Annotated in this window: 54 protein-coding genes and 4 pseudogenes; 38 read left to right on the top strand and 20 right to left on the bottom strand. The window is 61.5% G+C overall.

Annotated elements, in window-relative coordinates; genetic code table 11:
• The 5 genes from AC3FNH_RS10945 to AC3FNH_RS10925 all read left to right on the top strand — a co-directional run.
• A partial coding sequence (locus AC3FNH_RS10945) for an amidohydrolase family protein (RefSeq protein WP_488720064.1) occupies nucleotides 1-1,197 on the top strand: 1,197 nt, incomplete at its 5' end.
• 49 nt (nucleotides 1,198-1,246) lie between these two features.
• Nucleotides 1,247-1,540, top strand: a complete 294-nt coding sequence (locus tag AC3FNH_RS10940) for a XapX domain-containing protein (RefSeq protein ID WP_276103306.1) — start codon at nucleotides 1,247-1,249, stop codon at nucleotides 1,538-1,540.
• Nucleotides 1,541-1,574: 34 nt separating this feature from the next.
• On the top strand, nucleotides 1,575-2,693 hold the full coding sequence (locus AC3FNH_RS10935; RefSeq protein ID WP_488720063.1) for a porin: 1,119 nt from the start codon (nucleotides 1,575-1,577) through the stop codon (nucleotides 2,691-2,693).
• Between the two features lie 3 nt (nucleotides 2,694-2,696).
• Nucleotides 2,697-3,443: a YoaK family protein gene (locus AC3FNH_RS10930; RefSeq protein WP_488720062.1), complete on the top strand. Its 747-nt coding sequence runs from the start codon at nucleotides 2,697-2,699 to the stop codon at nucleotides 3,441-3,443.
• A 31-nt stretch (nucleotides 3,444-3,474) separates the two neighbouring features.
• Nucleotides 3,475-4,668: a polysaccharide pyruvyl transferase family protein gene (locus AC3FNH_RS10925; RefSeq protein WP_276102198.1), complete on the top strand. Its 1,194-nt coding sequence runs from the start codon at nucleotides 3,475-3,477 to the stop codon at nucleotides 4,666-4,668.
• Between the two features lie 11 nt (nucleotides 4,669-4,679).
• Here AC3FNH_RS10925 and AC3FNH_RS10920 read toward each other — a convergent pair whose 3' ends face one another.
• Both AC3FNH_RS10920 and AC3FNH_RS10915 read right to left on the bottom strand, forming a co-directional pair.
• Nucleotides 4,680-5,549: an adenylate/guanylate cyclase domain-containing protein gene (locus AC3FNH_RS10920; RefSeq protein ID WP_488720061.1), complete on the bottom strand. Its 870-nt coding sequence runs from the start codon at nucleotides 5,547-5,549 to the stop codon at nucleotides 4,680-4,682.
• A gap of 224 nt (nucleotides 5,550-5,773) precedes the next feature.
• Nucleotides 5,774-6,484, bottom strand: coding sequence for an SDR family NAD(P)-dependent oxidoreductase (locus AC3FNH_RS10915; RefSeq protein WP_488720060.1), 711 nt, complete (start codon nucleotides 6,482-6,484; stop codon nucleotides 5,774-5,776).
• Between the two features lie 230 nt (nucleotides 6,485-6,714).
• Between AC3FNH_RS10915 and AC3FNH_RS10910 the strand changes: the two genes are divergently transcribed.
• Complete coding sequence (locus AC3FNH_RS10910) at nucleotides 6,715-7,524, top strand: EamA family transporter (RefSeq protein ID WP_488720070.1); 810 nt, start codon at nucleotides 6,715-6,717, stop codon at nucleotides 7,522-7,524.
• Nucleotides 7,525-7,565: 41 nt separating this feature from the next.
• On the opposite strand, the gene AC3FNH_RS10905 is transcribed toward AC3FNH_RS10910, so the two are convergent.
• On the bottom strand, nucleotides 7,566-8,174 hold the full coding sequence (locus AC3FNH_RS10905) for a GNAT family N-acetyltransferase (protein ID WP_488720059.1): 609 nt from the start codon (nucleotides 8,172-8,174) through the stop codon (nucleotides 7,566-7,568).
• Nucleotides 8,175-8,265: 91 nt separating this feature from the next.
• On the opposite strand from AC3FNH_RS10905, the gene AC3FNH_RS10900 reads away from it, so the two are divergent.
• The 6 genes from AC3FNH_RS10900 (at nucleotide 8,266) to AC3FNH_RS10875 (ending at nucleotide 17,467) form a co-directional block, all read left to right on the top strand.
• Nucleotides 8,266-8,733, top strand: a complete 468-nt coding sequence (locus AC3FNH_RS10900) for a winged helix-turn-helix transcriptional regulator (RefSeq protein ID WP_276102203.1) — start codon at nucleotides 8,266-8,268, stop codon at nucleotides 8,731-8,733.
• 329 nt (nucleotides 8,734-9,062) lie between these two features.
• Entirely contained in the window at nucleotides 9,063-10,376 is a 1,314-nt protein-coding gene (locus tag AC3FNH_RS10895; RefSeq protein WP_488720058.1) for an MFS transporter, read from the top strand.
• A 67-nt stretch (nucleotides 10,377-10,443) separates the two neighbouring features.
• A complete protein-coding gene (nirB, locus tag AC3FNH_RS10890) occupies nucleotides 10,444-13,005 on the top strand; it encodes a nitrite reductase large subunit NirB (protein WP_488720057.1) in 2,562 nt (853 codons plus the stop codon).
• Between the two features lie 48 nt (nucleotides 13,006-13,053).
• Nucleotides 13,054-13,437: a nitrite reductase small subunit NirD gene (gene nirD / locus AC3FNH_RS10885; RefSeq protein WP_488720056.1), complete on the top strand. Its 384-nt coding sequence runs from the start codon at nucleotides 13,054-13,056 to the stop codon at nucleotides 13,435-13,437.
• Nucleotides 13,438-13,465: 28 nt separating this feature from the next.
• Nucleotides 13,466-14,707: an NAD(P)/FAD-dependent oxidoreductase gene (locus AC3FNH_RS10880; protein ID WP_488720055.1), complete on the top strand. Its 1,242-nt coding sequence runs from the start codon at nucleotides 13,466-13,468 to the stop codon at nucleotides 14,705-14,707.
• Between the two features lie 39 nt (nucleotides 14,708-14,746).
• Entirely contained in the window at nucleotides 14,747-17,467 is a 2,721-nt protein-coding gene (locus AC3FNH_RS10875; protein WP_488720054.1) for a molybdopterin-dependent oxidoreductase, read from the top strand.
• Nucleotides 17,468-17,545: 78 nt separating this feature from the next.
• Here the strand turns inward: AC3FNH_RS10875 and AC3FNH_RS10870 are convergent, their stop codons facing one another.
• Entirely contained in the window at nucleotides 17,546-18,772 is a 1,227-nt protein-coding gene (locus AC3FNH_RS10870) for an MFS transporter (RefSeq protein ID WP_488720053.1), read from the bottom strand.
• Between the two features lie 326 nt (nucleotides 18,773-19,098).
• Between AC3FNH_RS10870 and AC3FNH_RS10865 the strand changes: the two genes are divergently transcribed.
• The 4 genes from AC3FNH_RS10865 (at nucleotide 19,099) to AC3FNH_RS10850 (ending at nucleotide 21,892) form a co-directional block, all read left to right on the top strand.
• Nucleotides 19,099-19,776 carry a CsgG/HfaB family protein gene (locus AC3FNH_RS10865; protein WP_488720052.1) on the top strand — a complete coding sequence of 226 codons (678 nt, stop codon included), beginning with the start codon at nucleotides 19,099-19,101 and terminating at the stop codon, nucleotides 19,774-19,776.
• 34 nt (nucleotides 19,777-19,810) lie between these two features.
• Nucleotides 19,811-20,239 (top strand): DUF4810 domain-containing protein, encoded by a 429-nt coding sequence (locus AC3FNH_RS10860; protein WP_276102210.1) that lies wholly within the window; start codon nucleotides 19,811-19,813, stop codon nucleotides 20,237-20,239.
• Nucleotides 20,236-20,892 (top strand): DUF799 domain-containing protein, encoded by a 657-nt coding sequence (locus AC3FNH_RS10855; protein WP_488720051.1) that lies wholly within the window; start codon nucleotides 20,236-20,238, stop codon nucleotides 20,890-20,892. The genes AC3FNH_RS10860 and AC3FNH_RS10855 overlap by 4 nt, the downstream gene beginning before the upstream one ends.
• A gap of 532 nt (nucleotides 20,893-21,424) precedes the next feature.
• Nucleotides 21,425-21,892, top strand: coding sequence for a hypothetical protein (locus AC3FNH_RS10850; RefSeq protein WP_488720050.1), 468 nt, complete (start codon nucleotides 21,425-21,427; stop codon nucleotides 21,890-21,892).
• 204 nt (nucleotides 21,893-22,096) lie between these two features.
• On the opposite strand, the pseudogene AC3FNH_RS10845 reads toward AC3FNH_RS10850, so the two are convergent.
• Nucleotides 22,097-22,288, bottom strand: a pseudogene (locus AC3FNH_RS10845) (helix-turn-helix domain-containing protein); the annotation flags it as partial.
• 385 nt (nucleotides 22,289-22,673) lie between these two features.
• On the opposite strand from AC3FNH_RS10845, the gene AC3FNH_RS10840 reads away from it, so the two are divergent.
• Nucleotides 22,674-23,192 carry a hypothetical protein gene (locus AC3FNH_RS10840; protein WP_488720049.1) on the top strand — a complete coding sequence of 173 codons (519 nt, stop codon included), beginning with the start codon at nucleotides 22,674-22,676 and terminating at the stop codon, nucleotides 23,190-23,192.
• 409 nt (nucleotides 23,193-23,601) lie between these two features.
• On the opposite strand, the gene AC3FNH_RS10835 is transcribed toward AC3FNH_RS10840, so the two are convergent.
• Nucleotides 23,602-24,231 (bottom strand): HAD hydrolase-like protein, encoded by a 630-nt coding sequence (locus AC3FNH_RS10835; protein WP_488720048.1) that lies wholly within the window; start codon nucleotides 24,229-24,231, stop codon nucleotides 23,602-23,604.
• 174 nt (nucleotides 24,232-24,405) lie between these two features.
• A complete protein-coding gene (locus AC3FNH_RS10830; protein ID WP_488720047.1) occupies nucleotides 24,406-25,020 on the bottom strand; it encodes a porin family protein in 615 nt (204 codons plus the stop codon).
• 102 nt (nucleotides 25,021-25,122) lie between these two features.
• On the opposite strand from AC3FNH_RS10830, the gene AC3FNH_RS10825 reads away from it, so the two are divergent.
• Together AC3FNH_RS10825 and AC3FNH_RS10820 are read left to right on the top strand one after the other, a co-directional pair.
• On the top strand, nucleotides 25,123-25,695 hold the full coding sequence (locus AC3FNH_RS10825) for a DUF2975 domain-containing protein (protein ID WP_488720046.1): 573 nt from the start codon (nucleotides 25,123-25,125) through the stop codon (nucleotides 25,693-25,695).
• 6 nt (nucleotides 25,696-25,701) lie between these two features.
• The gene (locus AC3FNH_RS10820) at nucleotides 25,702-25,935 is read left to right on the top strand and encodes a helix-turn-helix domain-containing protein (RefSeq protein ID WP_488720045.1); all 234 of its coding nucleotides are present in this window, start codon (nucleotides 25,702-25,704) and stop codon (nucleotides 25,933-25,935) included.
• A 265-nt stretch (nucleotides 25,936-26,200) separates the two neighbouring features.
• Here AC3FNH_RS10820 and AC3FNH_RS10815 read toward each other — a convergent pair whose 3' ends face one another.
• Entirely contained in the window at nucleotides 26,201-26,551 is a 351-nt protein-coding gene (locus tag AC3FNH_RS10815; protein WP_488720044.1) for a DUF2950 family protein, read from the bottom strand.
• Between the two features lie 410 nt (nucleotides 26,552-26,961).
• Nucleotides 26,962-27,363: a GNAT family N-acetyltransferase gene (locus tag AC3FNH_RS10810; RefSeq protein ID WP_488720043.1), complete on the bottom strand. Its 402-nt coding sequence runs from the start codon at nucleotides 27,361-27,363 to the stop codon at nucleotides 26,962-26,964.
• A gap of 576 nt (nucleotides 27,364-27,939) precedes the next feature.
• Here AC3FNH_RS10810 and AC3FNH_RS10805 point away from each other — a divergent pair.
• From AC3FNH_RS10805 to AC3FNH_RS10785, 5 genes are all read left to right on the top strand, one after another.
• A complete protein-coding gene (locus AC3FNH_RS10805) occupies nucleotides 27,940-28,383 on the top strand; it encodes a GNAT family N-acetyltransferase (protein ID WP_488720042.1) in 444 nt (147 codons plus the stop codon).
• A 60-nt stretch (nucleotides 28,384-28,443) separates the two neighbouring features.
• Nucleotides 28,444-29,088, top strand: coding sequence for a HugZ family pyridoxamine 5'-phosphate oxidase (locus AC3FNH_RS10800; protein ID WP_488720041.1), 645 nt, complete (start codon nucleotides 28,444-28,446; stop codon nucleotides 29,086-29,088).
• A gap of 404 nt (nucleotides 29,089-29,492) precedes the next feature.
• Nucleotides 29,493-29,738, top strand: a complete 246-nt coding sequence (locus tag AC3FNH_RS10795) for a hypothetical protein (RefSeq protein ID WP_488720040.1) — start codon at nucleotides 29,493-29,495, stop codon at nucleotides 29,736-29,738.
• A gap of 64 nt (nucleotides 29,739-29,802) precedes the next feature.
• Nucleotides 29,803-30,372 (top strand): carboxymuconolactone decarboxylase family protein, encoded by a 570-nt coding sequence (locus AC3FNH_RS10790; protein WP_488720039.1) that lies wholly within the window; start codon nucleotides 29,803-29,805, stop codon nucleotides 30,370-30,372.
• Nucleotides 30,373-30,796: 424 nt separating this feature from the next.
• Nucleotides 30,797-31,093, top strand: a complete 297-nt coding sequence (locus tag AC3FNH_RS10785) for a hypothetical protein (RefSeq protein ID WP_488720038.1) — start codon at nucleotides 30,797-30,799, stop codon at nucleotides 31,091-31,093.
• A 29-nt stretch (nucleotides 31,094-31,122) separates the two neighbouring features.
• Here AC3FNH_RS10785 and AC3FNH_RS10780 read toward each other — a convergent pair whose 3' ends face one another.
• Nucleotides 31,123-31,797: an SOS response-associated peptidase gene (locus AC3FNH_RS10780; RefSeq protein WP_488720037.1), complete on the bottom strand. Its 675-nt coding sequence runs from the start codon at nucleotides 31,795-31,797 to the stop codon at nucleotides 31,123-31,125.
• Between the two features lie 604 nt (nucleotides 31,798-32,401).
• On the opposite strand from AC3FNH_RS10780, the gene AC3FNH_RS10775 reads away from it, so the two are divergent.
• The 4 genes from AC3FNH_RS10775 to AC3FNH_RS10760 are packed head-to-tail and all read left to right on the top strand — an operon-like array spanning nucleotide 32,402 to nucleotide 34,384.
• Nucleotides 32,402-32,737 carry an ArsR/SmtB family transcription factor gene (locus tag AC3FNH_RS10775; protein WP_488720036.1) on the top strand — a complete coding sequence of 112 codons (336 nt, stop codon included), beginning with the start codon at nucleotides 32,402-32,404 and terminating at the stop codon, nucleotides 32,735-32,737.
• The gene (locus tag AC3FNH_RS10770) at nucleotides 32,737-33,189 is read left to right on the top strand and encodes an ArsI/CadI family heavy metal resistance metalloenzyme (protein ID WP_488720035.1); all 453 of its coding nucleotides are present in this window, start codon (nucleotides 32,737-32,739) and stop codon (nucleotides 33,187-33,189) included. Before AC3FNH_RS10775 ends, AC3FNH_RS10770 begins: the two co-directional genes overlap by 1 nt.
• Complete coding sequence (locus tag AC3FNH_RS10765) at nucleotides 33,186-33,710, top strand: arsenate reductase ArsC (protein WP_488720034.1); 525 nt, start codon at nucleotides 33,186-33,188, stop codon at nucleotides 33,708-33,710. The genes AC3FNH_RS10770 and AC3FNH_RS10765 overlap by 4 nt, the downstream gene beginning before the upstream one ends.
• The gene (locus AC3FNH_RS10760) at nucleotides 33,707-34,384 is read left to right on the top strand and encodes an aquaporin (protein WP_488720033.1); all 678 of its coding nucleotides are present in this window, start codon (nucleotides 33,707-33,709) and stop codon (nucleotides 34,382-34,384) included. The genes AC3FNH_RS10765 and AC3FNH_RS10760 overlap by 4 nt, the downstream gene beginning before the upstream one ends.
• Nucleotides 34,385-34,417: 33 nt before the next feature.
• On the opposite strand, the pseudogene AC3FNH_RS10755 reads toward AC3FNH_RS10760, so the two are convergent.
• The 4 genes and pseudogenes from AC3FNH_RS10755 to AC3FNH_RS10740 form a co-directional block, all read right to left on the bottom strand.
• A pseudogene (locus AC3FNH_RS10755) lies at nucleotides 34,418-34,727 on the bottom strand (acylphosphatase).
• Between the two features lie 38 nt (nucleotides 34,728-34,765).
• Entirely contained in the window at nucleotides 34,766-36,103 is a 1,338-nt protein-coding gene (locus tag AC3FNH_RS10750; protein WP_488720032.1) for a sigma-54-dependent transcriptional regulator, read from the bottom strand.
• Between the two features lie 14 nt (nucleotides 36,104-36,117).
• Nucleotides 36,118-37,575 (bottom strand): sensor histidine kinase, encoded by a 1,458-nt coding sequence (locus AC3FNH_RS10745; protein ID WP_488720031.1) that lies wholly within the window; start codon nucleotides 37,573-37,575, stop codon nucleotides 36,118-36,120.
• Nucleotides 37,576-37,585: 10 nt separating this feature from the next.
• Nucleotides 37,586-38,464: a substrate-binding domain-containing protein gene (locus tag AC3FNH_RS10740; RefSeq protein ID WP_488720030.1), complete on the bottom strand. Its 879-nt coding sequence runs from the start codon at nucleotides 38,462-38,464 to the stop codon at nucleotides 37,586-37,588.
• 173 nt (nucleotides 38,465-38,637) lie between these two features.
• Here AC3FNH_RS10740 and AC3FNH_RS10735 point away from each other — a divergent pair, with 173 nt between their 5' ends.
• The 3 genes from AC3FNH_RS10735 (at nucleotide 38,638) to moaA (ending at nucleotide 42,858) form a co-directional block, all read left to right on the top strand.
• Complete coding sequence (locus AC3FNH_RS10735) at nucleotides 38,638-39,162, top strand: arsenate reductase (azurin) small subunit (protein ID WP_276103015.1); 525 nt, start codon at nucleotides 38,638-38,640, stop codon at nucleotides 39,160-39,162.
• A gap of 16 nt (nucleotides 39,163-39,178) precedes the next feature.
• On the top strand, nucleotides 39,179-41,656 hold the full coding sequence (locus tag AC3FNH_RS10730; RefSeq protein WP_488720029.1) for an arsenate reductase (azurin) large subunit: 2,478 nt from the start codon (nucleotides 39,179-39,181) through the stop codon (nucleotides 41,654-41,656).
• 74 nt (nucleotides 41,657-41,730) lie between these two features.
• The gene (moaA, locus tag AC3FNH_RS10725) at nucleotides 41,731-42,858 is read left to right on the top strand and encodes a GTP 3',8-cyclase MoaA (RefSeq protein WP_488720028.1); all 1,128 of its coding nucleotides are present in this window, start codon (nucleotides 41,731-41,733) and stop codon (nucleotides 42,856-42,858) included.
• Nucleotides 42,859-43,039: 181 nt separating this feature from the next.
• Here moaA and AC3FNH_RS10720 read toward each other — a convergent pair whose 3' ends face one another.
• Nucleotides 43,040-43,417, bottom strand: a complete 378-nt coding sequence (locus AC3FNH_RS10720; RefSeq protein WP_488720027.1) for a winged helix-turn-helix domain-containing protein — start codon at nucleotides 43,415-43,417, stop codon at nucleotides 43,040-43,042.
• Nucleotides 43,418-43,484: 67 nt separating this feature from the next.
• On the opposite strand from AC3FNH_RS10720, the gene AC3FNH_RS10715 reads away from it, so the two are divergent.
• Both AC3FNH_RS10715 and AC3FNH_RS10710 read left to right on the top strand, forming a co-directional pair.
• On the top strand, nucleotides 43,485-43,997 hold the full coding sequence (locus tag AC3FNH_RS10715; protein ID WP_488720026.1) for a TSUP family transporter: 513 nt from the start codon (nucleotides 43,485-43,487) through the stop codon (nucleotides 43,995-43,997).
• Nucleotides 43,998-44,026: 29 nt separating this feature from the next.
• On the top strand, nucleotides 44,027-44,356 hold the full coding sequence (locus AC3FNH_RS10710; RefSeq protein ID WP_488720025.1) for a TSUP family transporter: 330 nt from the start codon (nucleotides 44,027-44,029) through the stop codon (nucleotides 44,354-44,356).
• An 836-nt stretch (nucleotides 44,357-45,192) separates the two neighbouring features.
• On the opposite strand, the gene AC3FNH_RS10705 is transcribed toward AC3FNH_RS10710, so the two are convergent.
• Both AC3FNH_RS10705 and AC3FNH_RS10700 read right to left on the bottom strand, forming a co-directional pair.
• Nucleotides 45,193-45,795: a hypothetical protein gene (locus AC3FNH_RS10705; protein ID WP_488720024.1), complete on the bottom strand. Its 603-nt coding sequence runs from the start codon at nucleotides 45,793-45,795 to the stop codon at nucleotides 45,193-45,195.
• Between the two features lie 405 nt (nucleotides 45,796-46,200).
• Nucleotides 46,201-46,644 (bottom strand): hypothetical protein, encoded by a 444-nt coding sequence (locus tag AC3FNH_RS10700; protein WP_488720023.1) that lies wholly within the window; start codon nucleotides 46,642-46,644, stop codon nucleotides 46,201-46,203.
• A gap of 362 nt (nucleotides 46,645-47,006) precedes the next feature.
• On the opposite strand from AC3FNH_RS10700, the gene AC3FNH_RS10695 reads away from it, so the two are divergent.
• Together AC3FNH_RS10695 and AC3FNH_RS10690 are read left to right on the top strand one after the other, a co-directional pair.
• Nucleotides 47,007-47,327, top strand: a complete 321-nt coding sequence (locus AC3FNH_RS10695; RefSeq protein WP_488720022.1) for a hypothetical protein — start codon at nucleotides 47,007-47,009, stop codon at nucleotides 47,325-47,327.
• A gap of 81 nt (nucleotides 47,328-47,408) precedes the next feature.
• On the top strand, nucleotides 47,409-47,840 hold the full coding sequence (locus AC3FNH_RS10690) for a GNAT family N-acetyltransferase (RefSeq protein ID WP_488720021.1): 432 nt from the start codon (nucleotides 47,409-47,411) through the stop codon (nucleotides 47,838-47,840).
• A gap of 151 nt (nucleotides 47,841-47,991) precedes the next feature.
• On the opposite strand, the gene AC3FNH_RS10685 is transcribed toward AC3FNH_RS10690, so the two are convergent.
• Nucleotides 47,992-48,285 (bottom strand): GNAT family N-acetyltransferase, encoded by a 294-nt coding sequence (locus AC3FNH_RS10685; protein WP_488720020.1) that lies wholly within the window; start codon nucleotides 48,283-48,285, stop codon nucleotides 47,992-47,994.
• A gap of 604 nt (nucleotides 48,286-48,889) precedes the next feature.
• Entirely contained in the window at nucleotides 48,890-49,216 is a 327-nt protein-coding gene (locus tag AC3FNH_RS10680; protein ID WP_488720019.1) for an H-NS histone family protein, read from the bottom strand.
• A 184-nt stretch (nucleotides 49,217-49,400) separates the two neighbouring features.
• On the opposite strand from AC3FNH_RS10680, the pseudogene AC3FNH_RS10675 reads away from it, so the two are divergent.
• The 3 genes and pseudogenes from AC3FNH_RS10675 (at nucleotide 49,401) to phaP (ending at nucleotide 51,531) form a co-directional block, all read left to right on the top strand.
• A pseudogene (locus AC3FNH_RS10675) lies at nucleotides 49,401-50,161 on the top strand (DNA/RNA non-specific endonuclease).
• Nucleotides 50,162-50,370: 209 nt separating this feature from the next.
• A complete protein-coding gene (locus AC3FNH_RS10670) occupies nucleotides 50,371-50,745 on the top strand; it encodes a PHA-granule associated protein 4 (RefSeq protein ID WP_488720018.1) in 375 nt (124 codons plus the stop codon).
• A 282-nt stretch (nucleotides 50,746-51,027) separates the two neighbouring features.
• A complete protein-coding gene (gene phaP / locus AC3FNH_RS10665) occupies nucleotides 51,028-51,531 on the top strand; it encodes a TIGR01841 family phasin (protein WP_488720017.1) in 504 nt (167 codons plus the stop codon).
• A gap of 72 nt (nucleotides 51,532-51,603) precedes the next feature.
• Here phaP and AC3FNH_RS10660 read toward each other — a convergent pair.
• A pseudogene (locus AC3FNH_RS10660) lies at nucleotides 51,604-51,774 on the bottom strand (methyl-accepting chemotaxis protein); the annotation flags it as partial.
• Between the last annotated feature and the right edge of the window lie 202 nt (nucleotides 51,775-51,976).

Here is a 51,976-nt window from a genome sequence, read left to right as displayed (position 1 = left end):
CGCCTGGGCGTGACCGGCGTGATCGATGCCGGCGGCGGCTACCAGAACTACCCCGAGGACTACGGCATCATCGAAGAGCTGCACAAGGAAGGCCAGCTTACCGTGCGGCTCGCGTACAACCTGTTCACGCAGAAGCCGAAAGACGAACTGAATGACTTCCGCACCTGGGCCGGCAAGGTCAAGCCAGGCCAGGGCGACGACCTGTACCGGCACAACGGCGCCGGCGAGATGCTGGTCTATACCGCGGCGGACTTCGAGGACTTCCGCGTCGAGCGGCCCGAGATGCCGCCGTCGATGGAAGGCGACCTGGAACCGGTGATCCGCCTGCTGGTGGAAAACCGCTGGCCCTGGCGCCTGCATGCCACCTATGACGAGACCATCTCGCGCGCGCTCGACGTCTACGAGAAAGTGGCGCGCGACATGCCCTTCGACGGCCTGCACTGGTTCTTCGACCATGCCGAGACCATCACCGACCGCAATATCGACCGCATCGCGGCGCTGGGCGGCGGTATTGCCGTGCAGCACCGCATGGCTTACCAGGGCGAGTACTTCGTCGAACGCTATGGCGCGAAGCCGGCCGAGCACACCCCGCCGGTGAAGAAGATGCTGGAACGCGGCGTCAAGGTCGGCGCGGGCACCGATGCCACGCGCGTGGCCTCCTACAATCCCTGGGTGTCGCTGTACTGGCTCACCACCGGCAAGACCGTGGGCGGCATGTCGATGTACCCGCAGGCCAACCTGCTCGACCGCGAGACCGCGCTGCGCCTGTGGACGGAAGCCAATACGTGGTTCTCGAACGAGGAAGGCAAGAAGGGGCAGCTCGCCGTCGGCCAGCTTGCGGATCTCGCGGTTCTTTCCCAAGATTACTTCACGGTGCCCGGCGACGATATCCAGGACATCACTGCCGTGATGACCGTGCTCGGCGGCAAGGTGGTCCATGGCGACGGCGAGTTCGGCAAGCACGCGCCGGACCTGCCGCCGCCTATGCCGGACTGGTCGCCGGTGCGGCATGTGGGCGGCTACCAGCCGCGCCCGACGGCGCAGGCCCGCGCGCAGGCGCTCGCCACCGCATGCGGCTGCGCCAGCGCCTGCGGCGTGCATGGGCACTCGCATGCCAGGGCGTGGACGTCCAATATGCCGGTCTCGGACGAAGGCACATTCTGGGGCGCGCTCGGCTGTTCGTGCTGGGCGTTCTGATCTGGCCCTGTCACAACCTGAAGCGGTCCGCAACGACAGGAGGAAAATGATGAAGCTCTATGTGGTTTCACTCGCGGCCGGCGTGCTCGTTGGCATCATCTACGCGCTGTTGCAGGTGCGCTCGCCCGCGCCGCCGGCGATCGCGCTGATCGGCCTGCTCGGCATGCTGATCGGCGAGCAGGTCGTGCCGACGGTGAAGCGGCTGGTCGCCGGCGAGCCCGTCACCGCCGCCTGGTTCCGCAGCGAATGCGTGCCCAAGATCACGGGCGCGCCGCCCAAGGCGGATGGCGCCGCCGACGCACCCGTCACGCTTGCGGCGCGTAGCAAGGACGGCGGGCAATGAGGCTGCGGCCGTACGGCTGGCACGGGCATCGGTGATGGCCCGCACCGATCGCGTTGCGGCGCCCCGGTGCCTTGGCCGCGTCGTGGCAGCACTGTGCGCCATGGCCGCGGCGCCCGTGTACGCCGACAATGCCGTGACCGTCTATGGCCGGCTCAACACGGCCGCGGAGTATGTGACCGTGACCACGGCCACCGACGGCACCAAGCCAGGCGGGCTGTCGCGCCTCACCAATAACCGCTCGGTATTCGGCCTGCGCGGCGAAGAAGATCTCGGCTACGGACTCAAGGCGATCTGGCAGGTCGAGAGCACGCTGTCGATCGACACCGGTGCCGGCCAGATCGCCGCGCGCGATACGCGGCTCGGCCTGCAGAGTCGCTACGGCACGCTGTTCATGGGCAACTGGGACACGCCCTATACCAGCTCGACCAAGGGCTACGATCCGTACTATCCGACCACGGCCGGCTATATGGCGCTGATGGGCAACGGCGCCGCGGCCACCACCGACAACGTCGAGAACACCAGCTCGTTCGACCGGCGCCAGAAGAACTCGCTGCACTACCAGACCCCGAAATGGAATGGCCTCGGTGGTGCCCTCGCGTGGGGGCTCCCTGAAGAACGGAACACCGCGCCGCGCAACCCCGCGCTGTATTCGTTCGCGGCGGCCTATGACCGCGGCCCGCTCAACCTGACCCTGGCCTACGAGATCCACCACGCCTACCAGACCGCCGGCCGCAACGACGATGCGATCAAGGCCGGCGTGTCCTACCAGTTTCCCTCCACGCGCATCAGTGCCGCTTACGAGCGCCTGCACTACCGCACCGCCACCGGCGACCTGACGCGCAACAGCTACTACCTCGCGCTGGTGCAGCAGGCGGGGACCGGCAGCGTGCGAGCGGGCTTCACCTTCGCGTCCGACGGCGCGGGCAGCGCCACCGAGACCATCGGCTCGGTGCGCAGCGGCGCGCAGACCAGCGCGTTCCAGGTGACGGTCGGCTATGACTACCCGCTGTCCAAGCGCACCGCCGTCTATGCTTACTACAGCCGCATCAACAACCGCAGCAACGCTTCCTATGACTTTGCCATCAACAGCGTGGGCGTCCACGCGGGCGCGGATCCGCAGACCTTCGCGCTCGGCATGCGCCACAACTTCTGACGGATGTACCGCGCGACGGAGACCGCATTGAGCACCGTACAGCCGCCCGCCAGTGCCGCCGCCTCACCGGGACCCGCTACCGGCTGCATCCTCGCGTTTGTTGCGGGCTTTGTGGATGTGGTCGGGTTCATCTCGCTGTTCGGCCTGTTCACGGCGCATGTCACGGGCAACTTCATCATGATCGGCGTGGATGTCACGGGCAATGCCCCGGGCCTGCTGTCCAAGCTGCTCGCGCTGCCGGCCTTCGTTCTGGCCGTCGCGGCGACGCGGCTGGCTGAAGTGCGCATCGCCAGGACCGGCCGTTCCCCGGTCGCCCCACTGCTGCTGACCGAAGCCGCGCTGCTGGCGCTGTTCATGGCCGCCAGCCTGCATGCCGCGCCGGTCACCGATCCGTCCGCCCCAGCGGCAATTGTGGCCGGCATGCTGGCCGTCGTGGCCATGGGCCTCCAGAACGCGCTGTCGCGCACGTCGCTCAGCGAGCTTGGCCCGACCACGATCATGACGGGCAATACGACGCAGATCGTCATTGACCTCGTCGACCTGCCGTCCGCTTCCGGAACGCAGTGCGACGCGATCCGGCGCCGGCTCCGCAAGATGGGGCCGGCCCTGGCCGCTTTCGCGCTCGGCGCCATCCTCGGTGCGCTCGGCTATGCCTGGCTTTCGGTCTGGTGCGTGCTGCTGCCGACCGTGCTGCTCGTCACGGTCGGCATTCCCGCCTGGCGGCGCGGCCAGGCATCCGCGGCAGGCTGAACGGCGGGCAGCGAGCCCTGGGGCAAGCCAGGTGCCAGACAACCGCACCGCGATCCTCTTCGGCGCCTTTGACCGCCATAACTTCGGCGACCTGCTGCTGGCGCATATCGCGGCGCACGGATTGACGGGGCGCCCCTTGCATTATTGCGGCCTGGCGGAGCGTGACCTGTCGGCCTGCGGCGGCCACAAGGTGCAGGCACTGGCGCGGGTGGCCGAGCGCTTGGGTGGCACGCCAGTCGATATCGTCCACGTCGGCGGCGAGATCCTGACCTGCAGCGCATGGGAGGCCGCCGTGATGCTGCTGCCCGCAAGCCAGGCCCCCGCCGTGGTCGCGCGGCTCGATGCCGATCCGGCCGGGCGCGCGGCCTGGGCGCAAGCGCGGCTCGGACTGCCGGACCTTGCGCCCTACCTGCTACCCGGCGGCCTGTTCGCCAATGCCGCGAAGGTGAGCTACCGCGCCGTCGGCGGCATCGACCTCGATCGGCTGGAACCTGCCATGCGCGGCGAAGTGGTGGCCAAGCTGAAGGCCGCCGCGCGCGTCGGCGTGCGCGACCGGCAAACCCACGCCATGCTGGAATCCGCGGGCATCCATTGCGGCCTGGAGCCTGACCCGGCGGTGATGGTGGCCGAGCTGTTCGCGCCGCGCATCCGCCAGCACGCCCGGCATGGCGAACCGGCCGGCGTGATCGCCGCATTTCCGCGCGGCTACCTGGCCGTGCAATGCAGCGCCGACTTCGGCGACGACGACACGTTGGCGGCGCTCGCCCGTCAACTCGAACAACTGGCCCGCGCGCAGGATCTCGGCATCGTACTGTTCCGCGCGGGCGCCGCGCCCTGGCATGACGACCTCGACGTCTACCGGCGGCTGGCGGCGCGCATGCCCCGCACGCGTGTCGCCATCTTTGCCTCGCTCAACCTGTGGGACATCTGCGCGCTGCTTGCCCACGGCCGCGGCTTCGCCGGCAGCAGCCTGCATGGCGGCATTGTCGCCACCGCCCTGGCATTGCCGCACGTGGGCCTGCTGCGCCCGGGACAATCGCTCGCGTCAAGCAAGCAGGCTGCCTTCGGCGCGACCTGGGGCACTGCCGGCGCACCGGCGGCAGTGCCGGTCGACGCGCTTGCGTCCGGCATGGCTCAAGCCATGGCTACCGAACCGGCACGGCGCGAGGCACTGGCCCGGACCCTGGTGCAGGCCGGCCGGGCGAGCCTCGCGGCGGGCCAGTGATACACCAGCCGTCACACGCGCTCGACACGCACGAAGAACTCCACGCCCTCCTCGGTGCTGTCCATCGACTGGCCGAACGTGATCCAGCCGTGACTGCGCAGCATGACGTCGTCGCGACGCAGGATGAAACCCTCTTCGCCATCGATGGTGACATAGGTGCCGTTCGAACTCCGGTCGACCAGCACATAGCGGCCCCCGCGCGTCTCCACAGTGGCCTGGAAACGCGAGGCTCGCCGGTCCGACACCACGATCGTCATGCTGCCGTCACGACCGATGGTGACCGGCGGCGAGGCAAGACTCATTTCCACCACCACCGAGCGGTAGCGCAGTGTGAGGAATACCGTGCAGGCGGTCCTGGGGCTTTCGGTGTCGATCAGGGTCAGGTCGGTGGCCTGCTGCCAGATCGCCTCGAACAACTCGACCGGCTGCTCGCGGCCGCGCACCTGTGTCGGGTACAGGTAGCGCGTGGTCTGGCGCAGCCAGTCCGGAAGCTGCTCCACGGATTCCCCGCTGGTGATGATCTGTCCGCGCGACGCCAGCTTGCATAATCGCGCGGCAAGGTTGACGGTATCGCCGAACACGTCGCCCGATGCATCGGCAAGCACCGGGCCATGGTGGAAGCCGATATGGATCGACATCGGCACACCGGACACCGGCGGCAGCTGGGACACTGCAAGCTGCATGTCGAGCGCGGCCTGCAGGGCGCGCTCCGGCGCCGGGAACAGCACCATGATCTCGTCACCGATGGTCTTCACGATGCGCCCGCCGGCGTCCTCGGAGCAGGACCGCATGACGCCGAGGCATCGCGCGACCGCGGCCATGGCCGCCGCATTGCCGGCCACCTCGTACAGCCTGGTGCTGCCGCTGAGGTCGGCGAACATTACCGACCCATGCGGCGCCTCATTAAGCGGTTCCCGGTCCATATGCGCCCCGGCTTGCCCGTCCGTGGCGGCGGCCGGGTCCTCATTGCAGTCACGCGATCGCGCAATGCTGGAATTCTGGCACCGCGGCCGGCGATGCTCAACCTGAATGGCATGCCCCCGGCGCGCGCGCAGCCATGGCCGGGTTCCGCCAGCCTGCTCGGCTAACCCCGTCAGCTAAACCGTCAGCTCAACCCGTCCAGCACGAGATGCTGCCCATGCACCGACGCCGCCGCATCGGAAGCCAGCATCGACACCATCCGCGCCGCGGACCCGGTCGACACCCAGCGCGCAGGATCCGCATCCGGCATGTCGCGCCGGTTGGCCGGCGTATCGAGCACGCTCGGTGCAATGCTATTGACGTTGATGCCGGCACCGCGCACCTCGCGCGACAAGCTCTCGACCAGACGCTGCAGTGCGCTCTTCGATGCGCAATACGCACCCATGGCGGCGACGCCCGCCGACGCACTGCGCGCCGTCACGGCGACGACCTTGCCGCTGCCCCGCGCCAGCATGCCGGGAATGAACGGGCGCGTCACGGCAATGAACGACCACGCGTTCAGGTCCATCATCCGCATCCACGTTTCGCGGCTGATGTCGTGCGTGGCTTCGCCCATCTCGAAGCCGCCGGCTACGTGGACCACGACGTCCACGGCGCCGAACGTGCCGAGGATGTCCGCGCCGACCTGCGCCATGGCGGTCTCGGACGTGACATCGGCCTCGCGCAGCAGCATGCCGCCATCACCATCAGGGTGCGCGAAGACGCTTTGCAGGTGCTGCAGCTTGTGGTCGATCAGGGCCAGGCGGCAGCCCTCCCCTGCGAAACGGCTGGCCACTGCGCGGCCCAGCGCCCCCGCGGCCCCGGTGATCACGACATGACGAACGGCGGCTTCCATGTTCCGGCTCCCCTGGCAATGGACTGACTCCACCATAGTCGGGCAGCGCGGAAAGGGAAATCCGGATGTCGCCCGAACTGTACAGAACGGAATCCTTGCACCCGTCTATGGCGCCCGGCGCACGCATGGCGCAAGATGCGGCTGCATCACTCCAACAGGATCTCCAATTGCCCCTGAACCGCCTGCGGCAAAGCGCCACCCTTCTCGCCGTCGTGGCACTGACCGGCTCGATGGCCTCCCTGTGCATCGGCACCTCGTTTGCCAAGTCGCTGTTCTCCGCGCTCGGGGCGCAGGGCACCACCGCGTTGCGCGTGGGCTTTTCGGCGCTGATCCTGCTGGCCGTCTGGCGCCCGTGGCGGATTCCGCTTTCGGCCGCCAATGCGCGGGCCATCGCCCTGTATGGTGCCGCGCTGGGCGCGACCAACCTGCTGTTCTATATGTCGCTGCGCACCATTCCGCTCGGGCTGGCGATTGCCATCGAATTCACCGGCCCGCTCGCCGTGGCGGTGCTGTCGTCGCGGCGCGCCATCGATTTCCTGTGGATCGCGTTTGCCGTCACCGGGCTGCTGTTGCTGCTGCCGCTGGGCGAGGCCGCTATCCACCTGGACCCCGTCGGCATCGGCTTTGCGCTGGCGGCGGGCGTCGGCTGGGCGCTCTATATCATCTTCGGCCAGCGCGCCGGCAACGCGCACGGCGGCCAGGCCACCTCGCTCGGGCTGACCATGGCGGCGCTGGTGGTGCTGCCGTTCGGCCTGGCCCACGCCGGCACGGCCATGTTCAGCCCGCCGCTACTGCTCGCGGGGCTGGCCGTGGGCGTGCTGTCCAGCGCCATTCCCTATTCGCTCGAAATGGTGGCGCTCAAGCGCCTGCCGCGGCGCACCTTCGGCATCCTGCTCAGCATGGAACCCGCCATGGGCGCGCTGGCCGGCCTGGTGTTCCTCCATGAGCAGCTCAGCATGATCCAGTGGCTCGCGATTGTCAGCATCATCGTGGCCTCGATCGGTTGCACGGCCACGGCGCGCGGCAAGCCTGCCGGCTGAAGGTTTCCGGCGCGCGCGTCGAGTAGCGGCGCCGGCCCGGCTCAGCGGGCGCCGAACCAGTCGGCCGGCTGCCGCTGGCCGGCTTCCGCGCGCGCGGTCCCAAACGCAAGCGTAGCCTCATGGAGCAAGCTGTCTTCGGGATTGCGCCGGCAGCTGAAGCCCAGACCGCGCAGGATGGCCAGCATGCGCCGGTTCTCGCTGAGCACATCGCCACGCATGCAGCGCAGCCCCGCTGCCCGTGCCAGTTGCAGCAGCCTGCCGATCAGGCGGCGGCCAAGGCCCTGACCTTGCCAGGCATCGGCCACGAGCACGGCGAATTCCGCCGTGCCATGGCTGGTCACCACGAACTGGCCGTTGGCGATCACCGCTTCGACGCCGCCGTCAGCGCTCGGCGCCGTCACCACAAGGGCCACGCCACCCGCGCCAGCCGTGACCAGCCCCTCGACAATCCCATCGGCCACGCGGCCGCCCGTCAGGAAGCGGAAGTAGCGGCTTTCGCGCGACAGACCTTCGACCATGCCGCGTACCGCCGCACCGTCCTCAGCCTTGGCCGCGCGCAACGTCACCTGCTCGCCGCGCCGCAGCTTCCAGTTCTCATTGACCACTGGCTGTGACGCCCGCGCCGCCGTCCCTGCCCATGTTCCGACCATTGCCGCCACCCTGACTTCATGATTTGTAGTCAGAGTATAGGCAAACAGCTGACTTTTGCAAATGAAGTCAGCATGCTATGCTCAGTGCATCATGAAAGCCGCCACCCCTGACCTTCGCGATTGTTCGATCGCCTCCACGCTGTCGCTGATCGGCGAGAAGTGGACGATCCTGATCCTGCGCGACGTCTTCCATGGCGTGAACCGCTTTGATGACTTCCTGCGCCGGCTGGAATGTTCGCCCGCCGTCCTCTCCGCCCGCCTGAAGACGCTGACCGAGGCCGGTTTGCTGCGCCGGGTCGGCTACAAGGAGCCAGGCGAGCGCGAGCGCTTCGAGTACCGGCCGACCCGCGCCGCGGTGGAACTGCTGCCGGTGCTGGTCGGGCTGATGCAATGGGGCGACCGCCACCTGGCGGCCAACGGCACCGGGCCGGTGGAAATCCGCTCGCGCCGCAATGGCCAGCGTGTCAGTGCGGCACTGGTCGACGAAGAAGGCCAGCCCGTGTCTCCGTCCGACATGACCGTCATTCGGCTCACGCCACCAGGCACGCCCCAGGACTGATTCCCGGCCAGCACCGCGGCGACACATTGCAGCGCACCATCACTGTGCCGCGCCGGCGGCTACGCCCCATCGGGGCGCACCAGCACGGTCCGTACCCTGCCCATTTGCCGCGAAATACCCCGTTCATCATCACTTCGCCCCTGGCACAGCGCTTGCGTAATAAATGACGCGGGCGGATCAACGGCGATCCGCCCACCCCACAAGCGCGGCGGCTATCCCATGTAGCCGCTGTCTGGACAACGGCGTCCCCTGAACCGGCCTCACCCCGGTTTGCGGGACGCCATTTGTTTTTGGGCGGTGCGCACGCACCGCTCCTCGGAGCGAGAACGATGATTGGCAAAGCCACCCGCATCCACCTGCTGAGCCTCGGCACGCCGCAGATGCGCGCCTTCCACCTGACCTGGATGGCGTTCTTCGTCTGCTTCTTCGCGTGGTTTGCCTGCGCGCCTCTGATGCCGGTGATCAAGGGCGAGTTCGGCCTCACGCCGGCGCAGATCGCCAATATCAATATCGCCGCGGTGGCGGTGACCATTCTCGTACGGCTCGTGATCGGCCCGATGTGCGACCGCTTCGGCCCGCGTAAGACCTACACCGGCCTGCTGGCGCTCGGTGCGCTGCCGGTGCTGGGCGTGGCGTTCGCGCAGAGTTACGAGACCTTCCTCGTGTTCCGCCTGCTGATCGGCGCGGTTGGCGCCAGCTTCGTCATCACGCAGTACCACACCTCGGTCATGTTCGCGCCCAACGTCGTCGGCACCGCCAACGCCGCGGCAGCTGGCTGGGGCAATGCCGGCGGCGGCGCCGCGCAGGCGCTGATGCCGATGCTGCTGGGCGCCGTGCTGATGCTGGGCGTGGACCAAACCATGGGCTGGCGCGTGGCGCTGCTGGTACCGGGCGTGCTGATGCTGGCAATGGCCGTCATCTACTGGTGCTTCACGCAGGACTGCCCGGAAGGCAACTACTCCGACATGCGCGCGCGCGGCCAGGCCATCACCGGGAGCGGCAAGGGCGGCGGCTGGGAAAGCTTCCGTGCCGCCAGCGCCAACTACCGCGTGTGGCTGCTGTTCATTACCTACGGCGCCTGCTTCGGCATCGAGATCTTCATCCACAACATCGCCGCCACGTTCTACGTCGACCGCTTCGGCCTGAGCCTGAAGGCCGCCGGCCTGGCGGCCGGCAGCTTCGGTCTGCTGGCACTGTTTGCCCGCGCGCTGGGCGGCTGGCTGTCGGACAAGGCAGCGCGCCGCCGTGGCCTGGATGCGCGCTCGACGCTGCTGTTCGTGCTGATCCTCGGCGAAGGCCTGGGCCTGCTGTGGTTTGCGCAGGCCGGCAATGTGACGCTGGCTGTGATTGCCATGCTGCTGTTCGGCCTGTTCACCCACATGGCCTGCGGCGCCACCTATGCACTGGTGCCGTTCATCGACCGCAAGGCGCTCGGCGGCGTGGCCGGCATCATCGGCGCCGGCGGCAACGTGGGCGCGGTGGCCGCCGGCTTCCTGCTCAAGGGCCTGGGCGACCTGCAGCAGACGCTGACCGTGCTGGGCGTGCTGGCGGCACTGTCTGCGTTGTGCGCCATCGCCATCCGCTTCAGCGCCGAGCACAAGGCGCAGGAACAGGCGCTGTACGACGGCGCGCTGGCCAACTGAATTCCCCGCATCTCCAAATAACGGCATCCAGAGCAGCTCTGACTGACTACCGGACAAGGAACGCATCATGAAACTGATCATCGTCGGCCACGGCATGGTGGGTCACAAATTCCTCGAATCTCTGGCGGACGCCGGCGCGCAGAACCTGGAAGTGACCGTGCTGTGCGAAGAACCGCGTCCCGCCTACGATCGCGTGCACCTGTCCGAGTTCTTCGCCGGCAAGTCGGCCGATGATCTCTCGCTGGTGCCGGAAGGCTTCTTCGAGCAAAACAACAACATGCTGCTGCGCCTGAACGCGCGTGCGGTGTCGATCGACCGCGACGCGCGCACCGTGGCGGTGTCGACCGGCGAGACGCTGTCCTATGACAAGCTGATCCTCGCCACCGGCTCCTATCCCTTCGTGCCGCCGGTGCCCGGCAAGGACCGCAAGGACTGCTTTGTCTATCGCACCATCGAAGACCTGGAAGCCATGCGCGAATGCGGCGCGCGCTCCAGGACCGGCGTGGTGATCGGCGGCGGCCTGCTGGGCCTGGAATGCGCCAAGGCACTGCGCGACATGAACCTGCAGACCCATGTGGTGGAGTTCGCGCCGCGCCTGATGGCGGTACAGGTCGACGAAGGCGGCGGCCGCATGCTGCGCCAGAAGATCGAAGGCCTGGGCGTGACCGCCCACACCGGCAAGAACACCGTCGAGATCGTCGACGGCGAAGACGGCACCCATCGCATGGTGTTTGCCGACGGCACGCACCTCGACACCGACATGATCGTGTTCTCGGCCGGCATCCGCCCGCGCGACGAACTGGCCCGTGCGAGCGGCCTGACGGTGGGCGAGCGCGGTGGCATCGCGGTGGACAACCATTGCCGCACCTCCGACCCCGACATCTACGCCATCGGCGAATGCGCGCTGTGGCAAGGCAAGATCTACGGCCTGGTCGCGCCGGGCTATGACATGGCGCGCGTAGCTGCCCGCCACCTGCGCGGCGAAGCGGTGGAGTTCGGCGGCGCCGACATGAGCACCAAGCTCAAGCTGATGGGCGTGGACGTCGCCAGCATCGGCGATCCGCACGGCGCCGTGCCGGGCGCCCGCATCTACCAGTTCAGCGATGACCGCAAGGAGATCTACAAGAAGCTGGTGGTCTCGGACTGCGGCAAGTACCTGCTGGGCGGCGTGCTGATCGGCGATGCCAGCGAATACGGCACGCTGCTGCAGATGATGCTGAACAAGATCGAGCTGCCGGAATCGCCCGAGTTCCTGATCCTGCCTGACAGCAGCGGCAAGGCCAGGCCTGCGCTGGGCGCCGACGCGCTGCCCGACACCGCCCAGATCTGCTCGTGCAACAACGTCTCCAAGGGCGAGATCTGCGGCGCCGTGTGCGACGGCGCCACCACCATCGGCGCGCTCAAGACTTGCACCAAGGCCGGTACGGCGTGCGGCGGCTGCGTGCCGCTGGTCACGCAGATCATGAAGGCCGAGATGAAGAAGCAGGGCATGGCCGTCAACAACCATCTCTGCGAGCACTTCCCGTACTCGCGCCAGGAGCTCTACCACCTGGTGCGCGTGGGCAAGTTCAAGACCTTTGAAGCGCTGCTCGAAGCGCACGGCAACGGCATGGGCTGCGATATCTGCAAGCCGACCGTGGGCAGCATCCTGGCTTCGTGCTGGAACGAGTTCGTGCTGAAGGAGGAACACGTCAGCCTGCAGGACTCCAACGACTACTATCTCGCCAACATCCAGAAGGACGGCACCTACTCCGTGGTGCCGCGCATGCCGGGCGGCGAAGTCACGCCCGAAGGGCTGATCGCCGTGGGCCAGGTCGCCAAGAAGTACGGCCTCTACACCAAGATCACCGGCGGCCAGCGCGTGGACCTGTTTGGTGCACGCGCCGAGGAACTGCCTTATATCTGGGAAGAACTGATCGCGGCAGGCTTTGAATCGGGCCATGCCTACGGCAAGGCGCTGCGCACGGTGAAATCTTGCGTCGGCTCCACGTGGTGCCGCTACGGCGTGGACGACTCGGTCGGCCTCGCCGTCGAACTGGAGAACCGCTACAAGGGCCTGCGCGCCCCGCACAAGATCAAGTTCGGCGTGTCGGGTTGCACGCGCGAATGCGCCGAGGCGCAAGGCAAGGACGTCGGCGTGATCGCCACCGAAAAGGGCTGGAACCTCTACGTATGCGGCAACGGCGGCATGAAGCCGCGCCACGCCGAGCTGCTGGCCGGCGACCTGGACCGCGAGACGCTGATTCGCTACATCGACCGCTTCCTGATGTTCTATGTGCGCACCGCCGACCGCCTGCAGCGCACCAGCGTGTGGCGCGACAACCTGGAGGGCGGGCTGGACTACCTGAAGGACGTCGTCCTCGATGACAAGCTCGGCATCGCCGCCGACCTGGAAGCGGAGATGCAGCACGTGGTCGACACCTACGAAGACGAGTGGAAGAAGGCTGTCACCGACCCCGAGACGCGCAAGCGCTTCCGCCACTTCGTCAACAGCGATCGCCGCGACGAGAACCTCGTCTTCATCGAGGAGCGCGGGCAGATCCGCCCGGCCACGCCCGAGGAACGGAACTTGCGACGTTCCCGCCTGAGCCACATTCCCGTGGTGGCCGTGCCCGCAAAAGCGGCCTGAATGCAGCCTGAAAGCAGCCCGAATCCAACGAAAGCGAAGGAGAACGTGATGAGCCATCCCCACTGTCCCGAAACCTGGACCGCGATCTGCACCTTGCGCGATATCGTGCCCAATACTGGTGTCTGCGCCCTGGTCGACGACCAGCAAGTGGCCGTGTTCCGCATCGGCCGCGGCGAAGAGGTCTACGCGATCGACAATTTCGATCCGAACTCGCAGGCGGCGGTGCTGTCGCGCGGGCTGGTCGGCAACCTGGGGGAGCGCCTGGTGGTGGCTTCGCCGATCTACAAGCAGCACTTCGACCTGCGCACCGGCGAATGCCTGGAAGCGCCGGAGCACTCGGTCAATGCCTACCCGGCACGCGTCTATGACGGCAAGGTCTGGGTAGCCGCCGACGTGACCATGAACGAAGTCGAGGAAGAGCTGGCAGCCTGACACCATGTTCCTGACGGAGACCCTGCGCATGACGCCATCCGCCCCCTCGCAACCCCGGTCCCGGCTGGTCGTCGTCGGCAACGGCATGGCTGGTATGCGCACGGTCGAGGAACTGCTCAAGCTGGCCCCGGACCTGTACGACATCACCGTGTTCGGCGCCGAGCCGCACGGCAACTACAACCGGATCCTGCTGTCGCCGGTGCTGGCCGGCGAGAAGACCGTCGATGACATCATGCTCAATACGCGCGACTGGTACGCGCAGAACGGCATCGAACTGCTGGCCGGCGACCCGGTGGTGGCCATCGACCGTCCGCGCCGCACGGTGCGCGCACAGTCCGGGCGCGAGGTGCGCTATGACCGGCTCCTGCTCGCGACCGGCTCCAAGCCCTTCATCCTGCCCGTGCCCGGCCACCAGCTCGAGGGCGTGATTGCGTTTCGCGATATCCAGGATGTCGAGACCATGCTGCACGCCGCGCGCAACCATCGCCACGCCGTGGTGATCGGTGGCGGCCTGCTCGGGCTGGAAGCCGCCAACGGCCTGCTGCGCCAGGGCATGGACGTGACCGTCGTGCACCTGTGCGACAGCCTGATGGAGCGGCAGCTCGACAAGCCCGCCGCGACCCTGCTCAAGGGCGCGCTGGAACGCAAGGGCCTGCGCTTCATGCTGGGCGCGCAGACCGGCGAGATTCTCGGCGACACGCGCGTGACCGGCGTGCGTTTCAAGGATGGCAGCGAAATCCCGGCCGACCTGGTGGTGATGACCGCCGGCGTGCGCCCGAACATCGAACTCGCGGCCGGCGCCGGCCTGCGCTGCGAACGCGCCATCGTGGTCGATGACACGCTGCAGACCTATGACCCGCGCATCTACGCCGTCGGCGAATGCGTGCAGCACCGCCAGGCCACCTTCGGCCTGGTCGCGCCGATCTGGGACCAGGCGCGTGTGTGCGCCGCGCACCTGGCCGGCTCGGGCCATCGCCGCTACATCCAGCAAGCCACGGCGACCAAGCTCAAGGTGACTGGCGTCGACCTGTATTCGGCCGGCGACTTCGTCGGCAGCGAAGACAGCGAAGACCTCGTGCTGCGCGACGCGCGGCGCGGTGTCTACAAGCGGCTGGTGCTGCAGGACGGCTGCCTGGTCGGCGCCGTACTGTACGGCGACGTGCAGGATGGTCCGTGGTACTTCGAGCTGATCCAGCAACGCGCACCGGTCGCGTCATTGCGCCAGCGCCTGCTGTTCGGCAAGGCCCAGTGCGAGGCGCTTGCCGCCTGAGATCCCCCGCTGACAACGACATCGCCCCACGGAGAAAGCGTGAATCTGTCCGACATCCCGGTGGTATCCGCCACCCCGACCACCACCACCGCCACCACTTGCCCCTACTGCGGCGTCGGCTGCGGCGTGCGCGCCACGGTGCGCGCCGACGGGCAGGTCGAGATTGCCGGGGATGCGGAGCATCCATCCAATCGGGGCAGGCTGTGTGTCAAGGGCTCGGCCCTTGGCGAGACGGTGGACCTGCAAGGCCGCCTGCTGCATCCGCAGGTGCGCGGCACGGATGGCTCGCTCGAACAGGTCTCGTGGGACCACGCCCTCGACACCGTCGCGCAAGGGTTCTCGCGCATCGTCCGCGAACATGGCCCGGATGCCGTCGCCCTGTATGTCTCCGGGCAGCTGCTGACGGAGGATTACTACGTCGCCAACAAGCTGATGAAGGGCTTCATCGGCACCGCCAATATCGACACCAACTCGCGCCTGTGCATGTCATCGGCGGTGGCCGGCCACAAGCGCGCGTTCGGTGAAGACCTGGTGCCGGGCAACTACGAAGACCTGGAACTGGCCGACCTGGTGGTGCTGGTCGGGTCCAACACGGCCTGGTGCCATCCGATCGTGTTCCAGCGCCTTGTCAAGGCCAAGGAGGCGCGGCCGGAAATGAAGATCGTCGCCATCGACCCGCGCCGCACGGCCACCTGCGAACTGGCCGACCTGCACCTGGCGGTACGGCCCGGCACCGATGTCTGGCTCTTCAACGGGCTGCTGAGCTACCTCGCGCGAGAAGGCAAGGCCGACTCCACTTTCATCGGAGCCAGCACGTCTGGGCTGGATGATGCGCTGAAGGCCACCGTCGACTGCGATGACCTCAAGGCCGTTGCGCGCGCCTGCAAGCTCGATGTCGAGGACGTGCTGGCCTTCTATCGCCTGTTCGCCGAGACCGAGAAGGTCGTCACGGCCTTCTCGCAAGGCGTCAACCAGTCGTCCGCCGGCACTGACAAGGTCAACAGCATCATCAACTGCCACCTGCTGACCGGCCGCATCGGCCGCGCGGGCATGGGCCCGTTCTCGCTGACCGGGCAGCCGAATGCGATGGGCGGCCGTGAGGTCGGCGGCCTGGCCAATATGCTGGCCGCGCATATGGAGCTGGCCAACCCGCTGCATCGCGACATCGTGCAAGACCTGTGGCAATCGCCGGTCATGGCCGACCGCGCGGGACTGAAGGCGGTGGAACTGTTCAATGCGATCGAGCAAGGCCGGGTCAAGGCCGTGTGGGTGATCGCCACCAATCCCGTGGTCAGCCTGCCCGATGCCGACCAGGTGCGCCGCGCGCTGGCCAAGTGTGAATTGGTGGTCAGTTCCGACATCATCGAGCGCACCGACACCAATGACGCCGCCCACGTGCTGCTGCCGGCGCTGGGTTGGGGCGAGAAGGACGGCACGGTCACCAATTCGGAGCGCCGCATCTCGCGCCAGCGCGCCTTCCTGCCAGCGCCGGGCGAGGCGCGCGCCGACTGGCGCATCCTGTGCGACGTGGCCCGGCGCATGGGCTTTGCCGGCTTCGACTACGCCGGACAGCACGAGATCTTCGACGAGCATGCGCGCCTGAGCGCCTGGCGCAATGACGAGGCGCCGCGCGCATTCGATATCGGCGGCATGGCCGGCATGGACAAGGAAAGCTATGACACCTTCGAACCCGTGCAATGGCCGGTGGTGGCGGGTTCGCCCGCGGGGACGCGCCGGCTGTTCGAGGATGGGCGATTCGCCCATGCCGACGGACTGGCGCACTTCGTCGCCACGCCGACGCGTGCGCCGGCAAACGCGCCGGATGGTGACTATCCGCTGATCCTCAACACTGGCCGCGTACGCGACCAGTGGCACACCATGACACGCACCGGCAAGTCGGCCCGCCTTGCGGACCACCTGCCCGAGCCCTTCGTCGACATGCATCCGCAGGATGCGTTGCTGTGCGGCCTGGGCGAAGGCAAGCTCGCGCGTGTCTCCACGCGCTGGGGCGCCATGGTGGCACGCGTGCGGCACGGCGGCGGCATTCCGCGCGGCAGCGTGTTCGTGCCGATCCACTGGAACGGGCAGTTCAGCTCCGATGCGCGCGTCGGCGCGCTCGTGAACCCGGTGGTCGACCCGATGTCCGGCGAACCCGAGTTCAAGCACACGCCGGTGTGCGTGGAGCCGTTCGGCGTCAACTGGCACGGCTTCGTACTGAGCCGCAAGGAACTGCCAGCCGATACCCTCACCTACTGGACGCGCGTGCAGGGGCAGCGGTTCCAGCGCTACGAATTTGCCGGGCGCGAAGCCATTGCCGACCGTGCCGCATGGGCGCGCAGCCTGCTCGGCGTGACCGACCCGGATGCAGACTGGCTTGAGTACGAGGACCGCAGCGCGGGCACCTATCACGCGGGCTATGTCGTCAACGACAGGCTGGAAGCGTGCGTCTACATTGCCACCCGGCCGGAACTACCCTCGCGCTCCTGGCTGGCGGAGCTGTTCGGACGCGAACGGCTGGAGGACACGGACCGTATCGGCCTGCTGATGGGGCAACCGATGCAGAAGGGCGCCGATGCCGGCCCCACGGTGTGCTCATGCTTCGGCGTGGGCCGCAACACCATTTGCGACGCGGTGCGCAAGCACGGTCTGACCACCCCGGCCGAGATTACGGCCTGCGTCAAGGCCGGTGGCAACTGCGGCTCGTGCGTGCCGGAGTTGAAGAAGCTGCTGGTGGAAGTTCGGGTGGCGGAGGCTGCCTGAGCAGCTGCTGCTTGCCACCGGCCTGTTCCTGTCCCGTCCCGCAGCGGCGATTCCCGCTCAGTCCCGCTGCGTACCGACTCATGGGTATTCAGCCGGATCAGTTCGGGCGACGACGGTGCCCGGCTCCCTTGGCGCGCGCCGCAACAGGAACACACCGCCGATGACGGCCAGGCACCCACTGAGGGCGAACAGGACCGGAACGCCAGTTAGACGAGCCAGGGCGGCACCCAGCAAGGGACCAAGTACCAGCGCCCCAAGCTGCACGCTGCGCGCGGCAGCACTGATATTGCCGATCAGTTCGCGAGCGCTTTCATGCTGGAGAGTGACGCCGAAACTCATTGCGCCCAGCCCGTAGGCGCCGCCGTTCAAGGCCCATAATGCAAGCCAGAATGGAGCGGGAATCACCAACCCGCTTGCCACCAGACCGCCCGGCAGCAACACGCTCAACCCGAACGCCATCAGCGCCAGGAACGGCAGCTGCCGGGCATGACGCGCATAGACGCCGCGGAAGACCAGCGCACCGGCAAAGGCGCCGCCCGCCGTGGCGCTGACCACCATACCGAACATGGACGCCGGCATCCCTTGCTCCTTGAGGAACAGCGAAAGCAGCGGATCGTAGAGGCCCAGGATTGCGCTAAGCCAAAGCATGCAAGCAAAGACCTGCCGGAACCGCGGGTTGCGGCGTGCCAGCTGAAATAGTGGACCGTAGTGCCACATCGGGCGCCGCGCCACGACCTCAGGAACCGCCGTTATCCGCCACAGAGCCGGCAGACAGAAGATGCCGACCAGCGCAAGGGCCGACGACAACCAGAGCCCTGCGCGTGGGTCAAGTCCTGCCGTTGCGGCAGCCACCAGCGGCGCGCAGATCTTGGTGAACTGGTCTACGGCCGTCATGATGCCTGCGTTCGACACCAGTTGCGCCCTGTTCAGCATCGATCGTGTCGGCACTTGCTCCGCGGGCATCGCGCCCAGATTGGCAAGCCCCTTGGCAAACACCAGCATGACGAAGACGTGCACATCCGGCGCCAGAATCATCAGCACCGATGTGACACCGCGTGCCAGGTAGCTGATCGCCAGCATGACGACAGGATGACCGCGGTCCGCCAGCGAGCCAAACAAGGGGCCAATCACCAGTCCAGGTAATCCATACAAGGCAGACGCGATGCCGACCGTCATGGCATCCGCGTGCCGGTGGTAGCTGAGCAAGGAAAAGACCAGCGTGAAAACAAGCCAGAGGACGACCGAGCTGACGAGACGTAGCGCCAGCAGTGGCTTGTAGCCTGAAATGGCACTCAACTTTGTCATTGGCCGCCAAAATATTCATCAAATATTGCAGGAAATTGAAATGCATAATAACCAATAACGAAAATCGAACCACGACTCATATTATTATTTCGTTATCAGAATTCAGCTTCCGCTCCAAGCCAGCAAGAATGGATATCGTGGCGCAAAACTGGAATCCGCGCCTCGCATGTGAGCAGGAAGGAATAAGGTGAAGAATTTTGCTCACCTCCACGGATTCTGCCCGCACCACTTCGCGTAAATTCTTGATCTATCCCAACCTCGCGAGATGTCACTTCCGGGTTGGTTCTTGTTATAAATCTGGTTCTAACCCACTTGAAGGAGAACACATGAAGAGACTGACCGCCATTTCCCTAGTGGCAGCATCAGGGCTGCTCGCGATGCTCGGCGGCTGCGCCACGGAGTCGTCCACCGCGCTGCCCGTGCAGAAGGTCGAAAGCGCCAGCCGGCCCTACAACGGCGTGCGCACGCCGATTGCCGTGGGCAAGTTCGACAATCGCTCGAACTACATGCGCGGCGTCTTCTCGGATGGCATTGACCGGCTCAGCGGCCAGGCCAAGACGAGCCTGGTCACCCACCTCCAGCAAACCAACCGCTTCAATGTGCTCGAGCGTGAAAACCTCGACGAGATCAAGCGAGAAGCGGCAATCAAGAACCAGGCGCAGCGCCTGAAGGGCGCCGACTACGTGGTGACGGGCGACATCACCGAATTTGGCCGCAAGGAAGTGGGCGACGTGCAGCTGTTCGGCATTCTCGGCCGGGGGCGCGAGCAGGTGGCTTATGCCAAGGTCAACCTGAACATCGTCAACATCAGCACCTCGGAGGTCGTGTACTCGACGCAGGGCGCCGGCGAATACAAGCTGTCGAACCGCGAGGTGATCGGCTTCGGCGGCACGGCCAGCTATGACTCAACGCTCAACGGCAAGGTAATGGACCTCGCCATGCGCGAGGCTGTCAACAGCCTGGTGGCCGCCATCGAAAGCGGCGCCTGGAAACCGGCCCAGTAACTTCCGCAGTCTGAACATCCACGAGAAAAAAACGATGATGAACACGGTCACGCTGCGCAGCGCAGCGTTCTTGTCGGCAGCAGGCAGTCTCCTGCTTGCCGGCTGCGCGGGCCCACAGCCTATGTATCAATGGGAAGGCTATCAGGTCCAGGTCTACGAATACTTCAAGGGCGAGTCGAAGGAGGCGCAGATCACCGCGCTCGAAGCGGGCCTGCAGAAGATCCAGGCAAAGGGTGGTGCGGTGCCGCCGGGCTACCATGCCCAGCTCGGCATGCTCTACCTGAACACCGGCAAGGGCGATCAGATGGTCAAGGAGTTCCAGACCGAGAAGACGCTCTTCCCCGAAGCCACGCCCTACATGGACTTCCTGCTGAGGAACGTCAAGACGGACACCCGGACCGATACGAAGGTCAGTACCGCCGTCGAGCCCAAGGCCAACACCACAGCAGGGAGCAGCAAATGATGCGCCGACTTCTGACCTATGTCGCGAGCCTGGGCGTCGTCATGCTCTTCGCAGGCTGTGCCGTGCCGAACAAGCAGGTGGACTACGCCGCGTTCAAGGCAAGCCGGCCGCGTTCCATCCTGGTGTTGCCGCCGCTGAACGAGTCGCCCGACATCAAGGCAACCTACGGCATGCTCTCGCAAGCGACTGCGCCGCTGGCGGAATCCGGCTACTACGTGCTGCCGGTGGCGCTGGTTGACGAGACGTTCCGCCAGAACGGCCTGACGGTCCCCGGCGACATCCATGCCACGCCGGTCGCCAAGCTGCGCCAGATCTTTGGTGCCGATGCCGCGTTGTACGTGACCGTGGCCGAGTATGGTTCGAAGTACCAGGTCATCAGCAGCGTGACCCGCGTGGCCGCAAGCGCCAAGCTCGTCGACCTGAAGACCGGCGACGTGCTGTGGAACGGCACGGCCTCGGCGGCGACCGACAGCTCCAGCAGCGGCGGCGGCCTGATCGGCATGCTGGTCAATGCGGCCATCACGCAGGCGATCAACCACTCCACAGACGCCAGCTACAAGGTCGCGGCGACAACGAGCTACCGCCTGCTGTCGGCCGGCCAGCCGGGCGGCATCCTGTACGGACCGCGCTCGCCGAAGTACCAGTCGGACTGAGATCCGGCGTACCAGGCCGCCGGACGTCCGCGTCGGCGGCCTGGGTTCAGACGAAGTCCCGCCGTCCCCCTCCGCCCTTTCCCTCCGCCCGCCTCCCGCCGCAAGCCCTGACGGCAGGCAGTCAAGACAGGCACCCTGTCGCTTGCACCCGACACACTGCAAACAGTGTGATATGCGGTTGCCACCCGTTCCCGCCGTACTACTTCTCTTCGCCCTATTCCGATCGGACCAATCGGACGCGGATTGAACTGGATTGCTCCTGTTTCCGCCCCTCTTCAGAGAATTGCATAAGATTCTGCCGTGCATCTTCGAATCCCCCCATTTCATATCGATGCCGGTTTCGCCAATCTCCACATGACGCGTTGCGCAAGCCTTTGCAAGTTCTTGCGCCCAACCACTTCGCTCGGTATCACGTCATGGACAAGAACGCCTTTGGGATCCTCGGTGTCGTTCGCGGCAAGCTGGTGGCAGTACAGGAAAGTGCGGTAGGACGCCGCAAGGGCCGCCATGGCGGCGAGCACAAGTAGATTTGTTGGCGCGCTCGATTTCGATCAATGCCGCTCCCAGTCTGGTCAACCGTGGCGGCACCATCGGTTCCGTCGATGACAAGCTGCTCGTTACCGGCACGCTCGACAACACCTCCGGCAAGGCACTGGCTGCCACTGACCTGACGGTGGCAGGCGGCAAGATCACCAATGACCATGGCCAGCTCTCGGCAGGCCGGAACCTGAGCCTGGATACCGCCGGACACGACCTGATCAACACCTCGGGCATCATCGCTGGTGGCAGTGTCGATACCGATTCAGCTCGCTTCGACAACCGCGGCGGCATCGTGCAATCCACCGGCCTCCTGGTGGCCGACACGAACGGCCAGACCTACGACAACAGCCAGGGCGGGGTAACCGTGGCCAACGGCGCCATGGGTCTCACCACCGGCGTTTCAACAACCAGGGCGGTACTGTGGCAAGGTCGAACAGTTACGGATTTTCTCACCCATTAGTTTCGGATTGCGCGTATCTTTTCGTCCGCAAAGCCAACTCTGACAAGGCCCATCCGTAACTGTTGAGGCATACGTTGCGCGGATTTGTTGCACCGCGATTTTGCGGGAACCCAACCGAACTTTTCCCGCTTCACATCTTCAAACTAGACAAGCCTGAAGCCTTTGCAAGTTCCACTAATAGGCCCCCCATACTTGGCTGCTCGCTTACACGAGCACGTAGACACCGACGCGATGCATGTGGCCGCTTTCGACTCGAACCGTTTGCCAGTGCGTTTCAATCTTGAAGCCCTGTTGCACCAGGTCAAGCTTGCGCGCCGGCTGGCAATAGATGTCCAGGAGCTTGCGGCATTCATACGTCGATACTGCCTGGAGTTCCTTGAGTGCGAGTGCCAGTCGCCGGGTCTGCGTCGTGTCGTGATACCGATGGCCAGATTGGCGATTTCAGCGAGGCGACCGTCGCGCGAGGTCGTCTTGAGCGCGGCCGTCGGATGGGTATGGCTGTCGTCGTCGTAGGAAGGAAACAGTTCGAGGTTCATGAGGCAACCGCTTTTTACGCGATGAAATTAGGACGCCTCAATCTTCTATTTCTCGCCATCCAGCGTATAAGTTGGCACTTTTGGAGAAATGCCCAGTGCCTAATGTCGGGGAAGACGATGACTTCCATCGCAATCAATAGCAGCGAGCAGACCTAGCGCCATGGACGCTTGTGAGATGGAGCCCTGTTGCCCCAGATACTGGGGCAACTCGAATGTCCCGCAACTACTGTTCGGTGTAGCTAATCATGCTAAAAGTTACTGTTGAAGTTGTTGGCCAGAACGGCTCGACCAGGGAGATAGCGACTGCTTACATAGGCAGACTTGAGCGCAGTGCGACCCCTGACTATGTCGTGCAGTTGCGCGAAGACCGGCGCCAGCACGGCGAGAAACGAACTCTGCATGCCTACCCGCGGCACGCCGCGTCCATCTTTGACCTCGTCGCGCGTGCTCTCGCAGTCGGGTTGACCGGGACCGAGGAACTCCCACCTCGCCCCGAACCGCTCATTGTTCCTATTCACCGTTCAGGTGACACCGACTACGTTCGCTTGGGCGAAATACCTGAGCCCGCAGCGACTCTCTTCCGCAAACACATTGAGTATTCAGGGTGCCCCGTCATTGAAGAAGACCCTATGCCGGAACGACTCTTTGACGTTGAAGATCTCATTCGGGCATGCGTTCCGGATGCCGCCGCTTGCGATCCAAGCGTTGTGGCCAACGCGATCCGGGAGTGGTTCGATAGCTTCGACGACGGCACTCCGACATGAGGCTGTCGTTGTAAGAGCGATAAGAAGCCGGCCTAGGCGGATCCAGCGCCGAAGTTCGGCGTGCCATGGAGGACCGTTGTCGGCCATGAGCGGTCGTCCACTTTTCCTCGAGGGACGTCTTATGAGTGAGGCCCCGCATACGCATACAATTGCGCGATGTCGATTTGCCACGCAACCGCGATGACAGCTTTGAGCCCAGTCCTGATTCCGAGCGGGCAGCCCGCACGCGCTGAGATTGCGACTAACGCTGATGATCTTGCGGAAGCGCATCAGTGACACAGCGTATCACCGCGTTGATGACCGACTGTGCCGGCGTACAACAGCAGAGTGTTCGATGCCAGGGGCATCGGGCGATGCCCCCGTTGCGCAGTGCTACCGTGCCATCGAGGCGTACACACGGCCTGATGGTTCAGGTGCGAGACAAAGCAAGCAGGTCCTGCGGGCGTGCAAGCAGTGGTGTTGCGCAGTGCAACTGAAACGCCGCCGCGGCCGTGTAGCCCCAGGCTACGCCGCGGAACGCCATGCCAGCGGCGCTAGCGGCTTCCGCGTCGCGGATCTCGTCGCCGACATACAAAGCCTCGCCCGGACGCACACCAGCGGACGAGACCAACGCCCGAAGCTTGCGCGTCTTGCCGAACATCGAAATGCCGCAGCTAAAATGGCCGATCCGTTCGCAGACGGCGGGACCGAGGATCGTGCGCACGACGTCTTCGCCGTTCGACGTGGCAACGGCGAGGCTGATACCACGCCGCGCCAGCGCATTCAGCGTCTTGGCCACGTTCGGGAATAGCGAAACCTGCGCGATGCGCTCGTGCATGAGCCGCCTTACATCGATGGTAATGGCAGGCACCTTCCACAGCGGCACACCAAGCAGCCGCATGATGTTATGCGCGGAGCTTCTGCGCGCTTGCTCGAGCAGATCGCCCTCGAGCGGGCGAGACCCATGTTTGCGGGATGCGACGTCAACAGCTTGCAGAAAGCACTCCATCGAATCGGCCAACGTACCGTCGAAATCAAACGCGATGAGTTTGTAGGTCATGGATAACTATAGCGGCGCCGCGAGGCAATCGTAGAAGGCATTAATAGTGTCACCACTTGGTCCAAGTTCTGAGGCTGCCCCTTAGTTAGAGGCCGCCGGTGAGTGGGAGGGATAGTATCGAAGCTGGCACAACAGCTGATTATTCGAATGTTGATGTGCGTGCCGGACCGCCTGCTATCGGAACATGTAGTCGAGACCGAGTGTGAACGTCTGGCTCTTTACAGCGGCATCGTTGCTGCCATTCCAGCTCAGTTTGCCGTAGTTCGTGTACTGGCCGCGCAAGCGCCAGTTCGGTGAGAACGCATAGGCGGCGCCGACTCCCAGGGTGAGCAGCCCGGCCGACCGGGTTCTCGATTCCACGTCACCCGAGCGAACACCCTCCACCCAGCCCACGCCCGCGATGCCTAGCAGCGAGAATCGCTCGGTCACCGGCAGATGGCCGACCACGCTGGCCGTCCACGCGCCGATGCTGAACTTGTCCGTGCTGCTGCCAGATTCCGCTTTCACCGCACCGAGGCTGGAAACCGTGCTCTCGACCGAGACATAGCGCGAGAACTGGTATCCGCCGCGAAGCCCTACCGCCAGGTTTTCGGACGATGCGACCGACCATCCCGGTCGGTCGGTGCTGAACTTCTGGCGGGTGTAGCCAAGATCTCCACCGACATACCAGAATTCGTCGGCCGGCGCAGCCTGCCGCTGTGCCAGCGCCTCGGGGGCCGTGGCACCGAGCAGCAAGAGCGTGAGAGAGACGGCGCCGAGCGATGTCCCTGCGTGTGCTAGAGTCCGCATGAATTTACCTTTTATATGAAAAGTTTAATGTAAAACGATAAAACGTTGCTGTTGTACAATACAATGGTGACTTTCGCAACTCTTTCCCAACGGAGACTCTGCATGTTCGTTTCGTCTGCCTCCTCAATCCCTGAAGGCGCCGCGCTGCAACGGATTCGCGCGCTGTCGCGCACGATGCAGCGGTTGACGACATTCGGCGGCGCCGTGGCCCTGGTCTGCGCCGCATGGATATGGTTTGGGTCGTCTGCAACGGAGCTGGAGCGAGTGGTGCGCGGGATCACGCACGCCTCCAAGGCCTATCCCGTGCAGGTGTTGCCGATGCACCGGGCAGCCGGCTTTCTTGCCACTGGTATTGGGCTGACCCTGTTAATCTGCGTGCTGCACCAGGCGCGGCGGATGTTCGTGGCTTTCGGACGAGGTGAAGTGCTGACAATCGACACGGCCATTCGACTGCGTCGCATGGCGCTGGCATTGATGGCAATGGGGCCGGCGATCCCGCTGATCCGGCTGCTCACGGGCGTAGCGCTGGTGGGCGTGCCAGGCAAGCCCTATTGGGTAATCGCAATCACGCTGAGCGACTACTTCGTCAGCCTGCTCGGTGGTCTGCTGCTCGCAATCGCGTGGGCGATGCTGGAAGCCGTTCGGATAGCCGAGGAAAACAAAGGATTTGTCTGAGGAACAATGACGGTATTGGTCAGACTTGACGTGCTTCTAGCGAAGCGCAAGATGAAGTCCCGCGAGCTGGCACAGCGCATCGGAATCTCCGAGCCCAACCTTTCGCTGCTGAAATCGGGGAAGGTGAAGGGCATCCGCTTCGATACGCTCGAACGCATCTGCCAGGCGCTGGATTGCCAGCCGGGAGACCTGCTCGAATACCGCAATGACGCGGCAACGGATGCCGGCGATGCTACTTAGACACAATCGCGTGGCTGGCGCACCTGGGTATCTCTCTCAGACCTGATCCGAAAGTCCTGATACGCCGGACCGCAGCCGCCATCGTGGTAGCTCCCTTACGTGGCACCACCACGTCAGTCCGGCAGCGGAAACTATGCGCCGGTCTGCATTGAACCACAGACATTCGCATTATTTCTGGTCGGTGTACCGGGCGGAGCCAGTGAGCGTCGAAAATCCGCTCTGATTTGTCCCGCGCTTGGTTGAGGTGGCCTGAACCTGAGTTAGCCTAGAAGGCGCTGGACCTCAGAACTATACGATGGTTGCTTGACACCCTGCGACTTCTGGCCGCAGCGTCTCTGATGCGTTCCCATCCATGCATGAACGCCCCGAGAATTACATGGGTCCTAAAGTTGCGAAAGTTTGCACCGAGTATGCCCCGCATCGCCCGTTCGTCATTGGCTGCGACCGCATTGCCAAGCGCGTTCATTGCTCGCGCTGGGCTTTCATAGACACGATTTATGTACTTGAGTACAGGTACTCCATGAGCAAACACGAGGCCCAAGTTAAGGCACAAGTACGAAGCGAATATTCGCCTTGCGAGAGACCGTAGTGGCTCGCTCACTATTTCCGGTCGCATTTCGTGCAACTCCAAGCGCGGCTCAACCAGGTGACGGCATGCCAACTTGCGGGGCCACCCGATGCGTTGCTATCACGCCAGCCAAAACACGTCGGGCGTTAGAGAATTCGTGCAACGTGTCTTACTAGAAGTCTACGCGCACTTCACCGACGCCCTCCCGCACCTCGACCACCGCCGTTAACGCCGCCTCCGCCTGCGCGGGCATGCGACGAATACCGTGGCTTGGGGATGAGCCAAAGCAATTAGTGTAGCGGTCACCGTCCTTGACATGGACCTAGCTGTAAGCAGCAGGGAAGGCTACCGCTAAATTCTTGCGCGGAGATTTCCTCAGGCCGCTCCCACGCCTCGGTAGGGCGAGTAGCTAGAGCCGCCATTATCGGTACCACGGTACCCGTTAGTCGCTATGGAAATCAGTCGAGACGACGGCACATGTAGTGCGTCCTTGCGCCAAAGCGCCGGAGGAATTCCCTGGACAACTTCATCTTCTGCGGCATGTCGTCCAGCGCGGTGAGCGTGAACCCGAAGCGAGCAAAGAACGCGGGATGCGCAGACGTGAGCACCGCAGCCCTGGCGCAACCGTTCGCGCGGGCACGCATCAAGATGGACCTAACAAGATGGGTAGCGACCTGATGGCCCCGGTACTCGCAAAGAACCGCAGCAGCTTGAATGATGACCGTCTCGCCATGCATTTCACCGCAGGCACAGCCGATTACCTTCTCACCTAGAACGGCTAGGCTGTAGAGGCGCGTCGAGAGGTCGATATCACTGCCGAACAAGCCGCAAGAATGGAGCAACTCCGAGATTGCTTCCACGTCTGTCGACCTGGCGGCGCGAATTCTCACGTCTCTTATCATTCTTCTTATCTTACCTCCCGACGCTCCCGCAACGGTTTGAGACCACATCGCGCCTCAATTGTGAATACCCTCAACAGTGCGCCCCCTATATTTTAACTATACGCACGGAAAAATTCTCTCAGCCAAATGAACTAGCTTTCACCTCTTCGCTTTTATCTGAGCAAGACTCTATATGGCAGTTAAATTTGGTCTCACCCGAATGAGTCGCCAGCATGCTTCAACGCACATTTACAAAAACTAAATCCTGACTTAGACAAACCTAATATCACAATACGCTGCTATCAATGAGGTAAAAAAATGCACTGAGGGAGGCACCATCCGGCTACGCACGGTCGACGCGGCGCAGGGAAGCTCAATCACAATCACTTACAGACGAGCTCCTTGTTCGATGATAGTCTTACTGAACGGTCTATCTGAGGTTGCATAACCGCCGGACTGTCATACAACGATGGCAACATAATTTCCTTCAATATTATTAGATGTGCGGCGCAGGACTTCTCGGCAGAAGAGGACGCACGCAGGAGACACATCATCATGCTGACCGACGTTGTTGTGCGCTCGGCTCTTCGTTCAGATTGGCATCACATTGCTGCATTGCTTGAGCAATGCAGCCTCCCCACCTCCGATACCTATGAGTTAATTGACGACTTCCAAGTTGCGATATATGAAGACCGCATTGTTGGATGTGCGGCAGCGGAATATCACGGCTCGCATGTGCTCATCCGCTCAGTCGCAGTTGAGCCAGCATACCGAGACAACGGCATCGCAACGCGCCTGGTTGAAATACTGTTGATGCGGGCTCGCGGCACAGAAGCTCATGATGCCTATATTTTCTCCACAGTGGCTCCCGCGTACTTCGCTCGCTGGGGATTCTCGCTCGTCGCGACTGAAGACGTGCCACTGGAAGTCAAGTTATTGCCAGCTGTCCAGCGGGCGGCCCTAACATCAGCGCTTTGCATGAGATGTGAGCTAGGATAGAAAGTGCCGCGTCGCACCAGACATCATCAAGATGCGGTTGACCAGAGAACGGAGTGAAGAATGTCTGTTGGACACGTCATCAATCTCCTACACGAAGCCGCTTTTGGCACGCTGGCCACCCACTCAGTGACCCTGCCTGGTTATCCGTATGCGACTGTTGTGCAATATGTCCCAGACGAAGCCCATTGTCCGATAGTCTGTATCAGCGCCTTGGCCGAGCACACTAAGAATTTGCTCACAGATTCGAGGGTGAGCTTGTCAGTGCTGCAACCTGATGCCACCGACGTTCAGACTGCACGCCGGCTGACGGTTGTCGGCGATGCTGAGCGGTTCGAACCAAGTTCTGCATTTCTTGCTCGTTACCTGCGCTATGAGCCAGGGACGGAGCAACTGTTGGCGCTGGACTTCATGTTCTTCCGATTGAGCACAAGGAAAGTCCGATTCATTGAGGGCCTCGGACGGATGGGATGGCTGGATAAAGCTGACCTGTGCCTTGTTGACCAATTGTCCGGAGAGACTGAGGCCAATCTTGTGCGGGAAGTCTCACGCATTGTGCCAGCTGGTGTGCGCGTACTCGGCATCGATTGCTATGGTGTCGACTACGCAGCAGGCGCGCTTCGAAAGAGATTCCGATTCCCGAATCAGCCGTTGCCACCGGAAGCAATCCTGGACGCAGCATTGAACGCGGTAACGGGCCTTAGCTGAGGGCGCGTACCGGGTCATTCGGAGCCATGCTGATGAGCTGCCTCCGCTTCGCGGCTTGAGGCCATGGCCGCCGCCTACGGCAGCGACAAGGCTGAGCGCCTTAGTCCTGACATAAACGATTTTTAATTCCTTCTCTGGACGCTTGCCGAGCTCTGAGCCCGGGCCACGAGCTCGGCTTCTGCCCAATCCCAGAGAAGCGCGAGCAGCCTCCTGCCCTTCGGCTGTTGCTATTTCACCCCAAAAAAAATTACGCACGGCGGCAGTTTATGGCATAGAGTTGTCCCTCAAGATTCGACCGCGAAGCGTAGGTGTCATGAAGCGCATTGCACCTTCGCCCCATGGCCATGGCTCCTGTTGGCCCTATAAGCGCGGCAAAGAGAATGCATTGGGATGTTGGAGGGGTCATGAAAGGCACGAACGAGCAGTCGCTGCGTTTCCAGGTCGAGAAGTGGCTCGCGCCTGGTCCCACGGCAGCGGTCCGCGTAGTCGAATTCAGTCGCACCATCTCAGGCCGACGACGCTACGTTTGCGTCGAGAGCGCGCAACCGGCCGGGTTGCGCGCGTTGTTCTTCTTTCGGCACGATGACGGATGCAGGCGCGTGTTTCCGCCTCCAGTCCCGAGGATGATTGCCGGCTGTCTTGCCTTGTGAGCGGCTCATTACCGATTGACACAAGCAGAGACCAGGCAGCAACCACCCAACTAGGACTTGCGCTATGAAGAACATGCTCGCTGGTGCCGGCATTTCGCTCTGCGATGCCGGCCGGGAAGCCGTGCCCGCCAATGACAGTGACACGCATTGCGAGGCAATCGAAAAGACGGATACCGTCTCGACCATGAATGCCGCCATGGCCGTTGCGCCCTCACTATTTGCCACGTACCAAAATTGTTGCCGCGCTATGAGTCAGGATTTAACCCTGACACAGCTCGAACAACGAGTGGTCTTTCTTGTACTTGCGGTTGCCAGTGGCTGCAACTACGACGAGGTGGCCTCTGGTGACGGCACCTGCACCGCCAATGAGACATTCAGAAAGATTGTGGCGGCAATCCGTCACGGAAAGCCTCTCGCTGATGCCCGGCTTCGGGCTCTAGTCGGTTTTACACGTGCCATGTTCATACATCGCGGTCGCCCCAGCGAGAATGAGGTCAAGACCTTTTTGCATGCTGGCTATCGTGAAGAAAACATCCTAGACATCATTCTGGCAATCGCGGCAAATACGCTGGACAGTTATACGTGCCACGTATTCAATGCGAAGGCAAGTGGGTTCACGTTGCGTGTCGGCTAGCAACGTCGCTATGGCAGTATCCAGCCCCCGATTCAATTGGTCAGCCTTCCGATGCCGGATTCTGGACTAGGGGTGACGGAGCTCAGCATCCACTGGATAGTGAGGTGTTCATGAGCTCCACCGGTCCCCTTCCCCGCGCAATTTGGCGGCAGGTTATTGCCATAGGCGCCCTCATATGCTGTGCTGTCGTGCATGGCGATGCCGGCTGCAACAGCGGAACAGAAGTTCTCATCTAGCTACCTGGAATCGGCCTCGACCCGCTATGAGAGCGGTCAGACCACCCACGCGCCTCCCACCACGACGCAGGCATCGACGTCTAGTTCAGCGACCCAGACTTCCTTTGTTGCCAAGCATCCAACCCCAATTCCCCGAACATGAAGAAGGACGGCAAGTAACCAGGAAAATCTAAGCAATGGCGACTGTTATGAAAAAGACAATCCGGAATATTGCGCTTCTCGCCTTGATGACCGTGCAGTACCACGCGTGCCTGGGGCAGCCTGACAAGGCCAAGCCCCGACCTCCATTAAGCGAGCAGCAACGCGCCACACAAGCCTCAGCACCAGTGGACGACTTTGGTAAAAGAAAAGGCAAGCCGGCGGAGGCTCAACTGGAAGACAGCAGTGCTTCCAGCACAAAAGGCGGGGGGAATTGCTCCGCAACTGGAAGGAGGCAAGCGGTATCTGTCGCCAGAACAAAAATAGGCAGGGCCGTTTTGGCGTGACACAGATGCCTGAATTTCCCAAGACGCTCTCAAGCAGAGTCAATGTTTCGTATCAGGTCCTTGCTATCAATCTGTGCGTTCCCGACTGCGACGCCTACCTCCCACCACTGGAAGGCTTCGATGGGAAGGCAGTGGTGCATCAATACTGACGCTCCCCGGGGAGTTAGCTCCGGGTCCATCCATGCTAAGGCATCGACGGCCGAGAGCACGACTGGACGGCTGTCATGGTCGTCGGTGATGCCTCCTTTGGCATCATCGGTAATGATGACAAAGCCCGCGCCATCAAGTTGAATCGTGGCGCAGGGCTCCCAATATGCCAGGGCCGCGAAAAAACATGGTCCATCCTTGCGACTTATATATTGTGGCCGCTTGATGCCTTGTATCTTTGGCCATTCGTACCAGCCTTCCACCGGGACAATAACCCGCCTCCGCCTGCGCCACAATGGTTTGAAATAGTCACTTGTGGCTAACCGGTCGACCCGAGCGTTGACAACGAAATGCGTAGGATAGGGCCTACATGGCTTACAACCCCAATGCACGCATTCGGCGCATATGGCGCTCTCATCACGTAGCTTGTGTAGCACAATGGGACTGTCGCCGGGGGCGATGTTATAGCTTTGCCTAGTTTCCGAGTGGACACATTGCGCACCCAGTTCGGCTTCCCATACCTCAAGCGGGCTAAATTGTGCGAAGCGTCCACACATGATTCTCTCATCTTATTTACGACCAGAGTATCTCCATAGACACATCTCATGGTACCGACTTATGTGAGCCAGCAGACATAGAAATCCCGAATTCGTCTTCGCAGGCAACCTGGTGCAACGCATTGTTTAGGCAGTGCCTCGCAGGCCCTATGAGCGTCATTAACGCTCTCGAGATGGCGCATGTTATGCGCTGCTTCTAAGCGTGCTTGCCGTTGCGGTACATGCGGTTCTCCTGGGCCTTTTCGTGGCTGGTCCCTCTGAGCTCCTGCGGTCCTCTGCTCGCTGCAATCCTTTGTCTCGGTCGCCAGCAAACGAGCCGATGGAATTCACCGCTGCTTCATTGCTTGCATGGCCGGCCCGCGGCCCGCGAAATTTCCGCCCCTGCCGCTCCCAAATTCCCCCGTCACCACCACCCCACACTTGCAAGAATGGCCCGGCAAACTTGTATTTGTGCCTCAAGCGACACATTCAAAGCCTCGCGAAATGCTCGAAGCAAGTGTGCGCGGATTCTAACGGCGTATCTGGGACCGTCTAGCGACAATCAGAGGGGCAATCCCCTTGGGTCACGGTTGCCGTTTGTTTAACTTTCTACTATTCTGGAAATATGGAATCAACTAACGCCGTTCTCGCGCTCGCGGCGCTTGCCTCTGCGTCCAGGCTGGGGGTCTACCGTCTTCTGGTACAGGCGGGGCCAGTCGGCATGTCTGCCGGCCACATCGCTGAGGCAAGCGCTATCCCAGCATCAACACTTTCTTTTCATCTAAAGGAGCTGGGTCATGCTGGTCTGGTCACTTCGCGACAGGAGGGCCGATTCGTCATCTACTCGGCCAACTACGCCACCATGAATGAGCTCATCAGATTTCTCACCGAGAACTGCTGTCAAGGGGAACCCTGCGCTGTGGTGTCGGCGAGCGATTGCACTACCTGCGGAGAGAAATAATGAAACGACTACATGTTCATGTGTCCGTCGACAACCTGGCTGAAAGCATTCATTTCTACTCGGCGCTTTTCGCCAGCGAGCCGACTGTCACCAAGGATGACTACGCAAAATGGATGCTCGATGACCCGCGCGTCAACTTTGCGATTTCGAAGCGTGGCCGCAAGGCTGGCTTGGACCATCTCGGCGTCCAGGTCGAGTCCGAAGAGGAACTCAACGAAATGCATACGCGACTTGCCAGCGCGGAGCTTCCGATGGAAGCGCAAATTGGCACCAACTGCTGCTATGCCAAGTCGGACAAGTATTGGACGATAGACCCTCAAGGCATCGCATGGGAGTCGTATCACACGCTGGATTCCATCCCCACATTTGGCGAATCGCGCGCCGAGGAAAGCGCGTCGGCGTGCTGCGCTCTGTCGCCAGCCACAATCACCCTCCGAAGCCGAAGCAAATGAGCAAAGCCACGTACAACGTCCTCTTCCTCTGCACTGGCAACACGTCTCGCAGTATCATGGCCGAGGCCCTCTTGGCGACGATGGGACAAGGGCGCTTCAAGACCTTCAGTGCGGGCAGTCAGCCATCAGGCAAAGTGAATCCGTTTGCCGTCGAGCAGGTCAGGAAGACAGGCTATGACTTGTCGAATCTGCGCAGCAAGTCATGGGATGAGTTCGCCAAGGCTGATGCCCCGCACATGGATTTCATCATCACGGTTTGCGACCAGGCGGCCGGCGAAGTTTGCCCGTTCTGGCCGGGACATCCCTCCTCCGCGCACTGGGGATTCTATGACCCGGCCGCTGTGGAAGGTCCGGACGAAACGAAGCGTAGCGCGTTCGAGCAAGTCTTCGAGCAAATTAGACACCGCGTCGAAGCGTTCCTCCAGGTACCACTTGAGAAGCTCGATGAGACCGCCATTCGCGCTGAGCTGCAGAAGATTGGGGACATCGATGTCACGGGCGTCGGGAAAGCAAAACCATGAGACTGCGTCACGCCGTGGTAGCGGAATTCTTGGGCTCCGCGCTGCTCCTCGCAACGGTTGTGGGCTCTGGCATCATGGGCGAGAAGCTTGCCGGCGGCAATGTCGGCGTCGCCCTGCTCGCCAATACGCTCGCGACCGGCGCAGGCCTTGTGGCACTCATCGCCACCTTTATTCATATCTCGGGCGCACACTTCAATCCCCTCGTGACCCTTGCTGAGGTTTGCCTGGGCAAGCTCCGCTGGAAGCACGCTGGAGCATATGTTCTGGCGCAAGGCCTCGGGGCGATTGCGGGCGTGGTGGCCGCTCATGGGATGTTTGACCTGCCGTTGATAGAAGTGTCGGCGCACGTGCGCGCCGGCCCATCGCAATGGTGGAGCGAGGTGGTGGCGTCGTTCGGCTTGCTCACGGTCATCCTGAACGTGGCGAAGCGGCGGATGGAGTTTGTCCCAGTTGCGGTTGGCGGCTATATCACGGCAGCCTACTGGTTCACGGCCTCGACTTCGTTCGCGAACCCCACGGTCACTATCGCTCGCTCGTTCACCGGCACGTTCGCAGGAATCCGACCGGTCGATGCTCCGGGTTTCATCGTTAGTGAACTGGTCGGAGGCGCCCTGGCCATTCTCCTGTTCCTTTGGTTCGAGCGAGTGCATAGCCGCGCCGCGAAGCATGACTGAAGCTGTCAACGAACAGGTGCGCGATGAATGCCGTTATAGGGTGGGCAAACGCTCGAAACTGTCAAATCGCGCAAACGGTGGCACCAGTTCGGTAACTTCAAGCTCTTCCACGAGCGCTGCCGACATGCCTTCGCTCAACCACGTGCACATGTCGGCAAGCTGCTCGGGCGACCCCCTGCAACATCGTCTCCACGGATTCGTCCATACGGTTACGGACCCACCCTGTCACCCCAAGCTCCCGGGCACGATGCACGCACGCCTCGCGATAGCCGATACCCTGGACACGACCACGGATACGTACCAGGCGCGTCTCAAGCAGGCCGTCGCTTCCATCTGCTTGCATGAGAATTCTCCTGCGCTGAGCAGCAACCGCTTAGCAACTCAGTGGAGCGGGTCGGCCGCGATTGCATGTTTGCGCATCTTCTCCCAGAGGCTCTTCCTGGAAATACCTAGAGCACGGGCTGTCTCGGAAATATGACCCTGGTGCTGCAGCAGTGCAGTACGAATGAACGCACTTTCACATGCTGCCATGTAGTCATCGAGTGGCGTGTCCACATCCACTACCGCTGTTGCATGGCTGCCGTCCTCTTCGAATATGTCCGACGAAAAGAGCATGTTCTGCGGGCAGACGATGCATGCACGTTCGAGGCGGTTCTGCAACTCTCGAACATTCCCGGGCCAACCATATGTCGCAAGCCGAGCCTCTGCCGACGGGTGAAATAGCTTCGTCGGCTCACCGAGCCAGATGGCGATTTCGCGCACAAAGCGATGGGCAAGCCAGAGCACATCGTCCGGGCGGTCACGTAGCGCCGGCACGCGTAACTGCAAGATGTTGATTCGGTAAAACAGGTCTTCGCGAAACTTCCCGAAGCTGACTAACTCCGCGAGGTCTCGATTGGTCGCGCAGATGAGGCGGAAGTTGGTCTCGACCTCCTTCTCTCCGCCGACTCTCGTGATTCGCGGTTCTTGCAACGCACGCAGCAGCTTCACCTGCATCGAAAGAGGCAAGTCACCAATCTCATCGAGGAAGAGCGTCCCCCCTTGAGCCTGTTCGAAATAGCCCTTCTTTTGGCGCTCCGCGCCAGTGAAGGCACCTCGCTCATGGCCAAAGAATTCGGACTCCAGAAGCGTCTCTGGCACGGCGCCACAATTGACGGCAACAAAGGGGGTCGCATCGCCGGGTGCATGTCGATGAATGAATCGTGCCAGCACTTCTTTGCCGACACCGGACTCTCCAGTAATCAGAATCGATTTCGCGCGGCCGGCAACACGCGGCACCATGTTTGCAAGGCGCCGCATCGCTTCGGAAACGCCAAGCTCGCTCTGCGCCGGCATGGCCTGGTCTGGTATCGCCGTTCCTGTCAACAGCCGGACCTTCTCGACCAGAGCGCCAATGTCGAATGGCTTCGTGATGTAGTCAGCTGCGCCGTTCTTCAGCAAGGCAACCGCCGTTTCGACGGAAGCGTAGGCGGTAATAAAGACAAACGGCGGACGAGACGTACATGCGGCCAGAGAGCGTGCAAACAGGTTCTCCCCCGAGATGTCAGGTAGACGAATATCACTGATGACGGCCTGGTAGGGGCGAGTCTGCAAGGCGTCCAAGGCCGATTCGCCATTGGTGTGCCAGTCCACATCGAACCCCTCCAGGCGGAACCTGTCCGCCAAAGATTCCCCCATGATGGGGTCATCCTCAACGACGCAGATTAGCGTAGTCGACATAATGAACTCCTGCTCTACGGAGAGGTAATCGGCAGCACCACTACAAAGAACGTCCGGCCCGGCTCACTCTCAACGGCAATGGTACCGCCGAGCTGGGTGGCAATTTGGTAGCTGACCCAAAGACCCAGCCCGTAGGAACGACGCTCTTCACCTTCCCATGTTGAACTGAACGGCTCAAACAAATGTTCCATTGCAACGCCCGCAATGTATTGTCCGGTGTTCGATACCCTTATCTGGAGCTCCGCCGAATGCTCCGCAACGCTCACGTCGACCCGACCACCGTGCTCTACAGCTTTCGCGGCATTCAGCAGCAGATTGAGAACCAGTTGCCGAACTAAATGGGCAGGGAGCGCGACGGCCGCTGCTTGATGTACCTCCCAGTTGAACACTGCTTGCTTCGCATGTATCTGTGGCGCTATCAATAGTCTCAGGTCTTGCCAGTCGGACGGACTCATTGCAGGGGAGTCGAGCCGAGCCTCCACCAACAGCGCGGCAACGGTTGAGCGAATTTGACCTAACCCTCGCTCGAGGAGCCCCAGGGTTCTCTTGGTTTGGGCGTCGGGCGTGCCGTGGGTGTTGAGCGTGTCGATGGCGTTGAGCATGCCACCCAGCGGATTATTGATTTCATGGGCAATACCTGCCGCGACCCTCCCTACCGCCGCCAGCCTTTCGGAAACAACGACCTCCCGCTCTAACGCTTGCTTCTCAGCCAATTCCCCAAGCATGGCCTGGAACTGGTGACCTAACTGACCTATCTCATCTTTGCCTCGCACGGTCATCTCCGCACCAACCTTTTCCGCCGGCTCTTTGCCAATCCGTGCCATTGCCGAAGCGAGCCGAAGAAGAGGTTTCGCCATCCGGTCACCCCACAGCCAACCCAACGGTATGAGCAGCAACAACGCCGGGACAGTAGCCACCCCTAGTTTGACTAGCGTCGAGCGAATGCGGCCATAGAGGGTATTGGCGTCGTAGACCAACACAACGTATCCCAGGCGCCCTCCGTCATCCGAATTCACCGGCATACCCGCTGTCACGTCTTGGGTTGCCAGGAGCCCCGGAAAGTTGAAGTAGAAGCGGTCACCGGCGGCACGCAAGTGTGAAAGAACGTCGCCGTATTCAGCAGGTAGTTGGGCGACGTCTGCCTGAATGGGTGCCTTGCGCGGAGAAGTCGATGCATAGACGCGCCCTTGAGCATCGAAGAGGGCGATTTCCTTGAGCGGGTTCGTCGAGTCCTTGACTGCAACCGGCGTGCGGATGACTTCGAAGGCTCGCCATACGTCGTCCTTGACCATTGGGTCACGTACCGACAGCGTAAGCACACGACACAGGTTCTGGGCCCCATTCTCAAGGTCCTTTCTTGCATCTGATAGTGCGAGGCTGACGAGAGCGGCGGTCACGAGAAGTTCGGTAAGCAGGATGACCGCGCTCAACGCCAGTGGAATCTTGTAGCGGTAACTGAGATTGGAAAACATCTGTGGGCGCCTACCTTGGCCCCGCGTCCAATATCCGGACGAGCCCGCGAATGCTGTCGAACACGCTGTCGGCGCCCTCCACAAAGCCGTCGAGGTTCAATTGCTGAAGGATTTCGCGCCCTTCCGGTCGTTCCTTCATGCCGACGAGCGCCCCCTGAATGCGACGGAACGTCTCTTCATCGAGATTTGTGCGGGCAACAATCGGCGGGAAGCCGTACTGCGGCGAGCGCCACGCTACCTTCACGTCTCGAGTACGGTCCGGGTATCGCCTTTCGATGGTGTCATAGACGTAGCCATCTATCTCGCCGGCATCCGCAAGTCCAGAACTCACCGCATCGACGACCTTCCGGTGCGCGTACGTAAAGAAGGACTTCCTGAAGAAGGCGCCTGGCCGCAGGCCCGCCCGAATCAACTCGGTGGTAGGTACCAGGAAGCCTGAGTTCGACTGCGGGTCACTGAACGCAAACACCCGGTTCCGGAGCTGCGAGATGTGCGTGGTTTGGGTGTCGCCCTTGGGAACAATCAGATAGGAGCGATAAAGCGGCTGCCCCTGGTAGTCTGGTATCGCCATCAATCGCATGGTCTGCATGTGGGTGACATACGGATAGCCGCAGACCCATGCGACATCGAGGCGATTCGTAGCCAACAGCTCGTGGATTTCACGGTAGTTATTGCGCTGCACAAACCTCAGGTTGGAACCGCAAACGCCTCCGAGCTCGTTGGCCCATCGTGCCAGCAGGCTGATTTCGTTATCCAGGAAGACGGCCGTGGTGCCGAACGCAATCGATGGGCGTTCCTCGCCCGAGGCGAACCCAAAGGCTGAGACGAGCGGCAAGCTCAGTACGGAGCGGAGAAGTCGCCGTCGACCGATGTTAAGAATTGGTGACATGACGGCTCATTCCCCCTCTCGAACCGTTACCGGACGGTAACGGCGCTCAGCGCCTCCGCATCCATATTTCCTTGCGCATAAGCCAGCTGGCCGCCATCGAGCCGGGTGGCACACGTCTTGCCACGAAATCGATGCTAGCGACTAGGCAAGCAAGATTCAAGCAAGGAGGGAACATGCCCGAACTCAAAATCGACCGCCGGACGTTCCTGAAGTTGGGAGGCACCTCCGTTGCCGCCTCCGCTGCGTGTGCATTTGTGCCGACCGCAGCGGAAGCCGCCACACCGGTCGACACAAGCAAGACCAAGCTCCCGTATCCGAGAAAGAATCTGGCTCAACTCGGACGGATGACGCTCAACACCCCAGTCTCCTTCACCTATCCGGACGCCGCGTCGCCCTGCATTGCTGTCAAGCTCGGCAATCGCGTCCCAGGTGGTGTCGGCCCGGAAGGTGACATCGTCGCTTACAGCGCGATGTGCACGCACATGGGTTGTCCTGTGGCATATGAACCTGCCACCAAGACATTCAAGTGCCCTTGCCACTTCAGCATCTTTGATGCGGAAAAGGCCGGACAAATGGTTGTCGGCCAGGCCACTGAAAACCTGCCCCGGGTGAGACTGCTTTATGACGACAAGACCGGGACGGTATCGGCTGTCGGCGTGGAGGGCCTGATATACGGCCGCCAGGCCAACATCCTTTAACCTCGAGGAGCTGAAAATGGCTACCGAGAAGGACCGCATCGTGCTACCGCCGGTCACGGCCAAGCGGACAAACATGACCTGCCACTTCTGCATCGTCGGGTGCGGGTATCACGTGTACAAGTGGCCAGAGGACCAGGAAGGCGGTCGGGCACCGAACCAGAATGCGCTCAGCCTTGATTTCCGCAAGCAGCTGCCGCCGCTATCGATTGTCATGACGCCGGCCATGGAGAATGTCGTCACCGACCGCGACGGCTCGCGCCACACCATCATGATTGTCCCGGATAAGAGCTGCGTCGTGAACAGCGGACTTAGCTCGACACGGGGCGGCAAGATGGCGACGTACATGTACGCCCCGGACGGGCTAACAAAGGACCGACTCAAGAATCCGCGTGTCTATCTGAGCGACCAATGGGTTGATACGACGTGGGACCAAGCGCTGGCTCTGTACGCCGGCCTGATGAAGAAGGTGCTCGACAAGGATGGTCCGAACGGCATTGTCTTTTCCGCCTTTGACCATGGTGGTGCGGGCGGTGGATTTGAGAACACGTGGGGCACTGGCAAGCTGATGTTCACCGCACTGCAGACCCCGATGGTTCGCATTCACAACAGGCCTGCGTACAACTCAGAATGTCACGCTACCCGTGAGATGGGGATTGGGGAGTTGAACAATTCATATGAGGACGCCGAACTCGCCGATGTCATCTGGTGCATTGGCGCCAACTCATACGAAACGCAGACGAACTACTTCCTCAACCACTGGGTACCAAGTCTCAATGGCACGACTGCTGACAAGAAGAAGAAGTTCTTCCCGGGGGAATCGCCTCAGAAGACCAAAATCGTTTTTGTCGACCCGAGACGGACCCCTACCATAGCGGTTGCCGAAAAGGTCGCCGGGAAGGACAACGTGCTGCACCTGGACATTCAGCCGGGGACGGACATCGCGTTGTTCAATGGTTTGTTCACCTACGTCGTCCAGCAGGGCTGGATTGACCGGGACTTTATTGCCGCGCACACGAGTGGCTTCGATGCGGCGGTGCAGGCCAACAAGTTGTCTCTGGAGGACTGCAGCAAAATCACCGGCGTACCCGTTGAGAAGATTCGAACGGCAGCAGAATGGTCGTACAAGCCGAAGGCATCAGGCCAAATGCCGAGGACAATGCACGCCTATGAGAAGGGCATCATCTGGGGCAACGACAATTATCTGATTCAGTCCTCCCTTGTGGACCTTGCTCTCGCGACACACAATGTCGGACGGCGAGGTACCGGTTGCGTTCGTATGGGCGGTCACCAGGAAGGCTACACCCGGCCTCCATACCCCGGCGACAAGAAGATATACATCGACCAGGAGCTCATCCATGGCAAGGCCCGGATGATGACGTGGTGGGCTTGCAATAACTTCCAGACCAGCAACAACGCTCAGCAGTTGCGCGAAGTGGTCCTGCGAAGGTCGCAGATGGTCAAGGATGCGATGCAGCGCGCCCGTGGCGCGACCACCGAGCAGATGGTCGACGTTATCTATGATGCGACTGGCAAAGGTGGGCTGTTTGTCGCAAGCATCAACCTCTACCCGACCAAGCTCGAAGAGGCTGCACATCTGATGCTGCCTGCGGCGCATCCTGGCGAAATGAATCTGACTTCCATGAATGGCGAACGGCGTATGCGGCTCTCAGAAAGGTTCATGGACCCGCCGGGAACTGCGCTTCCCGACTGCATCATTGCGGCTCGCATCGCCAATACCCTGCGAGATATGTACCGCAAAGATGGCAATGCGAAGATGGCCGCCCGGTTTGAAGGCTTTGACTGGAAGACTGAGGAGGATGCATTCAACGATGGATTCCGCAAAGCCGGACAGCCAGGAGCCGGAAAGATTGACAGCCAGGGCGGAGATACTGGCAACCTGGTGACCTATGAACGGTTGCGCGTCATGGCCAACAACGGGGTGCAGTTGCCGGCGAAGGCGTGGGAAGGCGGAAAGCTTGTCGGCACAGAAATGATGTATATGGACGGCAAGTTCGATACACCCGACGGCAAGGCACAGTTCAAGCAGTCGCCGTGGCCAGGGCTACCGAAGGTCATAGCCGACCTGAAAGCGAAGTACCGGTTCTGGATTAACAACGGTCGGACAAACGAAGTCTGGCAAACGGTCTATCACGACCAGTACAACGACTTCGTCCGCACGCGAGACCCGATGGCCTATATCGAGATGAACCCTGAAGATGCACAGCAGCTTGGGATTGCTGCGGGAGACATTGTCGAGGTCTTCAATGACTTCGGGTCCACCTATGCAATGGCTTACCCGACTGCCGAAATAAAGCATGACCAGACGTTCATGGTGTTTGGCCACGTCAACGGCATCCAGGATAACGTCACGACTACCTGGACGGACCGCAACATCGTTCCTTACTACAAAGGCACGTGGGCGAATGTTCGTCGCGTGGGGTCGATGGAGGACTACAAGCAAACCGTGAGCTTCAAGAGCCGCCGCTTCACATAGGCGGCAAGGGCCGGCGAGTTGCCGGCCCCTTCCCGTCGGTGTCTGTTGCCGAACACAAGCTGGTTAGGTGGCACATGAAAGCATTCACCCTGGGGCGCGTGATTCCTCTGGTGGATGTCACTGCCGTCCCTCCTGCGGAGAACTACTTCCGCCCCTCAGACGTCACAGCCGTCGTATCGCCGGTTCATGACACGCGGCGTCGGCCGCTGCGAGACCTGCGCATCTCGGTGACGGACCGCTGTAATTTCCGCTGTGTGTACTGCATGCCAAAGGAGGTATTCGGCAAGGACTACCCGTTCCTGCCCCGAGCTGAGTTGCTCACCTTCGAGGAAATCGAGCGTATTGCACGTCTGTTCGTCGGCCTCGGCGTCGAAAAAATACGTCTGACAGGCGGGGAGCCATTGCTGCGAAAGGACCTTGAATACCTGGTCGAGATGTTGGCGAAACTGAGAACGCCTGGCGGCGGCGGCATCGACCTATCCCTGACGACGAACGGTTCACTACTTAGCCGCAAGGCGGAGTCGCTTCGAGGCGCGGGCCTGAAGCGCGTCACGGTCAGTCTCGATTCAGTCGACGAGGCCGTGTTTCAGCAGATGAACGGCGTTGGCTTTTCCGCTGCGAACGTTCTCGAGGGGATTAGCTCAGCGCTGCGCATCGGCTTCGCGCCGGTCAAGGTCAATATGGTTGTCAAGCGTGGCGTGAATGACACGCAGATTCTCCCCATGGCGAGACATTTCCGGGGAACCGGCGTCGAAGTTCGGTTCATTGAATTCATGGACGTCGGCATGAGTAACGGCTGGAACCTGGAGTCGGTTGTCCCTTCGTCCGAGGTTATACGAACCATCGAGTCAGCCTACCCACTCGTCCCGGCTGGGCGCGACAGGATGTCGGACACATCAGTTCGATACCGCTATGCGGATGGGCAGGGAGAAATCGGCGTAATCTCGAGCGTCTCACGCCCATTCTGTGGCAATTGCACGCGACTGCGGCTGTCCGCAAACGGCCAGCTCTTCACTTGCCTGTTTGCCTCTCATGGCCTGGACATCCGCGCGCCTTTGCGAGGAGGGGAATCTGATGACGCGTTGCGTCGACGAGTCGCCGACCTTTGGACGCGTCGAACTGACCGCTATTCGGAGCAGCGCACTGCAAACACCATCTCGCCCAGCCAGCCCAAAGTCGAGATGTCGTTCATCGGGGGGTGACCGGCGACCGATATGGGAAGACGAAGCGCCAAGGCAGCATAGTCGATACTCGAAGCGCCAATCATTGCTGTCGCGGGCGTGCATCACCGTGAACGGCTCTGACACACAAACCAGGCTATGTGTCGCTCGTGAACTGAGTGACGGGTGCAATGACTGCCCCCTACACGGAGGACAGCGCCCCTTAGAGGGCATCCTTCCGAAGTAGGGCCAGAAACTCAGACAGGTGCTTGTTCACGGCGACCTCTGCATCTCGTTCCGTCGCACGATAGACCTCCAATACCCGCTTCCCCGTCTCCGTAAGCTGCGCCCCGCCTCTTGCTGAGCCACCTCGCTGCTTCTGCACAAGTGGCTCAATGAAGTCTTGGTTCATCGCGTCGACCAAAGTCCACACGGTCTGATAACTCATTCCCAGTTGGCGACTTGTTTCGGCCAGTGAGCCTGTCGCCTCAATGCTCTCGAGCACGTCGGCTTTGCCCGGCCCCATTGCCACCCCGTGCTTAACCGAGACGCGAAACCTCGTGGTCTTCTCGTGGGTGTCGGTGACTAAAGTTGCTTTCATAGATTGCCATTGTGCAGGATGCCGCTACACTTCCCGATATCTAACAGACTAGATATCGAAGGTCCAAATGCCGAACCCGAAAACCGGCGCAACAAAATCAAACTCCGACGAGCGAGCATGGGCCCAACTGTCTCCTGAAGAGAGAACGCTCGCTACCGCAACTCCCAGTCTTCTAGCGGCACTCACGGCGGGTGCAGCAGTCGGTACTTTGGGCGGACTGGTCGGACTCGGCGGCGCGGAGTTCAGGCTTCCACTACTCATTGGCCTGTTCGGATTCGCCGCACTGCACGCTGTCATTCTCAACAAAGCGATGAGCCTCGTAGTCGTCGCGAGTGCGCTGGCATTTAGGAGTACGACGGTGCCGCTGCACGACGTGGCAATGCAATGGCCCATCCTCATCAATCTTCTCTGTGGAAGTCTTGTCGGGGCCTGGCTCGGGGCGGAATGGGCCACAAGGATGCACAGCAGGGTGCTATATCGAACCCTGGCGATATTGCTGGTATTCATCGCCTTTGTGCTCCTGCTGGGCCATCGAACCGGCAACTCAGCTCCGTTGTTCACTGGGCCTGCGCATGGGTAACAGGCGTCGCAGCCGGCTTTGGCATTGGGGTGGTTGCTTCTATTATGGGCGTGGCAGGCGGCGAACTCCTTATCCCGACCCTGATACTACTGTTCGGTGTTGATATCAAGCTTGCCGGGAGTCTTTCACTTGCGGTCAGCTTGCCGACGATGATTGTGGGGTTCGCTCGATACAGCCGTCATCAAGCGTTCGAAGTCCTACGTAGCCACTGGCATTTTGTCGTCGCAATGGCTGTCGGCTCTATTATTGGAGCCGGTGCCGGTGGACACCTGCTGGGGCTGATACATGGACAGGTGCTATTACCAGTACTAGCAATCATCCTGATTGTTTCGTCTTATAAGGTCTGGCGTCACCAATAGGACCAAATCCCAGCAAGACGCTGGGACGGCTCGCCGCTCGGGCTGGCCACCTGCGCTCACACTGACCTCGAACGAAGAGAATCCCGGCGAGGCGCGTCCCGGTCGTCGTAGATTACGTTGCACCAATCTGCGAAACGCAAGCGCGGCTCGCGCGAATAGTCTACTCCAGGAGCTCAACGTGGGTCCCGATGGGCCCGCGCCGCCAAAAAGCCAGCTCACAGGTTCCCCATGAACTCCATGCTGACATCCTTGGCGTCACCGATGCCATTCTGGTCAGCCCACTTTTCCCAAATAAGCCTAGCCTCACCATCGAAGCACGGTGAGCCCGACAGCAAATACCGCGCCCGCTTGAGGTTACGCCGACCCCGGTCTCACTGTCGAAGGATTGGATTGCGCTACTCACGCGATTCTCCTTGTTCTCGACGCAGTACCCCACCAAATGTCGTTGGCCCGACCTTGTTTCGCGGACTCGCCAGCGCTCAAGTGTGACGAGAGGCTGTATATCGACAGGTGCAATCGTGCTCACAGGCATGACGTATTCAACTATTGAAATCGCAGACTCCCGCAGCTTAAGTCAGCCTACTCTCTTTGGCAAAAAGCGCGTGCGGCTGTTTTCAGAGCGGACCACGCCGGGCTACGGCCCAATGCTTCATAGCCCAGTGTCAGCGGAGCAGGAACACCCTAATGAACTGGAAATTGTAGAGTGGCCCATTCAAGAGAGACGCGACCGCAGGCTGACGTTTTGTCGTTGTGAGCAGTGATTGCCAGTTCGTGTCAAACAGACCACGCCGCAGCATCTTCGGGCACACTTGATGACCCCAGCCACTCGAATGGCGCTAGTCGCTCTGCCACCGCTTCGCCGCTGTCAAACACACCGGGCAAGATACCCGAGTGTACTCGTCCAACTCTTGTGCGGACCGATGCTCACCGCCGGTTTGGCGCAAACGCTTGCACAGCAAATCGCCCGCCGCACGTATCAGCCGCCCGTCGCGAACGGCCCGCTTTAACAGAATGTGAACATCGCAGTCCGGCTCGTCGTGGGTAGGCGCTCTCGGGGCAGTAACGATGCCAGGCACCCACCGAACTGGAATCGCTAGGCTCGCGTTGAATGTAAGCGCTTGAGTACGAAGACGCCCCTCATTTTTTTGAAGCGCGACTCGGGCTGCCTCCTCCCTCTCTGTCTTCGCTGCTCGAGCACCATCGACATCCTCTGCACTGGCAGCGACAAACACCCCATTGGAAAGCTGCCAAACTTCGAGCAATGTGCCGGGGGCAACTGTGACTGCTTCGGTTCGGCTTGACTGCCGCAATGCGACTATCTCCAGCCGCTCTCCATCCAGCGTTACCTGATTGTTTTCGACAACCACACGCCCCCTATGTTCGGCGGTTAGCCATCGAGGGTCGACCGTTGAGACCAACCGCAAGTGGTAGATATCCATAAGACTATCCCCGCTGACGCGATGACTGCGTCGCCGTCATGAACACGGCGCTCCACCGGAGCACCGAGCACGAACACCACGGCGTGATTTCGACCTGACTGCCCTCAATCATCCCCGTGGTGCCCATGGTGTCCATAGTGTCTGTGGCCCCAGCCCCCATACGGACCATAGTATCCGCCGTAGTACCCGCCATCGTAGGGCACGACGACACAACCGCCGAGCAGTGCAGATACGGCGATAAGCAATGCGAGAAACGGCTTCATTGCACTTCCCCAAACGTGACAAATGCGGAAGCCAGGCTGCCTTTCAGCTAACCTGCGCTCTCCGCAAAGCTCGGGCACTCAAAGTTCGTTTCCATGGCCTTCGCCCTGGCAACGGACCTCCTGGTCGCTCGATGCGAGCGGCTTACTGCTTCTTCGTCTTGTCTACATTTGCACTGGCTGCGGCCTTCGCGGCTTCGGGCTGGGCATCGGGCTTCGCCACATCTGCCTTGGCCTTATCGGAATCATTCTTTGCTTCAACCTTCGCCTTACCAGCCTCGGTGTTGGCGGCACCCATCTTGCTCGCCTTGTGGTGGGTACCCTTGGCAGCGGACTTGTTGGCATCAGCTTTTACATCAGCCTTTTCCTTGCCGGCGCTGGCTTGCGCTTTTGCTTCATCGCCCTGCGTGTTGACACCCTTCGTGTCCTTGTCGGCCTTCGCCGGGGTGGCACTCTTTTCCTTGACGACCTTCACCTGGTCTTTCGTCGCCCCTGCATGCGGCTGAGTCGCAGAAGCTGGCACACCAGTCTGCGCGAAAACGGTACCGACGAGAGCGGCAGAGGCGACAGCAGCAAACAGCTTCTTCATGACGTGAACTCCTGAGGAATTTTTCGCAGCCCGGCAATGCGCCGTGCTTACCGGAAAGCACGCGCTGTTCCGAGTCGAGTTGACCTCAAACTCGTGACAATCCGTAAGTTCTGAAACAGGCAGGCTGAAGTCGTGAGCCTGGACGGATGCGCCTCCACCCGCAGCACCGGACTTCTTCCTTTCGGAAGTACCCCGACCTCGGTCCACACAAAAGATGCTTGTTTGTGTTGCAGCCCCCAAGATCCGTCTGGAAACTCAGCGCCTCGACCTCGCGTTACAGAAAGTCACCGCTGTGCAAATCTGCTAATACCCTGTCGAACCATGTTGACCTAGAGTCTCAGCAAGCGAACAAGGAGAAAATCATGCGAAAGGTCGCAGCGCTCTTGCTTCTGGTCGGCGTGACCGCTCTTGGCTCCAACATGGCTGAGGCGCGGGTGGACGTGGGTATCGGTATTGGCATCCCTGCGCCGGTGGTTGTCGCCCCACCGCCTGTCTACTACGAACCTGCCCCCGTGGTCGTCCAGCAGCAGCCGGTGGTAGCGGCTCCGGCTTACTACTACGACGACTGGCAAGCGCGCGCCTGGAGGGAGCGCCAATGGCGGCGCGAGCAGCGATGGAGGGAGCACGAATGGCGGGAGCGCCAGCGCGAATGGCGGCGCTGGCATGACGGCTACGATGACTAGAATGCGCGAGAGCGTTAGGCTGGTTGGTAACAGCCGGAACGGGGAGATGTCCGCCGTGAATCATTCGCAACAGGTAACACTATGAGGCCGCGTCGTGCGACCGAGGCGGACCTGCCCGATGTGGAAGCATTGCTTCGGTTATGTTCACTGCCCGTCGGCGGGATACGTGGCAACGCAGTGGAATTTCATGTCAGCCGGGACAAGAGGGGCCTGCTCGGCTGTGCGGGCATCGAGGTGTTCGGTGGCAGCGTTGGCCTGTTGCGAGGGGTCGCTGTCGCCCTGCGCGCGAGAGGGGCAGGGCTAGCTGCCCTGCTGGTTTCCGAGCTGGTCGCCGATGTCCGGCTGCGGGGCATCGATACCTTGGTTGTCGGGACTAAGTTGGCTGCCGGCTATTTCTCCCGCCTTGGATTCACGCCTGCTGACCGTGCGGCCGTCCCACTGGAATTACTGGCTTCGCGTGAATTCGCAAACACCGGTATCAGTGAAACGACCCTACTGAAAGCTGAGCTTTAGCTGCGTGTCAGTCAAGGGAATGGGAGACGGCCGGCAGCAATTCCATAAAACGAGCCTGACCGAGGATTCAAGACGGTGTAGTTATTCCGCTGTGCCCAATTCTGCGCTGCCTTAAACACGTCCGGCTCCCGCTGACCCCAACCACTTTTCATCAGTGGCTCCGCATCCTGTTCCGTCGTAGGGTACACGGCTGCTTGATGCTGAGGCGCCCGGCTCCGAGTTCCAGGGATAGGAGGGCGGCCTGAACCAAATGTGATGCGATACCCTGCTCTCGGTAGGCGGGGAGCACTGCAACCGGCCCTACGACAGCGGTGTTGCCGTGACGTTCGGCGCCCGCGCATCCAGCAATCACTTTCGCCGCCACAGCAACATGGAGCGTTGTCCTGACCAGGTCAACATCGGAAGTATCTAACCCGGCTTGCTCTAGAAGGTCGGCCAGTGGCACCCACTCACCGCAGATTCAACCGGTCAACGCAACAGCTTGATGGAATCGCTTTGACTTGTTTTGGGCTCCGCGCCCTAGCGGTGCGCTATTCCTGGAGCCTTCCGGTTGTACGTGGAAGGGACGTAGCGCAATGAGTGCTCGCTTTATTGGGTCCATTAGGTTTGCTTGCCCAATCTCATGGAAGAATGGAGCACCTGTACCCCGTCCAGTTCGATTTCGAACCGATGATGCCGCAAGAACCGCATGCACGCCGGGCGCCAGTCGACGCGCCTCTACTCGTCATTGACCTACCACCGACCCTGAATGACCTCGCTCGGTGCCCAAGCTGCGGGCAAGCTGATTTGTCTGCAATTTCTCTTGAAATAGCTTCTTCGCAGGATGGGCAGAGAGCCTTGCTGGACATCCTTGGATGCCTGGCGTGCGGCGAGGGACTTATCGATGAGAATGCGCTCCGCGCACTCCTCGTGGGGACCTGCGGGCAGGACGTTTCGTGCGAAAACTCGCCTTTGGCCGCAATAGCCGGAGCTTCACGAACGGCAGCTTAGACACCACCCTTTTCAGCTAGCTTCAAAGGGTTCCGCCGCTCGCTGCTGGGCGCTCCTTCTCAGACCTCTGCAATCAGAAACTTCGCCCGATTCTTGCCGAGCCAGGCCGGTGCTCGTCCACGGCCGGACCAAGTCGCACCAGTCTTCGGGTCCATGTATTTTGCCGGCAGCTCGGACTTTGCCTTGGCAGCGGGCTTGCCCGCCTTGCCAGCAGCTGCCGGACGGCCACGGCGACGCTTGGGAGCAAGGTCTTCGACCGTCAGTTCGTACTCGGCCATCAGCGTCTGGATTTTCTCGATTACACCAGCAATTTCGGTCGCGCGAACTTCAGCGAGTTGGGCTTCGAGCGCTTCTTTTTCTGCCATGAGCTGCTTGTAAGTCGCCATTTAAAATATCCCTCGTTGTAGGTGACTCACATCGTACAGCACTCTTCTGAGAGTGAACGGATTTTCGAGTCGAGCCTCCCCTCACGAGAGATTAGGTAATCTGCTGAAGTATCCTTTGGTGAGGCTATCCTTCCGGCCCCTTCCTCGCAGTCAGGAAGGTTTAGATAGCCAAAGGAAGGAATCAATGCAATTTGTCTTACGGCTGGCCGCAACTGCTGCTGCCATTTGTCTTGGCGTCAGTGCCCCCGTTCAAGCAGCATCGGAATTTGACCGTTGCCCACAATTCTTTGCTCAAGGCGCAGTTCCTCAGCTCCGGAACGCCCAAAGCCTGAAGCCGCGCGCCCTGTGTTTTGATGCTTTCGCTGTTTTGCACTCTGGCACGACGAAGACGCCAGTCTATGTAGCTGAGCGACTGAATGCGGAGCAGGTCGCTGATGCGCAGGACGAAGAACGGACGAACCGCTTCTTCGCTGATGCTCGACTACCCCGGGCCGAACGCGCGGAGCTCGACGACTACAAGAGCTCCGGCTATGACCGAGGTCACATGGCTCCCGCCGGGGATATGCCCAATGCCACTGCCACGGCGCAGAGTTTCTCACTTGCGAACATGGTGCCCCAGGCACCACTGAACAATCGAAAGAGCTGAGCAGGCATTGAGAAGGCGACTCGCAAGTATGCCCTGCGTGCCAAAGGGGATGTGTATGTCATGTGTATGTCATCACGGGACCTGTGTTCGGAACTGCCGCCCCGATTACCATTGGACCAGACCAAGTGTGGGTGCCCCAATACCTGTTCAAGCTTGTGTACGACTCGACGACCCATCGAGCTTGGGCTCACTGGATTGAGAATTCAGATTCAGCGCGCGCCGGCCGCCCCATCAGCTACCGCGAACTTGTGAAGCGAACTGGCGTGGAGTCCCTTCCCGGCGTTCTCTTGACGGAATGACGTCTCACCCTGGCATGCTGACGTTTCATCGTCATCATCGTGCCATGTCCGACTGACACCAGCGGGCCATATGGCCCGCCTGCAACCCTTCCCAACCACATGCTCCCAAGCAACAAAATTGCAATTGCGCAAACTCGCCGCAGCGGTTAGCGTATGCGAATTACCGCACTGCACAAAAGGCGGTCATGTGAAGTGGAGGAGGGAGCGCCGTGACGAGAGCAAGTGCCAAGAGCAAAAGTGAAGCGCTGCGTCTTCTCGATAGCACGGAGATAACCACGCTCGACTTGGAATATGAGTCCGGGTGGCAGGACGCCATCGAGCTCGCCCGCCTTGGCGACCAGGTTGGGATACGCGTCGAGTATCGCGGTCACGAAAGCATAGCGGTCAAATCGCGGGCAGCGCTGGTTGCCGGCCTCAAGCGGCCCAAGGAGACCTTTCGGCAGCGGAATCTGTATTGCCAGTTCAATCTAGACCGGCTCGCAACTAATGACTTGGCGGCATTGGAAGCGAAGGCAAGTAGTTTTGGGGACTACATTCTCGCGGGACACCTGCTGCGCGACGTGGATGAGGTGTGGGCAGAGTAAGGCGGCGCCTGAGCCCCCCGTGCATTGGACACAATCCACATGACGATTTGGTAACCAAGTGCGGGAAGGGGCTGATATCGGTTGTTTTCTGCGACGGACTCTGCGGGCAGCCGCAAATTCGACTTCATTACGAGCGCACAAGCGTGCCCACGCGAGAAACAGTTGACTTCCTAGCAATCGCCCCTAGAATGATTTTTGCCGCAACGCAGCAAAAAAATGTTCACCCTGGCGGCGCACCGTCCTGATTCAGAGTTCACTCGCAGCCGACCCTATGGAGCAGTGATGAGCACTCCTATTCCCGAACAATCCATCTCCGCGCAGAAAGCCGGCGTGGAAAGGCTCCTTGGTCTGGCGACCATAGCCTTCGAAGGCATCGAAAAGCTGGCTGAGCTAAATCTGCAAACAGTCAAATCAACCTTTGCCGAAAATCACGAAATCCTGGGCAAGACGCTTTCGGCCAACAACCAGCAAGAGTGGGTTGCCCTGCCTGTGCACCTGACGCAGCCCATAGCCGAAAAAGCGGCATCGTACAGCCGGCAGGTCTCCGAAATCCTGTCGAGCATTCAAGGCGAATTCTCGACGGCCGCCCAAGCGCACCTCCAGCAATGTCAGCGCGATACACAGGAGTTATTCGAAAACCTCGTGAAGAACGCGCCCACAGGAAGCGAATCTGTCCTGGCAGTATGGCAATCGGCCTTTTCGACGCCCGCCGGCGCGCCCGACGAAATGGCCAAGAACACCACAAAGCATTTGGCCCACGACAAAGGTGTTGGCCCTGCCCTATAGTATTTCCTTGCGCGCACGCGCAGTCGGAATCTTCTTGTGCGAACTTCGGTTCGCTTTTTTTCGCCGATTGGTGGAAATGGCAGCGATGTCATGCATCGTGGTCACTACCTGACCGACTACGTGTCCGCCGCGCTCGGCGATGCCAGAGGCCAGCTGATTTGCCTGTTCTGCATTATCAGCGTTCTGCTTCACCGTGACCGTCAGTTCCTCCATGCTCGCTGCGTTCTCCTCAAGCGCGGAAGCCACAGGTCCATGTTGCCTTGGGCAACCTGGGACTCGACCACTTCAAGAAAAAAATGAGGTCATCGGCGGCATCGCCCCACACTGGTGGGGTTTATATTTGACTGCAAGCGTGACTAAATAACAGCGCTCTTTTCGAACGCCCGGCATACATGGCCTATCGGCTGGCGCCCAAAAAATAGAAAGCCAACATACTGTTGCACAG

It is taken from the genome of Cupriavidus sp. 22TCCZM01-5 (assembly GCF_057798915.1).
The sequence above is the reverse complement of the archived record's forward strand: the minus strand, read 5'-3'. Positions and strand labels throughout refer to the sequence as shown.

What these genes read in the sequence shown, in the direction of transcription:
- AC3FNH_RS10750 (WP_488720032.1), bottom strand. Translation starts at nt 36,103, where the DNA reads ATGTCGACTACGCTAATCTGCGTCGTTGAGGATGACCCCATCATGGGG.
- AC3FNH_RS10900 (WP_276102203.1), top strand. Translation starts at nt 8,266, where the DNA reads ATGAAAGCCGCCACCCCTGACCTTCGCGATTGTTCGATCGCCTCCACG.
- moaA (WP_488720028.1), top strand. Translation starts at nt 41,731, where the DNA reads ATGAAAGCATTCACCCTGGGGCGCGTGATTCCTCTGGTGGATGTCACT.
- AC3FNH_RS10705 (WP_488720024.1), bottom strand. Translation starts at nt 45,795, where the DNA reads ATGGATATCTACCACTTGCGGTTGGTCTCAACGGTCGACCCTCGATGG.
- AC3FNH_RS10805 (WP_488720042.1), top strand. Translation starts at nt 27,940, where the DNA reads ATGCTGACCGACGTTGTTGTGCGCTCGGCTCTTCGTTCAGATTGGCAT.
- AC3FNH_RS10745 (WP_488720031.1), bottom strand. Translation starts at nt 37,575, where the DNA reads ATGTTTTCCAATCTCAGTTACCGCTACAAGATTCCACTGGCGTTGAGC.
- AC3FNH_RS10790 (WP_488720039.1), top strand. Translation starts at nt 29,803, where the DNA reads ATGAAGAACATGCTCGCTGGTGCCGGCATTTCGCTCTGCGATGCCGGC.
- AC3FNH_RS10915 (WP_488720060.1), bottom strand. Translation starts at nt 6,484, where the DNA reads ATGGAAGCCGCCGTTCGTCATGTCGTGATCACCGGGGCCGCGGGGGCG.
- AC3FNH_RS10935 (WP_488720063.1), top strand. Translation starts at nt 1,575, where the DNA reads ATGGCCCGCACCGATCGCGTTGCGGCGCCCCGGTGCCTTGGCCGCGTC.
- AC3FNH_RS10785 (WP_488720038.1), top strand. Translation starts at nt 30,797, where the DNA reads ATGAAAAAGACAATCCGGAATATTGCGCTTCTCGCCTTGATGACCGTG.
- AC3FNH_RS10920 (WP_488720061.1), bottom strand. Translation starts at nt 5,549, where the DNA reads ATGTTCGCCGACCTCAGCGGCAGCACCAGGCTGTACGAGGTGGCCGGC.
- AC3FNH_RS10905 (WP_488720059.1), bottom strand. Translation starts at nt 8,174, where the DNA reads ATGGTCGGAACATGGGCAGGGACGGCGGCGCGGGCGTCACAGCCAGTG.
- AC3FNH_RS10700 (WP_488720023.1), bottom strand. Translation starts at nt 46,644, where the DNA reads ATGAAGAAGCTGTTTGCTGCTGTCGCCTCTGCCGCTCTCGTCGGTACC.
- AC3FNH_RS10720 (WP_488720027.1), bottom strand. Translation starts at nt 43,417, where the DNA reads ATGAAAGCAACTTTAGTCACCGACACCCACGAGAAGACCACGAGGTTT.
- AC3FNH_RS10735 (WP_276103015.1), top strand. Translation starts at nt 38,638, where the DNA reads ATGCCCGAACTCAAAATCGACCGCCGGACGTTCCTGAAGTTGGGAGGC.
- AC3FNH_RS10940 (WP_276103306.1), top strand. Translation starts at nt 1,247, where the DNA reads ATGAAGCTCTATGTGGTTTCACTCGCGGCCGGCGTGCTCGTTGGCATC.
- AC3FNH_RS10835 (WP_488720048.1), bottom strand. Translation starts at nt 24,231, where the DNA reads ATGACCTACAAACTCATCGCGTTTGATTTCGACGGTACGTTGGCCGAT.
- AC3FNH_RS10865 (WP_488720052.1), top strand. Translation starts at nt 19,099, where the DNA reads ATGAAGAGACTGACCGCCATTTCCCTAGTGGCAGCATCAGGGCTGCTC.
- AC3FNH_RS10880 (WP_488720055.1), top strand. Translation starts at nt 13,466, where the DNA reads ATGACGCCATCCGCCCCCTCGCAACCCCGGTCCCGGCTGGTCGTCGTC.
- AC3FNH_RS10775 (WP_488720036.1), top strand. Translation starts at nt 32,402, where the DNA reads ATGGAATCAACTAACGCCGTTCTCGCGCTCGCGGCGCTTGCCTCTGCG.
- AC3FNH_RS10840 (WP_488720049.1), top strand. Translation starts at nt 22,674, where the DNA reads ATGCTAAAAGTTACTGTTGAAGTTGTTGGCCAGAACGGCTCGACCAGG.
- AC3FNH_RS10930 (WP_488720062.1), top strand. Translation starts at nt 2,697, where the DNA reads ATGTACCGCGCGACGGAGACCGCATTGAGCACCGTACAGCCGCCCGCC.
- AC3FNH_RS10870 (WP_488720053.1), bottom strand. Translation starts at nt 18,772, where the DNA reads ATGACAAAGTTGAGTGCCATTTCAGGCTACAAGCCACTGCTGGCGCTA.
- AC3FNH_RS10815 (WP_488720044.1), bottom strand. Translation starts at nt 26,551, where the DNA reads ATGCGACCGGAAATAGTGAGCGAGCCACTACGGTCTCTCGCAAGGCGA.
- AC3FNH_RS10730 (WP_488720029.1), top strand. Translation starts at nt 39,179, where the DNA reads ATGGCTACCGAGAAGGACCGCATCGTGCTACCGCCGGTCACGGCCAAG.
- AC3FNH_RS10825 (WP_488720046.1), top strand. Translation starts at nt 25,123, where the DNA reads ATGTTCGTTTCGTCTGCCTCCTCAATCCCTGAAGGCGCCGCGCTGCAA.
- AC3FNH_RS10740 (WP_488720030.1), bottom strand. Translation starts at nt 38,464, where the DNA reads ATGTCACCAATTCTTAACATCGGTCGACGGCGACTTCTCCGCTCCGTA.
- AC3FNH_RS10760 (WP_488720033.1), top strand. Translation starts at nt 33,707, where the DNA reads ATGAGACTGCGTCACGCCGTGGTAGCGGAATTCTTGGGCTCCGCGCTG.
- AC3FNH_RS10795 (WP_488720040.1), top strand. Translation starts at nt 29,493, where the DNA reads ATGAAAGGCACGAACGAGCAGTCGCTGCGTTTCCAGGTCGAGAAGTGG.
- AC3FNH_RS10770 (WP_488720035.1), top strand. Translation starts at nt 32,737, where the DNA reads ATGAAACGACTACATGTTCATGTGTCCGTCGACAACCTGGCTGAAAGC.
- AC3FNH_RS10680 (WP_488720019.1), bottom strand. Translation starts at nt 49,216, where the DNA reads ATGGCGACTTACAAGCAGCTCATGGCAGAAAAAGAAGCGCTCGAAGCC.
- nirB (WP_488720057.1), top strand. Translation starts at nt 10,444, where the DNA reads ATGAAACTGATCATCGTCGGCCACGGCATGGTGGGTCACAAATTCCTC.
- AC3FNH_RS10910 (WP_488720070.1), top strand. Translation starts at nt 6,715, where the DNA reads ATGGCCTCCCTGTGCATCGGCACCTCGTTTGCCAAGTCGCTGTTCTCC.
- phaP (WP_488720017.1), top strand. Translation starts at nt 51,028, where the DNA reads ATGAGCACTCCTATTCCCGAACAATCCATCTCCGCGCAGAAAGCCGGC.
- AC3FNH_RS10780 (WP_488720037.1), bottom strand. Translation starts at nt 31,797, where the DNA reads ATGTGTGGACGCTTCGCACAATTTAGCCCGCTTGAGGTATGGGAAGCC.
- AC3FNH_RS10765 (WP_488720034.1), top strand. Translation starts at nt 33,186, where the DNA reads ATGAGCAAAGCCACGTACAACGTCCTCTTCCTCTGCACTGGCAACACG.
- AC3FNH_RS10800 (WP_488720041.1), top strand. Translation starts at nt 28,444, where the DNA reads ATGTCTGTTGGACACGTCATCAATCTCCTACACGAAGCCGCTTTTGGC.
- AC3FNH_RS10860 (WP_276102210.1), top strand. Translation starts at nt 19,811, where the DNA reads ATGATGAACACGGTCACGCTGCGCAGCGCAGCGTTCTTGTCGGCAGCA.
- AC3FNH_RS10715 (WP_488720026.1), top strand. Translation starts at nt 43,485, where the DNA reads ATGCCGAACCCGAAAACCGGCGCAACAAAATCAAACTCCGACGAGCGA.
- AC3FNH_RS10820 (WP_488720045.1), top strand. Translation starts at nt 25,702, where the DNA reads ATGACGGTATTGGTCAGACTTGACGTGCTTCTAGCGAAGCGCAAGATG.
- AC3FNH_RS10855 (WP_488720051.1), top strand. Translation starts at nt 20,236, where the DNA reads ATGATGCGCCGACTTCTGACCTATGTCGCGAGCCTGGGCGTCGTCATG.
- AC3FNH_RS10695 (WP_488720022.1), top strand. Translation starts at nt 47,007, where the DNA reads ATGCGAAAGGTCGCAGCGCTCTTGCTTCTGGTCGGCGTGACCGCTCTT.
- AC3FNH_RS10895 (WP_488720058.1), top strand. Translation starts at nt 9,063, where the DNA reads ATGATTGGCAAAGCCACCCGCATCCACCTGCTGAGCCTCGGCACGCCG.
- AC3FNH_RS10830 (WP_488720047.1), bottom strand. Translation starts at nt 25,020, where the DNA reads ATGCGGACTCTAGCACACGCAGGGACATCGCTCGGCGCCGTCTCTCTC.
- nirD (WP_488720056.1), top strand. Translation starts at nt 13,054, where the DNA reads ATGAGCCATCCCCACTGTCCCGAAACCTGGACCGCGATCTGCACCTTG.
- AC3FNH_RS10690 (WP_488720021.1), top strand. Translation starts at nt 47,409, where the DNA reads ATGAGGCCGCGTCGTGCGACCGAGGCGGACCTGCCCGATGTGGAAGCA.